52 protein-coding genes and 1 pseudogene (2 of these 53 only partly in view) are annotated in these 55,790 nt (G+C 70.1%); 29 read left to right on the top strand and 24 right to left on the bottom strand.

Annotated elements, in window-relative coordinates; translation table 11 throughout:
- Both ACFWY5_RS20515 and ACFWY5_RS20510 read left to right on the top strand, forming a co-directional pair.
- Positions 1-572, top strand: partial view of an SDR family NAD(P)-dependent oxidoreductase gene (locus ACFWY5_RS20515; RefSeq protein ID WP_379633596.1) — the 3' portion only. The gene continues 139 nt to the left of window position 1, outside the view; only the last 572 of its 711 coding nucleotides appear in the window; the start codon falls outside the window, past its left edge; the stop codon is at positions 570-572.
- Between the two features lie 28 nt (positions 573-600).
- Complete coding sequence (locus ACFWY5_RS20510) at positions 601-876, top strand: type B 50S ribosomal protein L31 (protein ID WP_379608993.1); 276 nt, start codon at positions 601-603, stop codon at positions 874-876.
- Between the two features lie 10 nt (positions 877-886).
- On the opposite strand, the gene ACFWY5_RS20505 is transcribed toward ACFWY5_RS20510, so the two are convergent.
- Entirely contained in the window at positions 887-1,798 is a 912-nt protein-coding gene (locus ACFWY5_RS20505) for a sugar kinase (protein WP_379633594.1), read from the bottom strand.
- A gap of 175 nt (positions 1,799-1,973) precedes the next feature.
- On the opposite strand from ACFWY5_RS20505, the gene ACFWY5_RS20500 reads away from it, so the two are divergent.
- The 9 genes from ACFWY5_RS20500 (at position 1,974) to ACFWY5_RS20460 (ending at position 10,057) form a co-directional block, all read left to right on the top strand.
- Entirely contained in the window at positions 1,974-2,699 is a 726-nt protein-coding gene (locus ACFWY5_RS20500) for a hypothetical protein (protein ID WP_379608995.1), read from the top strand.
- A gap of 86 nt (positions 2,700-2,785) precedes the next feature.
- Entirely contained in the window at positions 2,786-3,478 is a 693-nt protein-coding gene (locus ACFWY5_RS20495) for a maleylpyruvate isomerase family mycothiol-dependent enzyme (RefSeq protein ID WP_379608996.1), read from the top strand.
- Between the two features lie 13 nt (positions 3,479-3,491).
- The gene (locus ACFWY5_RS20490; protein WP_379608997.1) at positions 3,492-3,722 is read left to right on the top strand and encodes a DUF6343 family protein; all 231 of its coding nucleotides are present in this window, start codon (positions 3,492-3,494) and stop codon (positions 3,720-3,722) included.
- A gap of 67 nt (positions 3,723-3,789) precedes the next feature.
- On the top strand, positions 3,790-4,773 hold the full coding sequence (locus ACFWY5_RS20485) for a LacI family DNA-binding transcriptional regulator (RefSeq protein ID WP_379608998.1): 984 nt from the start codon (positions 3,790-3,792) through the stop codon (positions 4,771-4,773).
- Between the two features lie 99 nt (positions 4,774-4,872).
- Positions 4,873-6,219 (top strand): extracellular solute-binding protein, encoded by a 1,347-nt coding sequence (locus tag ACFWY5_RS20480; RefSeq protein ID WP_379608999.1) that lies wholly within the window; start codon positions 4,873-4,875, stop codon positions 6,217-6,219.
- Positions 6,219-7,148: a carbohydrate ABC transporter permease gene (locus ACFWY5_RS20475; RefSeq protein WP_379633592.1), complete on the top strand. Its 930-nt coding sequence runs from the start codon at positions 6,219-6,221 to the stop codon at positions 7,146-7,148. The genes ACFWY5_RS20480 and ACFWY5_RS20475 overlap by 1 nt, the downstream gene beginning before the upstream one ends.
- A complete protein-coding gene (locus ACFWY5_RS20470; RefSeq protein ID WP_379633590.1) occupies positions 7,145-8,002 on the top strand; it encodes a carbohydrate ABC transporter permease in 858 nt (285 codons plus the stop codon). The genes ACFWY5_RS20475 and ACFWY5_RS20470 overlap by 4 nt, the downstream gene beginning before the upstream one ends.
- Positions 8,003-8,006: 4 nt before the next feature.
- Complete coding sequence (locus tag ACFWY5_RS20465) at positions 8,007-9,512, top strand: glycoside hydrolase family 13 protein (protein ID WP_379633588.1); 1,506 nt, start codon at positions 8,007-8,009, stop codon at positions 9,510-9,512.
- Positions 9,513-9,523: 11 nt separating this feature from the next.
- The gene (locus tag ACFWY5_RS20460) at positions 9,524-10,057 is read left to right on the top strand and encodes a carboxymuconolactone decarboxylase family protein (protein ID WP_379633586.1); all 534 of its coding nucleotides are present in this window, start codon (positions 9,524-9,526) and stop codon (positions 10,055-10,057) included.
- Between the two features lie 3 nt (positions 10,058-10,060).
- Here the strand turns inward: ACFWY5_RS20460 and ACFWY5_RS20455 are convergent, their stop codons facing one another.
- The 8 genes from ACFWY5_RS20455 to ACFWY5_RS20420 all read right to left on the bottom strand — a co-directional run bounded on the left by ACFWY5_RS20455 (position 10,061) and on the right by ACFWY5_RS20420 (position 19,148).
- Complete coding sequence (locus tag ACFWY5_RS20455) at positions 10,061-11,056, bottom strand: LacI family DNA-binding transcriptional regulator (RefSeq protein WP_379633755.1); 996 nt, start codon at positions 11,054-11,056, stop codon at positions 10,061-10,063.
- 12 nt (positions 11,057-11,068) lie between these two features.
- A complete protein-coding gene (locus ACFWY5_RS20450; RefSeq protein WP_379633584.1) occupies positions 11,069-12,439 on the bottom strand; it encodes a GH1 family beta-glucosidase in 1,371 nt (456 codons plus the stop codon).
- Complete coding sequence (locus tag ACFWY5_RS20445; RefSeq protein WP_379609006.1) at positions 12,436-13,239, bottom strand: carbohydrate ABC transporter permease; 804 nt, start codon at positions 13,237-13,239, stop codon at positions 12,436-12,438. The genes ACFWY5_RS20450 and ACFWY5_RS20445 overlap by 4 nt, the downstream gene beginning before the upstream one ends.
- The gene (locus tag ACFWY5_RS20440; protein WP_379633582.1) at positions 13,239-14,168 is read right to left on the bottom strand and encodes a carbohydrate ABC transporter permease; all 930 of its coding nucleotides are present in this window, start codon (positions 14,166-14,168) and stop codon (positions 13,239-13,241) included. Before ACFWY5_RS20440 ends, ACFWY5_RS20445 begins: the two co-directional genes overlap by 1 nt.
- Positions 14,165-15,454 carry an extracellular solute-binding protein gene (locus ACFWY5_RS20435; protein WP_379609008.1) on the bottom strand — a complete coding sequence of 430 codons (1,290 nt, stop codon included), beginning with the start codon at positions 15,452-15,454 and terminating at the stop codon, positions 14,165-14,167. Before ACFWY5_RS20435 ends, ACFWY5_RS20440 begins: the two co-directional genes overlap by 4 nt.
- Positions 15,455-15,637: 183 nt before the next feature.
- Complete coding sequence (locus tag ACFWY5_RS20430) at positions 15,638-18,172, bottom strand: FtsX-like permease family protein (RefSeq protein ID WP_379633580.1); 2,535 nt, start codon at positions 18,170-18,172, stop codon at positions 15,638-15,640.
- Positions 18,169-18,918: an ABC transporter ATP-binding protein gene (locus ACFWY5_RS20425; protein WP_379609010.1), complete on the bottom strand. Its 750-nt coding sequence runs from the start codon at positions 18,916-18,918 to the stop codon at positions 18,169-18,171. The genes ACFWY5_RS20430 and ACFWY5_RS20425 overlap by 4 nt, the downstream gene beginning before the upstream one ends.
- Complete coding sequence (locus ACFWY5_RS20420) at positions 18,915-19,148, bottom strand: hypothetical protein (RefSeq protein ID WP_379609011.1); 234 nt, start codon at positions 19,146-19,148, stop codon at positions 18,915-18,917. The genes ACFWY5_RS20425 and ACFWY5_RS20420 overlap by 4 nt, the downstream gene beginning before the upstream one ends.
- A gap of 456 nt (positions 19,149-19,604) precedes the next feature.
- On the opposite strand from ACFWY5_RS20420, the gene ACFWY5_RS20415 reads away from it, so the two are divergent.
- On the top strand, positions 19,605-20,270 hold the full coding sequence (locus ACFWY5_RS20415; RefSeq protein ID WP_379609013.1) for a response regulator: 666 nt from the start codon (positions 19,605-19,607) through the stop codon (positions 20,268-20,270).
- A gap of 76 nt (positions 20,271-20,346) precedes the next feature.
- On the opposite strand, the gene ACFWY5_RS20410 is transcribed toward ACFWY5_RS20415, so the two are convergent.
- The 3 genes from ACFWY5_RS20410 to ACFWY5_RS20400 all read right to left on the bottom strand — a co-directional run bounded on the left by ACFWY5_RS20410 (position 20,347) and on the right by ACFWY5_RS20400 (position 24,733).
- Positions 20,347-21,675 (bottom strand): MFS transporter, encoded by a 1,329-nt coding sequence (locus tag ACFWY5_RS20410; protein ID WP_379633578.1) that lies wholly within the window; start codon positions 21,673-21,675, stop codon positions 20,347-20,349.
- A gap of 361 nt (positions 21,676-22,036) precedes the next feature.
- Positions 22,037-22,933, bottom strand: a complete 897-nt coding sequence (locus ACFWY5_RS20405; RefSeq protein ID WP_379609016.1) for a serine/threonine-protein kinase — start codon at positions 22,931-22,933, stop codon at positions 22,037-22,039.
- A 45-nt stretch (positions 22,934-22,978) separates the two neighbouring features.
- Positions 22,979-24,733, bottom strand: a complete 1,755-nt coding sequence (locus ACFWY5_RS20400) for a class I SAM-dependent DNA methyltransferase (protein ID WP_379609017.1) — start codon at positions 24,731-24,733, stop codon at positions 22,979-22,981.
- 76 nt (positions 24,734-24,809) lie between these two features.
- On the opposite strand from ACFWY5_RS20400, the gene ACFWY5_RS20395 reads away from it, so the two are divergent.
- The 5 genes from ACFWY5_RS20395 (at position 24,810) to tpx (ending at position 32,114) form a co-directional block, all read left to right on the top strand.
- Positions 24,810-25,580, top strand: coding sequence for a PP2C family protein-serine/threonine phosphatase (locus ACFWY5_RS20395; RefSeq protein ID WP_379609019.1), 771 nt, complete (start codon positions 24,810-24,812; stop codon positions 25,578-25,580).
- Between the two features lie 124 nt (positions 25,581-25,704).
- Positions 25,705-26,547: a CHAP domain-containing protein gene (locus ACFWY5_RS20390; protein ID WP_379633753.1), complete on the top strand. Its 843-nt coding sequence runs from the start codon at positions 25,705-25,707 to the stop codon at positions 26,545-26,547.
- An 86-nt stretch (positions 26,548-26,633) separates the two neighbouring features.
- Positions 26,634-29,813: a fused isobutyryl-CoA mutase/GTPase IcmF gene (icmF, locus tag ACFWY5_RS20385; protein WP_379633576.1), complete on the top strand. Its 3,180-nt coding sequence runs from the start codon at positions 26,634-26,636 to the stop codon at positions 29,811-29,813.
- Between the two features lie 30 nt (positions 29,814-29,843).
- Complete coding sequence (locus ACFWY5_RS20380; RefSeq protein WP_379609021.1) at positions 29,844-31,577, top strand: pyruvate dehydrogenase; 1,734 nt, start codon at positions 29,844-29,846, stop codon at positions 31,575-31,577.
- A 36-nt stretch (positions 31,578-31,613) separates the two neighbouring features.
- Positions 31,614-32,114, top strand: coding sequence for a thiol peroxidase (gene tpx / locus ACFWY5_RS20375; protein ID WP_379633574.1), 501 nt, complete (start codon positions 31,614-31,616; stop codon positions 32,112-32,114).
- A gap of 3 nt (positions 32,115-32,117) precedes the next feature.
- Here tpx and ACFWY5_RS20370 read toward each other — a convergent pair whose 3' ends face one another.
- A complete protein-coding gene (locus tag ACFWY5_RS20370) occupies positions 32,118-32,909 on the bottom strand; it encodes an SAM-dependent methyltransferase (RefSeq protein ID WP_379609023.1) in 792 nt (263 codons plus the stop codon).
- 140 nt (positions 32,910-33,049) lie between these two features.
- Here ACFWY5_RS20370 and ACFWY5_RS20365 point away from each other — a divergent pair, with 140 nt between their 5' ends.
- Positions 33,050-33,805, top strand: a complete 756-nt coding sequence (locus tag ACFWY5_RS20365) for a helical backbone metal receptor (protein WP_379633751.1) — start codon at positions 33,050-33,052, stop codon at positions 33,803-33,805.
- Here ACFWY5_RS20365 and ACFWY5_RS20360 read toward each other — a convergent pair.
- The 5 genes from ACFWY5_RS20360 to ACFWY5_RS20340 form a co-directional block, all read right to left on the bottom strand.
- Positions 33,802-34,962 carry an ROK family transcriptional regulator gene (locus tag ACFWY5_RS20360; RefSeq protein ID WP_379609024.1) on the bottom strand — a complete coding sequence of 387 codons (1,161 nt, stop codon included), beginning with the start codon at positions 34,960-34,962 and terminating at the stop codon, positions 33,802-33,804. The genes ACFWY5_RS20365 and ACFWY5_RS20360 overlap by 4 nt on opposite strands.
- A 3-nt stretch (positions 34,963-34,965) precedes the next feature.
- The gene (locus ACFWY5_RS20355) at positions 34,966-35,811 is read right to left on the bottom strand and encodes a carbohydrate ABC transporter permease (protein WP_379609026.1); all 846 of its coding nucleotides are present in this window, start codon (positions 35,809-35,811) and stop codon (positions 34,966-34,968) included.
- Entirely contained in the window at positions 35,798-36,706 is a 909-nt protein-coding gene (locus ACFWY5_RS20350; protein ID WP_379633572.1) for a carbohydrate ABC transporter permease, read from the bottom strand. The genes ACFWY5_RS20355 and ACFWY5_RS20350 overlap by 14 nt, the downstream gene beginning before the upstream one ends.
- Positions 36,703-38,076: an ABC transporter substrate-binding protein gene (locus ACFWY5_RS20345; protein ID WP_379633570.1), complete on the bottom strand. Its 1,374-nt coding sequence runs from the start codon at positions 38,074-38,076 to the stop codon at positions 36,703-36,705. The genes ACFWY5_RS20350 and ACFWY5_RS20345 overlap by 4 nt, the downstream gene beginning before the upstream one ends.
- Before the next feature lie 87 nt (positions 38,077-38,163).
- Positions 38,164-39,051 carry a sugar phosphate isomerase/epimerase family protein gene (locus ACFWY5_RS20340; protein WP_379609029.1) on the bottom strand — a complete coding sequence of 296 codons (888 nt, stop codon included), beginning with the start codon at positions 39,049-39,051 and terminating at the stop codon, positions 38,164-38,166.
- Between the two features lie 191 nt (positions 39,052-39,242).
- Between ACFWY5_RS20340 and ACFWY5_RS20335 the strand changes: the two genes are divergently transcribed.
- The 3 genes and pseudogenes from ACFWY5_RS20335 to ACFWY5_RS20325 all read left to right on the top strand — a co-directional run.
- Complete coding sequence (locus tag ACFWY5_RS20335) at positions 39,243-40,199, top strand: zinc-binding alcohol dehydrogenase (RefSeq protein ID WP_379609030.1); 957 nt, start codon at positions 39,243-39,245, stop codon at positions 40,197-40,199.
- Positions 40,196-40,981 carry a sugar phosphate isomerase/epimerase family protein gene (locus ACFWY5_RS20330; RefSeq protein WP_379609031.1) on the top strand — a complete coding sequence of 262 codons (786 nt, stop codon included), beginning with the start codon at positions 40,196-40,198 and terminating at the stop codon, positions 40,979-40,981. Before ACFWY5_RS20335 ends, ACFWY5_RS20330 begins: the two co-directional genes overlap by 4 nt.
- Positions 40,912-42,153 (top strand): annotated as a pseudogene (locus ACFWY5_RS20325) (hypothetical protein); the annotation flags it as partial. The gene ACFWY5_RS20330 and the pseudogene ACFWY5_RS20325, both read left to right, overlap by 70 nt.
- Before the next feature lie 9 nt (positions 42,154-42,162).
- On the opposite strand, the gene ACFWY5_RS20320 reads toward ACFWY5_RS20325, so the two are convergent.
- A complete protein-coding gene (locus ACFWY5_RS20320; protein WP_379609032.1) occupies positions 42,163-43,263 on the bottom strand; it encodes a zinc-binding dehydrogenase in 1,101 nt (366 codons plus the stop codon).
- On the bottom strand, positions 43,256-44,206 hold the full coding sequence (locus tag ACFWY5_RS20315) for a Gfo/Idh/MocA family protein (protein WP_379633567.1): 951 nt from the start codon (positions 44,204-44,206) through the stop codon (positions 43,256-43,258). Before ACFWY5_RS20315 ends, ACFWY5_RS20320 begins: the two co-directional genes overlap by 8 nt.
- A gap of 105 nt (positions 44,207-44,311) precedes the next feature.
- Between ACFWY5_RS20315 and ACFWY5_RS20310 the strand changes: the two genes are divergently transcribed.
- Positions 44,312-45,250 carry a glucosyl-3-phosphoglycerate synthase gene (locus ACFWY5_RS20310; protein WP_379609035.1) on the top strand — a complete coding sequence of 313 codons (939 nt, stop codon included), beginning with the start codon at positions 44,312-44,314 and terminating at the stop codon, positions 45,248-45,250.
- A complete protein-coding gene (locus tag ACFWY5_RS20305) occupies positions 45,247-46,356 on the top strand; it encodes a glycosyltransferase (RefSeq protein ID WP_379633565.1) in 1,110 nt (369 codons plus the stop codon). The genes ACFWY5_RS20310 and ACFWY5_RS20305 overlap by 4 nt, the downstream gene beginning before the upstream one ends.
- Here the strand turns inward: ACFWY5_RS20305 and ACFWY5_RS20300 are convergent.
- On the bottom strand, positions 46,349-47,143 hold the full coding sequence (locus tag ACFWY5_RS20300) for a universal stress protein (RefSeq protein ID WP_379609037.1): 795 nt from the start codon (positions 47,141-47,143) through the stop codon (positions 46,349-46,351). The genes ACFWY5_RS20305 and ACFWY5_RS20300 overlap by 8 nt on opposite strands.
- A 78-nt stretch (positions 47,144-47,221) precedes the next feature.
- Between ACFWY5_RS20300 and ACFWY5_RS20295 the strand changes: the two genes are divergently transcribed.
- Both ACFWY5_RS20295 and ACFWY5_RS20290 read left to right on the top strand, forming a co-directional pair.
- The gene (locus ACFWY5_RS20295; RefSeq protein WP_379633563.1) at positions 47,222-47,530 is read left to right on the top strand and encodes a hypothetical protein; all 309 of its coding nucleotides are present in this window, start codon (positions 47,222-47,224) and stop codon (positions 47,528-47,530) included.
- A 75-nt stretch (positions 47,531-47,605) separates the two neighbouring features.
- Complete coding sequence (locus ACFWY5_RS20290) at positions 47,606-48,187, top strand: phosphatase PAP2 family protein (protein WP_379633561.1); 582 nt, start codon at positions 47,606-47,608, stop codon at positions 48,185-48,187.
- Here the strand turns inward: ACFWY5_RS20290 and pip are convergent.
- Positions 48,184-49,140, bottom strand: a complete 957-nt coding sequence (gene pip / locus ACFWY5_RS20285; RefSeq protein WP_379633559.1) for a prolyl aminopeptidase — start codon at positions 49,138-49,140, stop codon at positions 48,184-48,186. The genes ACFWY5_RS20290 and pip overlap by 4 nt on opposite strands.
- A gap of 84 nt (positions 49,141-49,224) precedes the next feature.
- Between pip and ACFWY5_RS20280 the strand changes: the two genes are divergently transcribed.
- The gene (locus ACFWY5_RS20280; RefSeq protein WP_379633557.1) at positions 49,225-50,139 is read left to right on the top strand and encodes a threonine/serine dehydratase; all 915 of its coding nucleotides are present in this window, start codon (positions 49,225-49,227) and stop codon (positions 50,137-50,139) included.
- On the opposite strand, the gene ACFWY5_RS20275 is transcribed toward ACFWY5_RS20280, so the two are convergent.
- The gene (locus tag ACFWY5_RS20275; protein WP_379633555.1) at positions 50,136-50,732 is read right to left on the bottom strand and encodes a hypothetical protein; all 597 of its coding nucleotides are present in this window, start codon (positions 50,730-50,732) and stop codon (positions 50,136-50,138) included. The genes ACFWY5_RS20280 and ACFWY5_RS20275 overlap by 4 nt on opposite strands.
- An 84-nt stretch (positions 50,733-50,816) precedes the next feature.
- The gene (gene mscL / locus ACFWY5_RS20270) at positions 50,817-51,233 is read right to left on the bottom strand and encodes a large conductance mechanosensitive channel protein MscL (protein WP_379609044.1); all 417 of its coding nucleotides are present in this window, start codon (positions 51,231-51,233) and stop codon (positions 50,817-50,819) included.
- A gap of 144 nt (positions 51,234-51,377) precedes the next feature.
- Here mscL and glgX point away from each other — a divergent pair, with 144 nt between their 5' ends.
- From glgX to treZ, 3 genes are all read left to right on the top strand, one after another.
- A complete protein-coding gene (gene glgX / locus ACFWY5_RS20265) occupies positions 51,378-53,471 on the top strand; it encodes a glycogen debranching protein GlgX (protein ID WP_379633553.1) in 2,094 nt (697 codons plus the stop codon).
- Positions 53,464-55,587, top strand: a complete 2,124-nt coding sequence (gene treY / locus ACFWY5_RS20260; RefSeq protein ID WP_379633551.1) for a malto-oligosyltrehalose synthase — start codon at positions 53,464-53,466, stop codon at positions 55,585-55,587. Before glgX ends, treY begins: the two co-directional genes overlap by 8 nt.
- A gap of 90 nt (positions 55,588-55,677) precedes the next feature.
- On the top strand, positions 55,678-55,790 hold the 5' portion of the coding sequence (treZ, locus tag ACFWY5_RS20255; protein ID WP_379633549.1) for a malto-oligosyltrehalose trehalohydrolase. Its footprint extends 1,600 nt past the window's final position; 113 of the gene's 1,713 nt are visible here — the first part of the coding sequence; its start codon is at positions 55,678-55,680; the stop codon falls past the right edge of the window.

Genomic DNA, 55,790 nt, shown 5'->3' with positions numbered 1-55,790 from the left:
CCGACGAGCAGGTGGCGCGCGAGGCGGCCCGCCTGGCGGCCCCGCTGACCGGCTGGGTCAACAACGCGGCAGTCTTCGGCGACGCCTCCCTCCACGACGCCCCCGTCGAGCACGTGCGCCGCCTGATCGCCGCCAACCTCGACCTCGCCGTCGTCGGCTGCGCCGTCGCCGTCCAGACCTTCCTCCGATCCGGTACGGCGGGCGCCATCGTCAACCTCACCTCCCACCAGGCCACCAGGGCGGTGCCCGGCGCCCTCCCTTACGCCACGGCCAAAGCCGCCATCGAGGGCCTGACCAGATCCCTGGCCGTCGAGTACGGCAGGCACGGCATCCGGGTCAACGCCGTGGCCCCGGGCTCGGTGGCCACCGGCCGCTACGACCAGATGGCCACGCCGGAGATCGAGCGCGAGATGGCCCGCCTCCACCCGGTGGGCAGGGTGGCCAGGGCGGATGAGATCGCCGCCGTCGTGGCGTTCCTGCTGTCGAAGGAGTCGTCGTTCGTCAGCGGCGCGACGGTCCCGGTGGACGGCGGCAGGACCGTGCTCGGATTCGACCCCGAAGCCAGGGAATGAAAACCATTGCCACCTGGTTGAGGCGGCCATGAAGAAGAACCTGCACCCCGAGTACCGGCCGGTCGTCTTCCGCGACAAGAGCCTTCGCGACAAGAGCCTTCGCGACAAGAGTGCGGACTACGCCTTCCTCACCCGATCGACCAGGTCGAGCGCCCAGACGATCGAGTGGACGGACGGCCGCGTCTACCCGGTGGTGGACGTGGACGTCTCCTCCGCCAGCCACCCCTACTACACCGGCCGCGGCCGAGTCCTGGACACCGCGGGCAGGGTCGAGCGCTTCAGGCAGCGCTATGGCGGCAAGTAAGGGTGACCGTTCAGCCCGCGCCAGCCTGGGCCGTACCCGCGCCGAACCGCGGCAGGTCGGCGCGGGCCGGTAGCGTCTGCCACTCGCTGGCGCCGGTCGTGGCCGCCGCGCTGAGCATGCTGCCGCGCGCCAGGCGCTCGGGCGGGGTGAGCCCGTCCAGGGCGGCGGAGATGTAGCCGGCCGCGAACGCCTCCTCCGACCCGGCCACGTCCACGACCGGCACCTGCGTGCGCGGCACGTCGTAGCGCATCCGGTCGGCGCGCACGCTGAAGCCCTTCGTGCCCCGGCTGACCACCACCTCGCGCTCGGGCGTGAGCGCGGGCTTGACCAGGTCGAGTTCGTCCTGGTCGACGAAGAGCAGGTGGGACGCGCGGGCCAGCTCGCTCAGGACTTCCTCCGCCTCGCGTACCGACGGCCACAGCGAGGGCCGGTAGGTGACGGCGAAGGAGATCAGGGCGTCGGCGTTGCGCGCGGCGGTGACCGCGATGCGTACTGCCTCCAGGCAGTCGCGGCCGAGCGCCGCGGTGGTCCCGGTGATGTGGAGCAGCCGCGCGGCCCCGATCCTGTCGATCGGGACGTTGCCCGGCGACAGGCGGGTTCCGGCGGAACCGCCGTGGTAGTAGGAGGTCAGGCCGGGGTATCCGACCCGCGACTCCTTCAGCAGCAGCCCCGTTGTGGCGCTGTCGTCCACCCGGGTGTCGGCGATGTCCACGCTCTCTCCGCGCAGCACGGAAAGGGCTCGCGCGCCGAGCTCGTCGGCGCCCACCTTGCCGAGGAAGGCCACCCGGTGCCCGAGCCGCGACAGGCCTATGGCCAGGGAGAACTCCGGCCCGCACAGGTCGAGCCTGGCCTCGTTGTCGTGGCGGACCCGGCCGCTGGAGACGACACCCATGACGGCGCCCAGGGTGTAGACATCGGTCATGGAGCCTGACTGTAGCCGCACATAACGGATTTCTGCGCTTTACCCCTGGTCGGGACCGTGATCAAATATTTCTCGTAACTTTAGACAACCTTTTCCACTCCCGGTGCCTCAAAGTAGTAGAGGAGCTGGCTATCCCGAGCCGGCTCCAGAGAACGGGGAGAGGATTAGCACCCTCATGAAGAAGATCGCAGTAGGCGCCATCTCCGCCATGGTCGGCGGCGCGATGCTGCTGACCGGTGGCGCCGCTTCCGCTCAGCAGAAGACGTCATCCGTAGACATCCAGAGCATTTCGCCGAACCCGGTCGTCGTCCCCAAGGGCGGCGAGGAGGACGCGTTCATCAGGGTCAACGCTTCTTCGGACGTTGACAAGGTCGTCGTGAAGGTCCAGCCCGAGGGCGACAGCTTCCGCACTCTCAGCGAGAAGACCGTCACCCAGCACAGCTGGCGCTTCGCGGTGTCGTTCGACAGCAACGACCCTGAGGGCAAGTGGAGCGCCATCGCGGAGGCGTGGAAGAACGGCAAGAAGGTCGCCGAGGACAAGGCGTACTTCTCCGTCGACATCGAGGACGCGGGCAAGGCCGACACCCGGATCACCCGGTTCAACGCCGACCCGTACAAGGTCCGCAAGGGCAAGTACATCCACTACACCGGTCGCCTCCAGGTCAACGACGACGGCTGGGAGGGTGCTCGCGGCGAGAAGGTGAACATCTACTACCGCGCCAACGGCTACAGCACCTGGAAGTGGGTCGCCTCCGGCAAGACCGGGTGGGGCGGCAAGTTCTACGCCAAGTCGCGTGCCTGGAAGTCCGGCACGTTCAAGGCCGTCTTCAACGGCAGTGACGAGCTCAACGGCTCCGAGAGCCGTCGTGACTACGTGCGTGTCGTCCGCTGGCACCACTAAGCACTGAGCACCATCTGAGAGCCCGGTCCCGCGAGGGGCCGGGCTCTCGCATGTTCACGACGGCCTCAGCGAGGTAGCTAAAGGGTATGGAGCTGCTGAAAGACTTCGACCCGTTCGACATCTTCGACGCCGAGGCGGCGCGCCTGGACGCGTTCTTCTCCGGCCTCGACGCCGCCGGGTGGGACCGGCCCTCGCGCTGCGCCGGATGGTCGGTGCGCGACGTGCTCGGCCACCTCGCCGGGGAGGAGCTGTACAACCACGCCGCCCTCGACGGCACCGTGCAGCAGCTCATGACCCGCCTGGCGGGCGAGGGCGTCACCGGCTTCAACGACTTCAACGAGTGGTGTGTACGGCAGCGCCGCGCCGTACCCTTGACCGAGGTCCTGGCCGAATGGCGGGAGAAGAACGGCGAGACCCGCGCCCGCATGCGCGCCCTCGGCCGGGACGCGACGCTCGACACCCTCGCCGGCCCCTACCCCGTCGGCGACCAGACCTTCCACTACGACTCCGAGTACGCGACCCACGCCGACGACGTCGGCGCGCCCGTCACGGAGGCGGAGGTCGAGGGCAGGACGCTCTGGCGGGTCGCGGTGGGCCGCTTCGCCCTGGAGGAGCAGGACGCGAAGATCCAGGTCGAGCAGCCGGCCGACCACATCTGGGTGAACGCCGACGGCCACGAGGCCACCCTGTCCTATCCCGAGTTCGTCAACGCGACCGTGGGCCGTCCCGACGAGCGGACCGACCCGCGGATCGCCGGGGCACTGAGGTGCCTGGCCTGAGAGGAGGCCGATCATGTGGTTGCGCAACCGCGAGGGCACGGAGCCGCTGAGCGCGCGCAGCCCGGTGCGCGCCCGCCGGATCCTGTCGGTGGTCGCGCTGGTCGTGGGCGCTGCACTGGCGATCTTCTGCCTGCTGCGCGCGATGAGCACCGGCGAGGAGGTCTGGCTCTGGGAGGCGGCGATCGCCGGGTTCGTGGCCGTGGTGGCCGCGGCCGACCTCCTGGTGCTGCGCCACCGCCGCTAGGACGACATCTACGTAAGTGAGCGCAAGTCAGTGTAAATTCTTGCGTGAATAGTCGTATGATTTGCGCATGACGCGACGACTGGCAGAGGTGGCCAAGAAGGTCGGAGTGAGCGAGGCGACGGTCAGTCGCGTGCTCAACGGCAAGCCCGGGGTGTCGGATGCCACGCGGGAGGCGGTGCTGACCGCCCTCGACGTCCTCGGCTACGAGCGGCCGAGCCAGCTGCGCGGCGACCGGGCCAGGCTCGTCGGCCTGGTCCTGCCCGAGCTGCAGAACCCGATCTTCCCCGCCTTCGCCGAGGTCGTCGGCGGGGCGCTGGCGCAGCAGGGGTTCACGCCGGTGCTGTGCACCAGGACGGTCGGCGGGGTGACCGAGGCCGAGTACGTCGATCTGCTGCTGCAACAGCAGGTCAGCGGCGTGGTCTTCGCCGGCGGCCTGTACGCGCAGGCCGACGCCGCGCACGGGCACTACGAGCTGATCCTGGAGCGCAAGCTGCCCACCGTGCTGGTCAACGCCGCCGTCGAGCACCTGGGGTTCCCGCAGGTCTCCTGCGACGACACGGTGGCCGCCGAGATGTCGCTGGCCCACCTGCGCGCGCTGGGCCACGAGCGCATCGGCATGGTCCTCGGCCCCGCCGACCACATGCCCTCGCGGCGCAAGCTGGCCGTGTTCCTGTCGAGCGGCGGCGATCCCGAACTGGTCGAGCAGACGATGTTCTCGCTGGAGGGCGGGCACGCCGCCGCCGCCAGGCTGGTCAGGCGGGAGGTGACCGGCATCGTGTGCGCCAGCGACCTGCTGGCGCTTGGCGCGGTCCGCGCGGCCAGGCGGGCCGGGCTGTCGGTGCCCGAGCACGTCTCGGTCATCGGCTACGACGACTCCGCGCTCATGAACTGCACCGATCCGCCCCTCACCACGGTCCGCCAGCCGATCGACGCGATGGGCAGGGCGGCCGTCGACCTGCTGGTCGCGCAGATCGGCAAGGCCGCCGTGCCGGCCGACGAATTGCTGTTCGAGCCCGAGCTCGTGGTGAGGTCGTCGACCGCCCGCGCCTAATCGTTATCTTGCGTATATCTGTCGAGTTATTGCAGCCTTCTGTCCGCGAACCTATCGTGTGGGCCACACCACAGGGATCGCACCAGAAGGGTCAGATCCATGCAGAGCAATCGCAGAGCCCTGGCACTGCTCCTCATCGCGGGGCTTGCGGCACCAACGGCATGTGGCACGTCCACACCCGCCTCGAAGACCGAGGGCGGCAAGGTGACGATCAAGGTGGCGTGCCAGCCGGCCAAGAGCGACCCGCGCAACCGCAAGGTCTGGGACGACGACGTCGCCGCCTTCCAGAAAGCGCATCCGGACGTCACGGTCGTGAGCACGGACCAGCAGCCGTGCTTCGACCCCAAGACGTTCGGCCCCAAACTGGCCGGCGGCCAGGTGGAGACCGTCTTCCGGGTACCGGTGACCAACACCCAGGACGTGATCGCCAAGGGCCAGGCGCTCGACATCTCCGGCCTCACCGGTGAGGTGAAGAACTTCGCCGACTTCTCGCCCGCCACCATGACCCCCTACAGCGCGGGCGGGAAGGTCTACGGCATCCCGACCAGCACCTACAGCGTCGGCCTCGTCTACAACCGCAAGCTGTTCACCCAGGCGGGACTCGACCCGAACACCCCGCCCAAGACCTGGGCCGAGGTCCGCGAGGCGGCCAAGAAGATCGCCGGGATCGGCGCCGGTTACGTCGGCTACGGCGAGTACAGCGGCGGCAACACCGGCGGCTGGCACTTCAACCAGGCCATCTACGGCCGCGGCGGCGAAATGGTGACGCCCGACGGCAGGCAGGCGGCCTTCAACAGCCCCGAGGGCAAGGCCGTTCTGCAGTTCCTCAAGGACCTGCGCTGGAGCGACAACAGCATGGGCACCAAGCTGCTGGTCGGCTGGGAGTCGCTGATGCAGGCCATGGGCAGCGGCAAGACCGGCATGATGCTCGGCGCCCCCGACGTCGTGCCCGACCTGGTCAACAAGTTCGGCGGGCAGATCGCCGACTACGGCATCGCCCCGTTCCCCGAGGCCAAGGCCTCGCTGAGCGGCGGCGAAGGCTTCATGATCAACCCGAAGGCCACGCCGGAGGAGGCGAAGGCCGGACTGCAATGGATCGACTTCTACTGGACCACGCCGGGTCAGGGCGCCTTCAACTACGAGCGGGCGAAGACGATCGGCAACCCGGTCGGACTGCCCAACAACTCGCTGTTCGGCGACTCGCCGTCCGGCAAGAAGATCGCCGACCTGCAGAAGCAGCACGCCACGCTGCCGGTGGAGAACTTCTCGCCCTTCGTCGAGGGTTCTGCGGCGGTGCCGCCGAAGCTGGAGCCGCCGAAGGCGCAGGAGCTCTACGCCATCCTGGACGTGGCCATGTCCGCGGTGCTCAGCCGTAAGGACGCCGACGTGGACAAGCTGCTCACCGACGCGGAGAGCAAGGCCAACGCCGTCCTGGCCAAGAGCTGATGCTGATCGCGGATGCCGGGACGCGGCGGCGGGCACGCGTGCCGTCGCGGCTCGGCCGTTCCATCCGGCGCAACCTGACCGCCTACGGGTTCCTGTGCGCGGCGCTGGCGTGCTTCGCGGTGTTCGCGTGGTACCCGATGGTGCGCACGTTCATCCTGAGCTTCCAGCAGACCAACCTGATCGACGCGCCGACCTGGGTCGGGCTGGACAACTTCCGCACGGTGGCCGACGACCCGGCCTTCGGCGAGGCGTGGCTCAACACGCTGGAGTTCACCGTCCTGGCACTGCTGTGCGGGTACGTGGTGCCGTTCGCGATCGCGATCGTGCTCAACGAACTGCGGCACGCGCGGGCGTACCTGCGCTTCGTGGTCTACCTGCCGGTCATGCTGCCGCCGATCGTGTCGGTGCTGATGTTCCGGTGGTTCTTCGACCCGGGGCCCGGCCTGTTCAACCAGATCCTGGACGTGGCCGGCATCCCTCCGCTGGCCTGGCTCGACTCCACCAGCACCGCGCTGATCTCGCTGGTGATCGTCTCGACCTGGATGAACCTGGGCAGCGGCACGCTCATCTACCTGGCCGCGCTGCAGAACATCCCCGGCGAGCTGTACGAGGCGGCCGAGCTCGACGGCGCCGGGGTCTGGCGGCGTATCCGCCACGTCACGATCCCGCAGACGAAGCTGATCCTGCTGCTCATGCTGATGCTGCAGATCGTCGCCACGATGCAGGTGTTCATCGAGCCGTTCATGCTCACGCTCGGCGGACCGGAGAACGCCACGCTCACCGTCGCCTACCTCATGTACCAGTACGCCTTCGTCTACGGCGGCAACTACGGCGCGGGCGGCGCGCTGGGCCTCATGCTCATGCTCGTGCTCGTGCTGCTGGCCTTCGCCGCCGTGCAGTTGCGGCTGAACCGCCAGGACCGCCCATGACCCGGACGATCATCTCTCCGTTGCAGCTCGGCTCCCGCTGGGGCAGGCGCGTCTACTGGCTGGTGCTGGTGACCGTGCTGGTCACCTTCACCCTCGCCTTCGTCTTCCCGCTCTACTGGATGATCACCGGGGCGATGAAGACGGGCGAGGAGATCGCCCAGATGCCGCCCACGTTCTTCCCGGCCAACCCGAGCCTGGACGCCTTCCTGGAGGCGTGGGAGCTGTTCGACATCGGCACGCTCCTGCGCAACACCGGCGTCTACGCGCTCGGCGCCTGGGCCTTCACCATGGTCATCGACGTCACCGCCGCGTTCGCGCTGTCGAAGCTGCGGCCGATGTTCGGCGGCTTCATCCTCGGCGCGATGCTGGCCACGCTGATGATCCCGCCGATGGTGGTGCTCATCCCGCTGTACGTCACCGTCGTCGACCTGGGCCTGCTCAACACGCCCTGGGCCATCTGGTTCCCGGCGGCGGTCAACGGGTTCAACATCTTCCTGCTCAAACGGTTCTTCGACTCGATCCCGCGTGAACTGCTGGAGGCCGCCGAGATCGACGGGGCAGGCGCGGCGCGCGTGCTCTGGTCGGTGGTGCTGCCCGTCTCGCGGCCCATCCTCGGCGTCGTCTCCATCTTCACCGTGGTCAACGTCTTCAGGGACTTCGTCTACCCGTTCCTCGTCCTGTCCGACAGCGACAAGATGACGATCTCCGTCGGCCTGTCCCAGACGGCCGGCCAGGTGACCCAGAACGCGATCATGGGCGGCCTGGTGATCGCCAGCATCCCGACCGTCATCGTGTTCTTCCTTTTCCAGCGGCACATCATGGCGGGCCTCACCGCCGGAAGCATCAAGGGGTAACCACATGTCGCAAGCGTGGTGGCGGGGGGCCGCGATCTACCAGGTCTACCTGCGTAGTTTCGCCGACGGCAACGGGGACGGCGTGGGCGATCTCGCCGGGTTGCGGGGGCGGCTGCCGTACCTGAAGGACCTCGGTGTGGACGCGATCTGGCTCAACCCCTGGTACCCGTCGCCCATGGCCGACGGCGGCTACGACGTGGCCGACTACCGCGGGATCGAGCCGGTCTTCGGCACGCTGGAGGAGGCGGAGAGGTTCATCGCCGACGCCCACGAGCTGGGCATCAAGGTCATCATCGACGTGGTGCCCAACCACAGCTCCACCGAGAGCGCCTGGTTCAAGGAGGCGCTGACCGCGCCGGAGACGCGCGAGCGGTTCTGGTTCCGCGACGAGCCGAACGACTGGCAGTCGATCTTCGGCGGCCCGGCGTGGACGCAGGTGGCCGATGGGCAGTGGTACCTGCACCTGTTCGCCCCGGAACAGCCGGACTTCAACTGGGACTCGCCCGAGGTGCACGCCGACTTCGAGAACGTGCTGCGCTTCTGGTTCGAGCGCGGCGTGGACGGCTTCCGCGTCGACTCGGCCGCTCTGCTGTTCAAGGACGCCGAGCGCTGGGAGGACCTCGACCCCGTCCACGACGTCTACCGGCGCTGGCGGGAGATCGCCGACGAGTACGGCGACCGCATCCTCATCGGCGAGGTGTGGCTGCCCGACCAGGAGCGCTTCGCCCGCTACCTGCGTCCGGACGAGCTGCACACGGCCTTCAACTTCGACTTCCTGTCCTGCCCGTGGGAGCCGGCGGAGCTGCGCCGCGTCATCGAGCTGACCCTCGCCACGCACACCCCCATCGGCGCGCCGCCGACGTGGGTGCTGTCCAACCACGACGTCACCCGCCCCGTCACCAGGTACGGCAGAGCCGACACCACCTTCGCCCACGGCGGCGCCCTGCACGGCACCCCCTCGGACCCGGAACTGGGGACGCGCCGCGCACGGGCGGCGGCGCTGCTGGCCATGGCCCTGCCCGGCTGCGTCTACGTCTACCAGGGCGAGGAACTGGGCCTTCCGGAGGTCGAGGACCTGCCGGACGCCGCCCGCCAGGACCCCATGTACGCCCGCTCCGGCGGCGCCAACCGGGGCCGCGACGGCTGCCGCGTCCCGCTGCCGTGGTCGGGCGAGTCGGCCCCGTTCGGCTTCGGCGGCCACCCGACCTGGCTGCCCCAGCCGGCGGACTGGGCGCCCATGACCGCGAAGGCCCAGACCGGCGACCCGGGCTCGATGCTCTCCCTCTACCGGACGGCCCTGCGCCTGCGCCACGAACTGCTCGGCGACGGCACCCTGACCTGGCTGCCCATGGGCCCGCGCGTCCTGGCGTTCACCCGCGACTCCGGCCTGACCTGCGTGACCAACCTCGGCCCCGACCCCGTACCCCTCCCACCCGGCGAGATCCTGCTGGCCAGCGGCCCGTTGACCGGCGACCGCATCCTCCAGGACACCACCGCCTGGCTGATCTAGCATCGGGACGCGTGACCAGACTCACCCCTTCGCGCCCCGACCGGCTGGACCCGGACGCCCGCGCGGTCTACGACAAGATCACCTCTGGACCGCGCGGAGCCTCCGTGACCGACGCGAACGGCGCCCTCATCGGCCCGTTCAACGCCATGCTGCTCAGCCCGCCGGTCGGCGACGCGCTGCAGGAGCTCGGCGCCGCCATCCGCTACGGCTCCCGCCTCACCGGCCGCTGCCGCGAGCTGGCCACGCTGGTCGTCGCCAACCACTGCGACAGCGCCTTCGAACGCCAGGCGCACGAAAGACTGGCCCGCGACCTCGGCTTCACCGAAGGGCAACTGGCGGCGCTGCGCGCCGGTGAGGAGCCGTCACTCGACGACGAGGAGGAACTGGCCGTCCACCGGATCGCCCGCGCCCTGGTCACCCGGGGCGACCTGGACGAGGAGGAGTACACGCTGCTGGCCGCGCCGGTGGTGTTCGAGCTGACCACGCTGGTCGGCTACTACCGCACGCTCGCCCTGCAGATGCGCGTCTTCCGCGTCCAGCCCTAGGTTCTAGGCCGACTCGCGGATGATCAGCTCGGTCGGCAGGACGACCGGATCGGCCGGGCCGTTCTCGAACAGCGCCAGCAGCAGCCGGACCATCGCCGCAGCCTGGTCGAAGACCGGATGCTTCACCGTGGTCAGCGGCGGCTCGGTGTACTTGGCCGCCTCGATGTCGTCGAACCCCACCACCGCCACGTCATCGGGCACCCGCCGGCCCGCCTGCCGCAGCGACTGCAGCGCGCCGACCGCCATCAGGTCGTTGGCCACGAACACCGCGTCCAGCGCCGGATCGTCGTGCAGGAGTTGCCGCATCGCCGTCGCGCCCGACTCGCGGGTGAAGTCGCCCACCGCCACGATCGAGCGGCGGTCGGAGTCGCGCAGCACGTTGCGGTAGCCGGTCAGGCGGTCCTGACCGGCGATCATGTCGAGGGGGCCGGCGATGGTCGCGATGCGCCGCCTGCCCGTCTCCAGCAGGTAGCGCACCGCCGACTCCGCGCCGCCCACGTTGTCGTTGTCGACGAACGGGATGTCCACCGGTACGGCCGGCCTGCCGTACGAGACGACCGGCACGCGCAGTCGCGAGACGGCGGCGGGCAGGGGGTCGGCGCCGTGCATGGAGATGAGCATGACCCCGTCGACGTGCCCGCCCGCGATGTAGCGCTCCACGCGCGCGTGGCTCTTGGCCGAGGAGGCAAGCATCAGCACGACCTGCTTGTCGGCCGACTCCAGCTCGACGCTGGCCGTCCTGATCACCGTCGAGAACAGCGGATCCTCGGAGAAGACCCGCGTCGGCGGCTCCGAGACGACCAGCGCGATCGAGTCGGTACGCTGGGTGACGAGGCTGCGGGCCGCGCTGTTGGGCACGTATCCGAGCTCGTCGATCGCTCGCAGCACGGCATCGCGGATTCCCGGCGCCACGGTCGTCTGGCCGTTGACGACCCGCGAGGCGGTCGCGCGCGAAACCCCGGCCCGCGCCGCGACCGCCTCCAACGTCGGACGTTTCATCACGCTAGGAATCTACAGTCCGTTCCTGGCTATGACGTCGCGGTACCACAGGGCGCTGTCCTTGGGGGTACGCGCCTGGGTGTCGTAGTCGACGTGGACGATGCCGAAGCGGCGGCGGTAGCCCTCGGCCCACTCGAAGTTGTCCAGCAGCGACCACACCAGGTATCCGCGCAGGTCGGCGCCCTGCTGCACGGCTTCGTGGGCGGCTCGGAGGTGGCTGTCGAGGTAGGCGAGGCGGTCGGCGTCGTGGACCCGGCCCGATTCCACGACGTCCTCGTAGGCGGCGCCGTTCTCCGTGACCATGAGGCCGGCCTGGGGGTAGTCGCGCGACAGCCGTACCAGAAGCCTGGACAGGCCGGACGGGACGACGGGCCAGCCCATCGCGGTCCTGGGGGCGTCCACGGAGGTGAAGGCCACGTCGTCCGAGCCGGGCCAGGCCGGGTCGGCGGGGGTGCCGGGGGCGGAGGCCACGAGGCAGGGGTTGTAGTAGTTGACGCCGATGAGGTCCACCGGGGCGTTGATGAGGTTCAGGTCGCCGTCGAGGATGTGCGCGGTGCCGCCGTTGCGCTCGGCGGCGGCGAGCACCTCCGCGGGGTAGGCGCCGCGCAGCGCGGGGTCGAGGAACTGGCGGTTGAGCAGCGCGTCGATCCTGCGTACTGCCGCCGCGTCCGCCTCGGACGGCTCCGCCTGCGGATCGTTCACCTGGGCCGTGGTCAGGACGGGGGCGGCGTTGACCACCAGCATGAGACTGCGGGCCCCGGCGGCGCGCAGTTGCCTGGCTGCCAGGCCGTGGCCGAGCAGCAGGTGGTGGGCGGCGCGCATGGCGGCGGCGGGGTCGGTGCGGCCGGGGGCGTGCACGCCGTTGCCGTAGCCGAGGAACGCCGAGACCCAGGGCTCGTTGAGCGTGGCCCAGTGCTCGACACGATCACCCAGCCTCGCGTGTACGGCTGCCGCGTATTCGGCGAAGCGGTAGGCGGTGTCCCGGGTGGCCCAGCCGCCCTGGTCTTCGAGTGGTTGGGGGAGATCCCAGTGATAAAGCGTCACGTAAGGCGAAATTTCGGCCTTAAGTAGCTCATCCAGGAGTCTGTCGTAAAAGTCGAGGCCTGCCGGGTTGATCGCGCCCGAGCCGGTCGGCTGGACGCGGGGCCAGGCGATGGAGAAGCGGTAGGCGGCCAGGTTGAGCTCGCGCATCAGCTTCACGTCGTCGGCGTAGCGATGGTAGTGGTCGCACGCGACGTCGCCGGTGTCGCCGCCGACGACCTTGCCGGCCGTTCTCGAGAAGGTGTCCCAGATCGACTGGCCGCGCCCGTCCTCCTTGGCCGCCCCCTCGATCTGGTACGAGGCCGTGGCGGCACCCCAGACGAAGTTTTCCGGGAAAATCATCCCTTAACAGCTCCTTGCATGATTCCACCGATGATCTGCTTGCCGAACACGGCGAAGACCAGGACGAGCGGCAGTGTGCCGATCGCCGTCCCCGCCAGGCCGAGCACGTAGTCGTTGACGTAGCCGCTGGCCAGCGTCGAGAGCGCGACCTGAACCGTGGGGTTGTCGGGGGTCAGCACGACCAGCGGCCAGAAGTAGTCGTTCCAGGCCGACATGAACGTCAGCATCCCGAGCACCGCCATCGCGGGCCTGGCCACGGGCAGCACCACGTGCCAGAACAGCCCCCACGTGGTGGCGCCGTCGACCCGCCCCGCCTCCAGCAGCTCGTTGGGCAGCGCGCGCTCCAGGAACTGCGTCATGAAGAACACCCCGAAGGCGTTGACCAGGGCGGGCACGATCAGCGCGTACATCGTGCCGGTCCACTCGACCTTCACCATGAGCATGTAGAGCGGGATGATCCCGAGCTGGGCCGGGACCATCATGGTGCCGACCGTGATCAGCAACATCGCGTTCCTGCCGCGGAAGCGCAGCTTGGCGAAGGCGAACCCGGCCAGCGTCGACAGGAACATCACCGCCACCGAGATCGCCCCCGCCACCAGCACCGAGTTGGCCAGCGCCAGCGCGAACGGCACGGTGTCGAAGACGCGCGAGACGTTGGCGAAGAAGTTGCCGCCGGGCAGCAGCGGTGGCGGCACCTCGGCCAGCGCCGAGTTGTGCCGCGAGGCCACGACGACGCTGTAGTAGAGCGGGAAGGCGGAGAAGAAGGCGACGGCGATCAGCGTCAGGTACCGGAGCCGCATCACAGACCGCCCTTCATCCGGCGCGTGAGCAGGTAGTTGATCCCGGCCGCCAGGACCACGAAGAGGAACATGATCCAGGAGGCCGCCGAGGCGTACCCGAAGTCGAATTTCGTGAAGCCGTGCTCGTACACGAACAGCGAGAGCGTCTGGAACTGCCGGTCGGGACCGCCCGTCACGCTGGAGCCCCCGAACAGCAGCGGCTCGGCCAGGATCTGCATCGCGCCGATGGTCGAGACGATGACCACGAAGACGATCGTGGGCCGGATCATCGGCACCGTGATCCTGCGCAGCTGCGTGAGGTTCGACGCGCCGTCGATGGTGGCCGCCTCGTACAGCTCCCTGGGTACGGCCTGCATCGCCGCGAGGAAGATCAGCGCGTTGTACCCGGTCCACCGCCACATGATCATGACGGAGATGGCGACGTGCGACGTGGCGGTGCCCGCGGCCCAGTCGATGGTGCCCACCCCGAACCAGCCGAGCACCCAGTTGATCAGCCCGAAGTCCCGTCCGAACAGCTGGCTGAAGATCACCACGACCGCGACCACGCTGGTCACGTTCGGCAGGAGCAGGCTGATGCGGAAGAACGTCTGCATCCGCAGCGGCCGGTTGAGCAGGTGCGCCAGCCAGATGGCCAGCAGCAGCTGCGGCACCGTCGAGATGACCCCGATGGACAGCGTGTTGAACGTGGCGTTCCAGAAGTAGGCGTCACCGAGCAGCGTGCCGAAGTTCCCGAGCCCGACGAACGTGTGCACGTCGGACAGCAGCGTCCACTCGTGCAGCGACACCCATGCGGTGTAGAGGAGCGGGAACAGCCCGAAGGCGCAGAACAGCAGGAAGAAGGGGGCGACGTACGCATACGGCGACACCTTCATGTCAACGACGTGCCGTCTGCGCCTCCTGGAGAGCGCCCTCAGCGAGATGACGCTCATTTGATCTTCGCGACGTCCTGGAGGACCTGCGCCCACGCCTCGTCGGGCGACTGCTTGCCCTGCTCGACCCGGCCGAGGCCGTTGCCGATCGCGGTGCGTACGTCGGCCTCCTTCGGGCCGAGGTGCTGGGGCTTGAGCGCCTTGGCGGCGTCGGAGTAGATCTTGCCGATCGGGGCGTCGCCGAAGAACGGCTTGGTGAACGTCTGGATCGACGGGTCGTCGTAGAGCGCCGGGATCGAGGGGAAGGTGCCCTCCTCCTTGAAGACCCGCGCCTGGTTCTCCTTGGAGGTGAGGAAGTCGATCAGCTCGGCCGCCTCCTTGGCGTGCTTGCCCTGCTTGGGCAGCATCAGGTGGGAGCCGCCGCTGTTGCCGGAGCCGCCGGGCACGGCCGCGATGTCCCACTTGCCGGAGGCGTTCTTGGCCTGCTCCTGGATGTAGCCGGTCATCCAGGCCGGGCAGATGATCGTGGCGAACGAGCCCTTGGCGAAGCCGGTGTTCCACGGCGGGGAGAAGGCGGCCAGCTTGGCCGACAGGTTGTTCTGGGAGATCTGGTTGGACAGGTCCCAGGCCTTCTTCACGTCGGGGTTGGAGTCCACGATGATCTTGTCAGAGGTGTCGTACAGCCCGACGGGCGCCTGGTTGACCATCGCGCGGAAGATCTCGCCGGGCGAGTCCACGAACTTGGCCCCGGCCACGTTCGCGGCCGCGAACTTCTTGCCGGTCTCGATGTAGGACTCCCAGGTGGGCCAGAGCCCCGCGACCTCGGCGCGGTCGGTGGCCAGCCCCGCCTTCTTGAACAGGTCCTTGCGGTAGCACATGGCCAGCCCGCCGACGTCGGTGCCGAGGCCCAGCACCTGCTGCCCGTCCTTGCTGATGCCCTGCTGCCACTTCCAGTCGAGGTAGTCGGCCTGCCGCTTGTCCAGCCCGAACTGCTTGAGGTCGTGGAACTTGCCGGTCAGCGCGGTGAACGTGCTGATGTAGCCCACCTCGACCGCCTCGATGTCGGCCGCCCCCGCGTTGGTCGCCAGCCGCTTGACCAGGTTGTTGTGGTGGTCGTTGAACTGCGTGACCTGTTCGACGATCTCGACGTTCGGGTGCGTCTTCTTGTACTCCTCATAGAGCGGCTTGAAGCCGAAGTCGCCGAAGAGGCCGACGGTGAGTTTGACCTTCTCGGCGGGCTTCGCGGAGGAGGCCGTGCCGGCGGTCTCGCCGCCGCCGCCTCCGCAGGCGGTGACGGCGAGTGCGAGCATCAGAGGTACGGCGAGCAGTCGCAGACGAGGGGTCATGGAAACCCTCCAAGGCTTTCCTGGGAACGATGAGAGAGCGCTCTCTCAGAGTTATCCCGCCCTTCACCGCAGCTCGTCAACGGAGGTTAGATAACGATCCGAGCGACATAAGAGAACGCTCTCTCAGTGCTCCCGGACTGTTTGCCCAGGTCGCGCCGGTCGTTTTACGCGTTGGGAGCGCTTTCACGCCACCCGCTCGCTCCGTCGTACCAGCCGGCGGGCGGGCAGGTCGTACGCCAGACCGACCACCGCGCACACCACCGCCACCGCCGCGGGCGCCAGCCAGAGCGGGCCGGCCGGCCAAGGGCGGCCGAGGAAGCCGATGCTCAGGAACATCAGCGGCACCGCGCTCATCAGCAGGCCGGCCGCCGACGCCGTGAGCGCGATCAGCAGCGCCTCCCAGCGGATCATCGAGCGGATCTGGCCGGGCGTCGCGCCGAGCCGCCTGATCGCGGTCAGCTCCGTACCCCGGGCCGCGGTGGTGGCGACCAGCCGGTTGGCGACCGAGACCAGCACGTACCCGAGCAGAACGGCCAGCACCGCGATGTTGATCCACAACTGCGCGGAGGTCTCGCCCGCCTGCGGCGAGGTGGCGGCGGAGGCGACGCTGAGCGCGGGCCAGCGCTCGTTCAGCTTGTTCAGCGCCGATGGGTCGGCCGTGCGCACGAAGACGGTCGAGTCGAGATCCGTGGTGGTGTGCCCGGCGACCAGGTCGCGCCCGAGCACGATCGGGCCGAGGCCGAGAGCCCGGCTGTAGGTGGCCACGACGCGGGCCCTGACCTTGGCGCCGTCGCCCAGCACGAGGTCGCGATGCTCGCCCACCGCGCCGGAACGCTCGTCGATCGCGATCGACGCACCCTTGAGATCGGCCAGGCTGCCCTTCGTGACGCCCAGGTCGACCAGGCCGCGCGCCTCCGGGCCGAGGACCATCGCGGAACGCGCCGTCGCCGACTCGGCGCCGTCGCCCAGGGCGAGGCCGCGTCCGATGACGGTCGTGGTCGAGGCGGTGACGGCCGAGGTCACGCCGGGCACGGCCCGTACCTCGCCGAGCAGGTCGCGCGGGATGCCGCCATAGGCGGGCGCGGTGATGACGGCGTCGGCCCTGAGCGTACGGGCGGTCTCGTCGGCCGTCGCCCGCATGACGGTGGTGTGGGTCAGCGCGTTGCTGGTGCCCAGCGTGATGACCATGCCGAGCGCGGCGACCGCGCCGGCCGTCCTGAGTGCGTAGCCGTGGGTGTTGGACACCGCGAGCCAGAGCGGCGGGGACACACGGGCGGGCAGCACCCGGACCAGCAGGCCGGTGGCCTTCTGCACCAGCTTCGGACCCGCCAGCGCCAGGCCGATCACCGACAGCAGGCCGCCCAGGCTCGGGCCGAGGATCGCGACCTCACCGCGCAGGAACAACGGCATCGTCGACAGGCCCATGGCGGCCAGGATGATCAGCAGGCCGCTGTTGAAGCGTACGGCGCTTGGCCGGCGTGGCTCGCTCTGCGCATCGCGGACCGCTGCCACAGCGGGCATCTTGGATGCCGAGATCGATGCCGCCCAGGCTGACACCCGTACCACGCCGAGCAGGACCAGCGCTGCGGCGGCGGCCGGGATCGGGCTGTAGGTCAGCGGGAGCTCTCGGGGCAGCAGGCCCAGGTGGATCAGCAGGTCGCCGAAGTGGGCGGCCAGGTAGTAGCCGGCGGCGGCGCCGGGCAGCAGGGCCGCCACGGCCGCGGTCATGCCCTGGACGGCGACCAGCTTGCGCACCTGGCGCGGGGTCGCGCCGGCCGCGCGCAGCAGGGCCAGGTCGCGGCGCTGGCGGGTGATCGACAACGAGATGCCGCCGCCCACGACGAAGCCGACGATGAGCAGGCTGATGCCGCTGATCGAGCTGGGCAGGGCTATGAGCATGCCGCGGGCGGCGGCCGTACCGGGGGACTCGGCGTCGCCCTTGCCCGGTCCTGTGCGGACCTCGTAGCGTTCACCCACCTTGCGTTGTACGGCCTCGGCCAGGGTCGCTGGGTCGGTGCCCGGTGCGGCGCGCAGCGCGACCAGGTCGACGGTGCCCGCGCGGGGTCCGCTCGTCCGCCCGGCCAGCTCGGCGGCGGTACGGTCGGCGAAATACAGACCGGGCCCGTCGACCACACCGGTGACCCGGTACGCGCCCCGCCTGCCGCCTGCCACGACCTCGATGCTCGCGCCCTGCCGTACGGCCAGCGTCTTGGGCACCACGACCTCGTTATTGATCCGCGGCGCCCGGCCACTGACCAGCTTCCCCCCGGCCAGAGCCGCAGAAGCCCACCCATGCCCAGTGCCCGCCACGGCATGGCCCGCCGATGCGGCGCCACCCTCCACCTCGCTTTTGGCGTCGCCCTTCCCGTAGCCCGGAGACGGCGCGTAGCGCTTGAGGTCGCCCAGGGCTGTGGCGGGGAAGCTCACGTCGCCCGTGGCCGAGGCGACGCCGTCGAGGTGGGCCAGTTCACCGGCCAGCTCGGACGGCACCACGGCACGCTCGGGCAGCGCGACGGACAGATCGCCCTCCTGCGCGAGGCTCTGCGGGGCCGAGACCAGCACGTCGGCGTGGACAAGGCGCTGACCGGAGATGTTCGAACGCAGCCCAGACTCGATGATCACGCCGGTCCCGGTGATCAGCGCCATGCCGCCGAACACCGCGAAAAAGGCCACGACCAGCCCGCCGAGCCCCGACATCGCGAGCGCGGTCCTGATCACAGCGCACCCCCCACAGCGTGTACGGCGAGCCCGCCCCGGGCAAGCTGGGTGAGCCGCGCGGCCAGGTCCTCCGCCGACGGCTCGGCCAGGACGTCGACCACCTTCCCGTCCGCCATCACGAGCGCGTCGTGCGCGCGAGCGGCGGCGGCCGGATCGTGGGTGACCATGACGACGGTCTGCCCGAGGTCGTCCACCAGACCGCGCAACAGGTCCAGCACCTGGGCGGCGCTGCGCAGGTCGAGCGCGCCCGTGGGCTCGTCGGCGAAGACCACGTCCGGCCGCCCGGCCAGCGCCCGAACGATCGCCGCCCGCTGCTGCTGCCCGCCGGACAGCTCCGCCGGCCGGTGACGCAACCGATCCTGCAGCCCCACCCGCTCCACCAACTCGCCGATCCAGGCACGATCGGGCCGCTTGCCCGCCAGCCGCAGCGACAACGTCAGGTTCTCCTCGACGGTGATCGCGGGCAGCAGGTTGTAGGATTGGAAGACGAAGCCGATGTGCTCGCGGCGCAGGATGGTGCGCTTGGTCTCGTTCAATGAGCCGACGTCGACGCCACCGATCGTGACCGAGCCCGAGGTGGGCTGGTCGAGGGCGGCGGCGCACTGGATCAGCGTGCTCTTGCCCGAGCCCGACGGGCCCATCACGGCCACGAACCGGCCCTGCGGAAAGCCGAGCGAAACGTTGTCGAGTGCCACGAGCTCGCCGTACTTCTTCGTGACCGAGGTGAGGGTGACGACGTGGCTCATGCCTTCCGCCCCGAGACGTGGCTGACGATGAGCCCGGCGATGCACGCGACGGCGACGAGCCCGGCGACGATGCCGATCGCCGCGGTTCCATTGAGGATGTTGTTGGCGATCACGTTCACCACCGCGCTCACCGTCAGGACGAGCCAGAGGACGGCACGGGTGGCGGTTCTGCCCACGGGGCTCCGCTTGCCGGGAGCGCTCTTCGGGCTGATGCGGTAGGGATCGTTCATGAGAAGAAACCCTAGAAAGCACCCTGAGCTGCGGGAATCCCGCGAGCTACCCACGTCGCGGTAGTGCAGGCGGTAAGAAGCTTCGTCCGATCCCCGACCAGCCCGACCGCAGGCTACACAGAACGCCCAGCCGACGCCGACCAACCCCGATCACGACCCAGAGAACCCGGCCACGACCCGCCCGCCCGGTCCCAACCCGGCGGGCCCGGTCACGACCCGGCCGCACGCGGACCGCGGCCGGATGTGCCGCTGCCGGTTGGCCGTCGGCGAACTCGGGGCCCGAGCGCGTGCGGGACCCCACGCTGCGCATACTGGTACACGACGCTGGAAAGGCGGCGCCCGTGACGAGGCCGGAAGCGGTCTGGCCGGGATCCGCCGCTGAGTTGAGGCGCACGACGGAACGATGACCCTGACCAGCCCCGACGGAGGGCCGACCATGATCGAGGTGGAACTGCCGTGCGAGTCGTGATCGCCGAGGACGACGCCCTGCTGCGTGAGGGCTTGGTCCTGCTGCTGACCGGCGAAGGCATCGAGGTGGCGGCCGCCGCGGGGGAGCCGGAGGGCTTCCTGGCCGCCGTCGAGGAACACCGCCCGGACGTGGCCGTCGTGGACGTCCGCATGCCGCCCACCCACACCGACGAGGGCATCAAGGCGGCAGTGGAGGCCAAGCGCCTGCATCCGGAACTGGGTGTTCTGGTGCTGTCCGCGTATGTGGAGCAGGCGTTCGCCACCGACCTGCTGTCCGTCGGCACCCGCGGCATCGGGTACCTGCTCAAGGAGCGGGTCGGCAAGGTCGAGGAGTTCCTGGACGCGCTGACCAGGGTCGGCGACGGCGGCACCGCGATCGACCCCGACGTGGTCGCCCAGCTCTTCGCCCGCCGCCGCGACCCCCTCGACCAGCTCACCACCCGCGAACGCGAAGTCCTCTCCCACATGGCCCAAGGCCTGGGCAACATGGCCATCGCCGAGAAGCTGGTGATCTCGGAAGGCGCGGTACACAAGCACATCCGCAACATCTTCGCCAAACTCGACCTGGCCCAGACCGACCGCGTGGACCGGCGGGTGGCAGCAGTACTCGCCTACCTGGACAACACACCCCCCGACCCAAACCCAACCAGATAACAACCCCACCCCTTTCCGTACAAGCCCCGAGCGCCGAAGACGGGCCTTGGGCAGGGCTGGGGGATCGGTGGGTGGGTTATGGGTTGGTGGGTTGGGGGTTGGGTTCTGGGGTTGGTTCGTGGTCCAGGGGGTGGGCTAGTTCGTCGGCGGGCATGCGGGCCAGCAGGATGGCGATGATGGCGATCGGGAGCGGCAGGATGCCGGCGATGATGAACGTCGGGGTCAGGCCGATGGCCACGCTTACCGGGCCGGCCATGGCCATGGAGACGGGCATGAAGACCAGGGAGACGAAGAAGTCGAGGCTGGAGACACGGCCCAGGAGTTCCGGGGGTACGCGGCGCTGCAGCAACGTACCCCAGATGACCATCGGCGCGCTGAACAGGGCGCCCAGGATGAACGCGGCCAGGACGATCAGCCAGATGTTGGAGGCCACGCCGATAAGGATGAAGGGGAGGCAGGCCAGGCCCCACATGAGGTTCATGGCGGTCAGGTAGCGCTTGGGGAGTTTGCGGCTGGCCATCACCAAGGAGGCCAGGGCGCCGCTGATGCCGAAGGCGGCCATGACGATGGCGTGTTCCTTCGGGCCGCCGCCCGCGCCGTCCTTCACCGCGAACGGGATGAGCACCTCCATCGGGCCCATCGTCACCAGGATCATCAGCGAGGCGAAGAGCAGGGTGGCCAGGAGCCACGGGGTCTTCAGCATGTAGACGAAGCCGTCGCGCAGGTCTTTGGCCATGGATCTGATGGGGTGGCTGGTGTCTCCCTCGCTCTGGTCTCTGCGCAGCGGGACCGGGCGCATGAAGACCAGGAAGATCGTGGCCACGACCTGCGTACCGGCGCCTACCGCCAGGGCGGTGGCCGGGGACTGGGCGGCCACCAGGAAGCTCGCGATCGCCGGGCCGGCCGCCTGCATGACGACCGGGCGCAGGACGCCCTCGACGCCGTTGGCGGCCAGCAGGTGGTCGGCGGGGACGATGGAGGGGAGCATCGCGGAGTAGGCCGGGTAGTAGAAGCCGCTGCCTATGCCGCGTACGAAGGCGACCACGGCCAGGTGCCAGATCTCGATCATGCCGGTCAGGGCCAGGGCGGCGATCGCCGTGGCGGAGGCGGCGAGGACGAGCTCGGTGGTCAGGAGTACGCGGCGCTGCGGGACCCGGTCGGCGATCACACCGCCGAGCAGCACCGTGGCCACCATGCCGACCGCGGCGCCGGTGGAGACGATGGAGAGCTCGCCCGCCTTGCCGTCGAGGGCGATCACCTGCCAGACCATGGCCATCAGCCACAGGCCCTCGCCCAGCATGGACGCGGTGAGAGAGCCTGTCAGCAGTCGGTACTGGCCGTGCTGGAACGGGCGGAGCGGTCCGCGCAGCCAGGGCGCACCCTGTCCGGCTACGGGCTCGGTCATGGTGAGAGTCTCCTCGGGGAATGTGATGGGCACCACTATTGACCTCGGGACTGACAAAAACTCATCGGCCACCTGCGCTCCCCACCGCCCAGAGCCCATGGAGACCTAGCACCACAGGGATACCGGGAACCAGGGGAGGAGACGGCCGGGGCCGGAGGGGAGAGCGGCCGAGAGGGGGAGCGCACCACCAAGCAGCAAAGGGTTGAGGGAGGAGAGGTCGCCAGGGGTTTGCCGCGAGCAGGGGAGCGGGAGGGGTGCCAGGGCTGAGGGTCGGCGTGGGCGAGAGGGCCAGGGGAGCAGTCGGTAGCGGGCGGGCCACGAGGGCGGGCGCCGGGGACCGCGAGAGGGAGGGCGGGGTGGTTTAGGGGGTTAGGGCTCGGCCTACGATTCGGGCGTACATGCGGCCAGGACTGGGGTCGGGGGCGAGGAAGCCGGGGAGCATCGGCAGGCCCTGGGCCAGGGGGTCGAGGCGGCGGTACAGGGTGGCGGCGTCGGCGGGGCGGGATTCGGGCTTCTTCTCCAGCAGGGCGGCCAGGATCGCGGCCAGTTCGGGAGGCAGGCCGGGGATGTCCGGCGGCGACTCTTTCACCTGCTGTTCGAAGACCACGTAGTCGGTGGGGCCGGTGAACAGCTGGCTGCCGGTCAGCATCTCGTGCAGGACGCAGCCCAAGGAGTACAGGTCGCTGCGCGGGTCGGCGAGGCCGCGCTGGATCTGCTCGGGCGCCATGTACGCGGGTGTGCCGAGGATCTGGCCGATGCGGGTGAACTGGCCGAGGTCGGTTTCGCGGAGCATGGCGAGCCCGAAGTCGAGGACTTTGACGCTCCCGTCCGGGCAGAGCATGAGGTTGGTGGGTTTGAGGTCGCGGTGGCAGATCGTCAGCGCGTGCGCGGCGGACAGGACGGCGGCGGCCTGGGCGGCGATGGCGCAGGCCCATGGCACCGGCAACGGCCCGTGCTCGCTGACGACGTCGGCCACGGTGACGCCCTCGATGAACTGCATGACCTGGAACAGTCGTTGTTCGTGCGTGCCGAAGTCGTACAGGACGGGGGCTCCGGGGTGTTCCAGGCGGGCGAGGATGCGGGCCTCGCGGATGAAGCGCCGCTCCAGTTCCTCGTCGTCGGCGCTGAATCCGCGCATGTGCAGGAGCTTCACGGCGACCCTGCGGTCGAGGTGGCGATCGTGCCCGGAGTAGACCGCGCCCATGCCGCCCTGCCCGAGCGGGAGGTCGTCGAGCTCATAGCGGTCGCCGATGACCATTCGCCCCTCCCCGCAGCCTTTCGGGAAAAAACTACACCGTCAGGACTACGGGTGCAGATGCCCGTCGATCAAGCCGTCGAGGCCGAGACGGATCAAGGACTGGCCCAGCGCGCTGGCCTCGCGCAGCGCGTCTTCGAGATCGGCCAGTTGGCGGAAGGCGGCGCCGTACTCGCGCTGCTCCTCCATGGACACCCGGGGCAGGCGCGTGCGGCGGGCGTCGAAGCGGCTGGAACCGGTCGTGGCGCGGCCGCCCGCGCCGCGCAGGAAACCGGCGAGGAAGTCGGCGTCGAGGCGGCGCGGGTCGACGCGGTAGAGGGTGAGGTGCGGGCCGAGCACGCCGTCGGGCTCGCCGATGACGCGGACGCTGGAGTAGGAGGCCACGACGTCGCCGGGCAGTACCGGGACCAGACCGGTGGACGGCGTGGTGCGGCCGGACGGCGGCGAGCCCTGCGCCACGTCGTCGGCGGTCAGCACGGGCAGCTCGCCGCCGTCGGCGGCCATGCGCGGCGGTGCCTGCAGCACCGCGACCAGCCCTTCCTTGATGAGGTCGCCGACCGTGGTGACGGGCCGCTCCAGCGGCTGGTCGAGAACCTTCAGATCCGGCGGTACGGCGGAGGCCGCCAGGAACCTGTCCCGGGCCTCGGTGAACGCCCTGCCCAGATCCTCCAGGCGGCGATGCCGGGCCGGGGTCATGTCGACCTCGTCGGCGAGCAGGTCGATGATGCGTACCGTCTGCTCGGAACGGTCCTCCAGGTGCGCGCGCCAGGCGGGCTCGACGGCGGACAGGTCGTCGGTGGCGTCCACGATCAGCACGTCGGACGGCGGGCGCTCGCCCTGCGTGGGACGGCGCAGCAGCCACAGGTCGGAGCCCGGCAGCGCGATCACCGCGCGCAGGGCGCCGGCGCGCAGGAGGTTGGCCCGGATGCGGCGGCCGGGCTTGCGGCTGGCGGCGGCGGGCGGCATGAGGATCGCGACCGTGCCCCCGGGCCGGACGTGGGTGAGGCAGTGTTGTACCCATGCCAGTTCTGACTCGCCGCGCGGCGGCAGGCCGTGCTCCCAGCGGGGGTCGCCGGTGAGCTCCTCGTAGCCCCAGGCGCGCTCGTTGAAGGGCGGGTCGCAGACGACGGCGTCGACCTTGGCGCCGGCGAAGCCGTCGCGGCGCATGGAGTCGCCGGCGACGATCTCGGCCTCGTGGCCGCCGAGCCGCAGCCGGGCGGCGGCGATGCGGGCGGAGGAGGCGCTGAGGTCCTGGCCGAGGTAGCGCGGCCCGGGGACGGCGCCGGCGGCGGCCAGGAGGAGGGTGCCGACGCCGCAGGCCGGGTCGAGAACGGTCCCGCCCTCCGGTACGGCCAGCCGTACCATCAGCGCGGCCACTTCCTCGCGGGTGACGGACAACTGGCGGGAGTGGGCTTCCAGGTAGCGCTCGCAGAGGAAGTCGTAGGCCGCCGCGGCGCCCTCCTCGCCGGCCAGCTCGGTGATCATCGCGGCCAGTTCCGGGTCCGGCACGCTCTCGCCGCCGGTCAGCAGCGCGCCGGCCTCGGCGACGAGCTCGCCGAGCCGCAAATCTCCGGCGGCTTTCAGGCGTTGCCACACCCGGTCGGCCAGTGATACCTGGTAGGACTTCCCATAGCGCAGCAGCCAGGCCTCGACCTGGCGCAGCAGGAACAACGGCTGGTTGGCGGTTCCGCCGACCGGCTGGGGGAAGTCGTCGTGGCGGCGGCGCCAGTTGCTGACCGCGGCACGCCCGACACCGGCGAGCCGGGCGATGTCCCCGGCGTTGACGGTGGGGTCGTGGCTCATGACGCCCACAGTAGTTCACAAGAGTCTTCAGCGCATCTGCTTGTGAAGTCTTTCAACCAATGATTTACTGCAGGGTATGAAGCACAACATCCGCTATGCCGCGGGATCAGACGTGGGCCGCCGCAGAGAGCAGAACGAGGACGCGGGCTTCGCGAGCGCCCGCCTGCTCGTCGTGGCGGACGGCATGGGCGGGCACGCGGCGGGAGAGCTGGCGAGCTCGGCCGCGATCGCCGTCATGCGCGAGCTGGATGCGTCGCTTCCCGAGGCGGGCGCCGACTTGGAGGCCGCGCTGGAAGGCGCCGTGCACGAGGCGGCGCGCCGGCTGGTCGAGCTGGCCGACATCGACCCCGCGCGCCGGGGGATGGGCACCACGGTCACCGCCACGTTGTGGGACGGCTACCGCTTCGCGCTGGCTCATCTGGGTGACTCCCGTGGGTACCTGCTTCGCGACGGTGCTCTCTACCAGATCACCAAGGATCACACACTTGTGCAGTCCATGGTGGACGAAGGGCGGATTACCGAGGACCAGGCGGCGGTGCATCCGCGCCGGTCGATGGTGCTGCGCGTGCTGGGCAGCGAGGGCAGGGCGGAGCCGGACATGTCGCTGCGCGAGGCCGATCCTGGAGATCGTTACCTCCTCTGCTCCGACGGGCTGACCGGGGTCCTGGGGCCCGAGATCCTGCACGAGATTCTGACCACTGTGGCCGACCCGGCCGTCGCCGTCCAGAGGTTGATCGATCTTGCCAACCAGGGCGGCTCGCCGGACAACGTCACCGTCATCGTGGCGGACGTCGTGTCGCCGGGTGAGGGCGACGCGAAGGTCTTCCGCGTCGGGGCTGGTTCCTAAGCCGCGTAGTAGCTAGTCACCCGCGTCACAAAAGCCACATTTTGCCACCCCAGTGACTATCTTCCGGATGTACGGCACGCGATCACGAAGGCGCTACTACAGTCCATCGTGATCTGCCGGTTATCTGGGAGGAGTCGTCCTGGACCCGATCGCTGAAGATCTTCTGGAAAAGGTCCGCCCGGAGCTCGGATACCGGGAAAAGGGCGGGCAGCACACCAAGTTCGGCGAGTGGTACGCGGATCGCCTCCAGGATCCCCAGTACAAGAACGCGCCGTGGTGCGACATGTTCATCGCGTGGGCCGCGGAGAAGGCGGGCGTCGGCGAGTACGTCGGCCAGTTCGCCTGGACGCCCTCGCACGCCGCCTGGTTCATCAAGCAGGGCGCCTGGTCGCGTACGCCCGAGCCCGGCGCCCTGGTCTTCTACGACTGGAGCGGCGGCAAGAGCTACAAGGGCGTCGACCACGTGGGCATCGTGGAGAAGGTCGACGGCACCAAGATCCGCACCATCGAGGCGAATGTCGACAAAGTCTGGTTAAAGCGGAAATTTCGTGACCAGGAGAAAGTCGTCGGCTACGGCCTGCCCCGCGTGGTCAAGGAGAAGATGCTGGCCGGCACGCTCAAGCCCACCGAGCAGCCCACCGCCTACGCCCCCGAGCTCAAGACCTACACCGAGACCCAGACGAACGATTCCCCGCTGGACCTCCTCGGCACCCCGCAGGCCCTGCTCGCCTTCATCGTGCTGACCACCGTCGTGGTCAGCTTCCGCCTGGCCGGCCGTAGCCGTGGCACGCACCGCAGGGTCCTTCGCGATCTCGTCCCATGGAACGCGCCAACCCCGGAGCCCCCACCGGAACCAGTGGAACCTCCGGTGCGCGAACGCGCGCCCAACCGCTTCCACGAAGGGCCGCCGCCGATCCATCGCACCCATGTCAGAACGCGGGGCCGCAGGCCGTACGAACGCCTCTGAGAGGGGCGGTCACCTGCGACGCTGGGCATTTAGTAGGACGTCCTAGTAGTTTGTAGGTGAGGCCCCTCACGAAGGAGTGATCTGGCGTGCACGTTCCGGCCCACCCTGTCCGATTCGTGACCGCGGCGGCGTTGTTCGACGGCCACGACGCCGCGATCAACATCATGCGCCGCATCCTGCAGACCCAGGGCGCGGAAGTGATCCACCTCGGCCACAACCGCTCGGTGGACGAGGTCGTCACCGCCGCCATCCAGGAGGACGTCCAGGGCGTCGCCATCAGCTCCTACCAGGGCGGCCACGTCGAGTACTTCTCCTATCTCGTCGAGCTGCTGCGCGAGCGCGGCGCCGGACACGTCAAGGTGTACGGCGGAGGCGGCGGCGTCATCGTCCAGGACGAGATCGACCTGCTCCACTCCCGCGGCGTCACCCGCATCTTCTCGCCCGAGGACGGCCAGCGGCTCGGCCTGCCCGGCATGATCAACAAGCTGATCGAGGAGTGCGACGTCGAGCTCGGCGGCGCCCCCTCGGCCGAGGCCGTGCTCTCCGGCGACCAGGCCGCCCTCGCCAGGGCGATCACGCTGATCGAGTCGGGCCGCGCCGCGGAGGAACTCCTCGCCGGCATCCGCGGCGCCCAGCGGCACGCCCCGGTGCTCGGCATCACCGGCACCGGCGGCTCCGGCAAGTCCTCGCTGACCGACGAGCTGGTCCGCCGCCTGCGCGTGGACAACGACGACAAGCTGCGCATCGCCGTCATCGCGATCGACCCGACCCGCAGGCGCGGCGGCGGCGCCCTGCTCGGCGACCGCATCAGGATGAACAGCCTGGGCGCCCAGACCTTCTTCCGCTCCCTGGCCACCCGCGGCGCGGTCGCCGAGGTCCCCGAGCACCTGGACGACGTGGTCGCCGCCTGCCGGGCGGCCGGCTACGACCTGGTGATCGTGGAGACGCCGGGCATCGGCCAGGGCGACGCCGGCATCGTCCCCCACGTCGACGTGCCCATCTACGTGATGACGCCCGAGTTCGGCGCGGCCTCCCAGCTGGAGAAGATCGACATGCTCGACTTCGCCGAGGCCGTGGCCATCAACAAGTACGAGCGGCGCGGTGCCGAGGACGCACTGCGCGACGTACGCCGCCAGATCGTGCGCAACCGTGAGGCCTTCGGCGCCAAGCCGGAGGACATGCCCGTCTTCGGCACCATCGCCGCCCGCTACAACGACGCCGGCGTCACCGCCCTCTACCAGCACGTCAAGGAGCTGCTGGCGGAGAAGGGGCTGCAGGCCGGACCGGGGCTGCTGGCCAGGGTCCAGGGCCGCACCTCGCAGGTGTCGGCGGCGATCGTCCCGCCCGCGCGGGTGCGCTACCTGGCCGAGATCGCCGAGGGCGTGCGCGCCTACCACGCCGAGACCCTGGCCCAGATGGACGTGGCCCGCCGCCGCCAGCAGCTCGCCGCCGTCCGCGACATGCTGGGAGAGGACGCCTCACGCCTGGACGAGCTGCTCGGCCGGGCCGAGTCCGACCTGTCGGCCGAGTCCCGCGCCCTGCTCGACGACTGGCCCGCCACCAAGGAGGCGTACCAGGCCGACGAGCTCGTGGTGAAGGTCCGCGACAAGGAACTGCACACGCCGCTCTGGCGCGAGACCCTGTCGGGCAACCGGATCCCCCGCGTGGCCCTGCCGCGCTTCGAGGACCACGCCGAGCTGCTGCGCTTCCTCAGGAGCGAGAACCTGCCCGGCCGCTTCCCGTTCACCGCGGGCGTCTTCCCGTTCAAGCGCGACGACGAGGACCCGACCCGGATGTTCGCCGGAGAGGGCGACCCGTTCCGCACCAACCGGCGCTTCAAGCTGCTGTCGGAGGGCCAGCCGGCCACCCGCCTGTCCACGGCGTTCGACTCGGTGACCCTGTACGGCCACGACCCCGACCTGCGCCCGGACATCTACGGCAAGGTCGGCACCAGCGGCGTGTCCATCGCGACCCTGGACGACATGAAGGTGCTCTACGACGGCTTCGACCTGGCCGCCCCGAACACCTCCGTCTCCATGACCATCAACGGCCCCGCCCCGACCATCCTGGCCTTCTTCCTCAACGCCGCCATGGACCGGGCCCTGGAGCGCGATCCCGACGCGGACCCGGACGCGGTCAGAGCCGCGACCCTGGCCAAGGTGCGGGGGACCGTACAGGCGGACATCCTCAAGGAGGACCAGGGCCAGAACACCTGCATCTTCTCCACGGAGTTCTCGCTGCGGATGATGGCCGACATCCAGGAGTGGTTCATCCAGAACCGGGTGCGGAACTTCTACTCCGTCTCCATCTCCGGCTACCACATCGCCGAGGCCGGGGCGAACCCGATCAGCCAGCTCGCCTTCACCCTGGCCAACGGGTTCACCTACGTCGAGGCGTACCTGGCGCGCGGGATGAACGTGGACGACTTCGCGCCGAACCTGTCGTTCTTCTTCTCCAACGGGATGGACCCCGAGTACTCGGTGCTCGGGCGCGTGGCCCGCCGCATCTGGGCGGTGGCGATGAGGGAGAGGTACGGCGCGGGCGAGCGCTCCCAGAAGCTCAAGTACCACGTCCAGACCTCGGGCCGGTCCCTGCACGCCCAGGAGATGAACTTCAACGACATCCGCACCACGCTGCAGGCCCTGATCGCCATCTACGACAACTGCAACAGCCTGCACACCAACGCCTACGACGAGGCGGTCACCACGCCGTCGGCCGAGTCGGTGCGCCGCGCGATGGCCATCCAGCTGATCATCAACCGCGAGTGGGGCCTGGCCCGCAACGAGAACCCGGTGCAGGGCGCGTTCATCATCGACGAGCTCACCGACCTGGTCGAGGAGGCGGTGCTGCGGGAGTTCGAGCGGCTGTCCGACCGCGGCGGCGTGCTGGGCGCGATGGAGACCGGCTACCAGCGCGGCAAGATCCAGGACGAGTCGATGCTCTACGAGACCCGCAAGCACGACGGCTCGCTGCCGATCATCGGCGTCAACACCTTCCGCAACGGCGACGACGGCGGGGAGCCGCACAAGAAGCTGGAGCTCGCCCGCGGCACCGAGGAGGAGAAGCGCTCGCAGCTCGACCGGCTGCACGCCTTTCACGAGCGCAACCGCGCCGAGGCCCCGGCGGCCCTGGCGAGGTTGCGTGAGGCGGCGATGTCGGACGGCAACGCCTTCGCGGCGCTGATGGAGGCGGCCCGGGTGTGCTCGCTGGGCCAGATCACCGACGCGCTGTTCGAGGCGGGCGGGCAGTACAGGCGCAACGTTTAGGTCGTCCCCAACTCGGTCATGGTTCGGGGCATGACGACCCTTGCTGAGCAGTTTGTACAGGTCTTGATTCAGGCCGGCGTGGAACGGGTCTACGGGGTCGTGGGCGACAGCCTCAACCCCATCGTGGACGCGATCAGGCGCTCCGGCTCCATCGAGTGGGCACACGTGCGCAACGAGGAGGCCGGGGCGTTCGCCGCCGCCGCCGAGGCCCAGGTGACCGGGCGGCTGGCGGTGTGCGCCGGCAGCTGCGGTCCCGGCAACACCCACCTGATCCAGGGCCTGTACGACGCCCAGCGCAGCGGCGCGCCCGTGCTCGCGCTGGCCTCGCACATCCCGAGCACGCACATCGGCACCGGCTACTTCCAGGAGACCCACCCGGAGCGGCTGTTCACCGAGTGCAGCGTCTACTGCGAGGCGATCAACTGGCCGGCCCAGATGCCGAAGGTGCTGCGCAGCGCGATCCAGCACGCGATCGGGCTCGGCGGCGTCGGCGTCGTCGTCCTGCCCGGCGACGTGGCCCACCAGAAGGCGGCGGCCCCGGTCGGGCGGCACGACATGCTGGTGCGGCGCGGCGTCGTGCACCCGCCGGCCGACCAGGTCGCCCAGCTGGCCGGCGCGCTCAACGCGGCCGGGAAGGTCACGCTGTTCTGCGGCGCGGGCGTGCGCGGCGCCCACGACGAGGTCATGTCGCTGGCCGCGCGCCTGAACGCGCCCGTCGGCCACGCCCTGCGCGGCAAGGAGTGGATCCAGTACGACAACCCGTTCGACGTCGGCATGAGCGGCCTGCTCGGATACGGCGCCTGCTACGAGGCGATGAGCGAGGCCGACCTGGTGGTGCTCGTCGGCACCGACTTCCCCTACACCGACTTCCTGCCGGGCACGAAGACCGTGCAGATCGACGCCGACCCGGCGGTGTTCGGCCGGCGGACGCCGCTGGACCTGGCCGTGCACGGCGACGTGGCCACGACGCTGCGGGCCGTACTGCCGAAAGTGGAGCAGAAGAGCGACCGGCGCTTCCTCGGCAAGATGCTGCGCGAGCACTGCAAGAAGCTGGAGCACGTGGTCGAGGCCTATACCCGCGACATCAAGGACAGGGCGCCCATCCACCCCGAGTACGCGGCGAGCATCCTGGACGAGGTGGCCGCAGACGACGCGGTCTTCACCGTGGACACCGGCATGTGCAACGTCTGGGCGGCCCGCTACCTCACCCCGAACGGCCGGCGGCGGGTGATCGGCTCCTTCAAGCACGGCTCGATGGCCAACGCGCTGCCGCACGCCATCGGCGCCGCGTTCGCCGACCGCGGCCGCCAGGTCGTCTCCATGTCCGGCGACGGCGGGCTGGCCATGCTGCTCGGCGAGCTGATCACGGTCAAGCTGCACAACCTGCCGGTGAAAACGGTGGTGTTCAACAACTCCTCGCTCGGCATGGTGAAGCTGGAGATGCTCGTGGACGGCCTGCCCGACTTCGGCACCGACCACGAGCAGGTGTCCTACGCGGCGGTGGCGGCGGCCGTCGGCATCCCGTCGGTCACCGTGACCAGGCCGGGGGAGATCCGCGAGGCGCTGACGAAGGCGTTCGACGCCGACGGCCCCTACCTCGTGGACCTGATCACCGACCCGGACGCGCTGTCGATCCCGCCGAAGGTCTCGGCCGAGCAGATGAAGGGGTTCGCGCTGGCCGCCGGGAAGATCGTCCTGTCCGGCGGGGTCGGCAAGATGGTGGACATGGCCAGGTCGAACCTCCGGAATGTGAAGGGCATATGATCGCCTGCTGGGGAGCACAGCTAACTGGAGGTTTTCATGTCCGAGATCACGTTCAAGGGCAACCCGGTCACGGTCGGCGGCACGTTCCCGCGGCCCGGTGACAGCGCGCCCGGCTTCACGCTGGTGGCCAAGGACCTGTCCGACGTCTCGCTGGCCGACTACGGCGACAAGTACAAGGTCCTCAACATCTTCCCGAGCATCGACACCGGGGTCTGCGCGGCGTCGGTGCGGCGCTTCAACGAGGTGGCCGGCGACCACCCCGGCGCCGTCGTCCTGTGCGTCTCGGCCGACCTGCCGTTCGCGCAGGGCCGCTTCTGCGGCGCCGAGGGGCTGGACAAGGTGGTGACGCTCTCGCTGATGCGCGGCAGGAAGTTCCTGTCCGACTACGGCGTGGCGCAGGAGAGCGGCCCGCTGGCCGGTCTCGCGGCCCGCGCGGTCGTCGTGCTCGACGGCGAGAACAAGGTCGTCTACTCCGAGCTGGTCCCGGAGATCGTGCAGGAGCCCGACTACGAGGGCGCGCTCAAGGCACTCAAGTAAGGGTCAGGTCTTCCGGCCGATTCCGCAGAGGATGAGCGACTTCTCCGGTTGGCCGGGGAAGTCGATCATGTCGGTGTCGTCGGGACGCCATTCCGGCAGCCAGACGACACCCGGCTCCTCCATCGCGAAGCCGTCGAACAACGCCGCGATCTCGTCCCTGCTGCGCAGCGTCAGCGGGCTGGCGGAGTTCTGGTAGACCTCGGTGCCCTTGGTCACCGCCGCCGCGCGGGCGTCGCTGGTGCCGTGGGACAGGACGAGGTAGCTGCCGGGCGCCATCGCGTCCCTGAGCGTCGCGATGATCCGGCCCGGGTCCTCCGAACGGGCGACGAAGTGCAGCACCGCCACGAGCAGGATGCCGACCGGGCGGTCGAAGTCGATGCCGAGCTCGCCGTCCTTGAGGATCTCCTCGGGATGGCGCAGGTCGCCGTGGACCACGGAGGTGTCGCTGTCGAGGGCCAGCAGCGCCCTGGCGTGAACGAGCACGACCGGGTCGTTGTCCACGTACGCCACCCGTGCGCCGGGCGGCGCGACCTCGTGCACGTTGCCCTGCGTGGGCAGGCCGGTGCCGATGTCCAGGAACTGCGTGATCCCCTGCCCCGACAGGTGTCTCACCGCACGTCCCAGGAAGGCGCGGTTGGCGCGGGCGGCGGCCCTCAGCTCGGGCGCCACCCGTAAGATCTTCTCCGCCGCCGCCCGATCGGCCGGGAAGTTGTCCTTGCCGCCCAGGTAATAGTCGTACAGCCGGGCGGCGTTGGGCTTGTTCGGATCGAAGCCCCTCGAACTCCTCTGGTCCAACCGGTGATCCCCCGATCACGAATAGTCGGCCTTTGCTGCGATCCTACGTATTCAACCCGTGACGTGGCGCGAGATCGGCCATAACGTCCGGGAGGGGATCACCGTGCTATAGGACGCGGTGCGCGATACTGGGCCGTGTGCTGAGCGACGACACCGGCGCCCCTTCGGCGGTGCCGGACCAGGTGAAGCGGATCGTCTCGCTGGTCCCCTCGCTGACCGAGTCGGTCGCCGCCACCGTGCCCGAGTCGCTGGTCGGCGCGACCGACTGGTGCTCGCACCCCGCGGACCTGGACGTGACCCGCGTGCGCGGCACCAAGAACCCCGACCTCGACGCCATCATGCGGTTGCGGCCCGACGTGGTCCTCGCCAACTTCGAGGAGAACCGCGAGCCGGACATCCTGGCGCTGCGGGAGGCCGGAATCCCGGTCTGGGTGACGGTGATCAGGACGGTGGAGGAGGCGTTCACCTCGCTGGCCAGGATGTTCGAGCTGGCCTGCCGTACCACGGCGCCGCCCTGGCTGGCCGCGGCGCGGGCGGCCTGGGACCAGCCGGAGCCCGCCGTACGCGCGAGCGCCGTCGTACCGATCTGGCGGCGGCCGTGGATGGTCGTGGGCAGCGGCACCTTCACCGGTGACGTGCTGCGGCGGCTCGGCGTCGACAACCTCTACGAGGGGCACGCCGAGCGCTATCCCAAGATCCCGCTGCCCGACCTGGTCGCCGCCGCCCCCGACCTGGTCGTGCTGCCCGACGAGCCCTACGCCTTCTCCGCCGGCGACGGCCCCGAGGCCTTTCCCGGGCTGCCGTGCGCGCTGGTGAGCGGGCGCCTGCTCACGTGGTACGGGCCGTCGCTGGCCGTCGCCCCCGCCCTGCTGGGCCAGGCGCTGGGCCGTACCTAGGCGCGATCGGCCAGCGGGGGCCCCTCCAGCGCGGCGTCCACGGCGTCGGGGGACAGGACGTGCTCCGTCACGATGACCGCCGTGCCCACGATGCCGGCGCGCCCGCCGAGTGCGCTGGTCACGATGTCGAGATTGCGGGTCGTGTACGGCAGGCTCCGCCGGTAGACGCTCTCCCTGATACCCGTCAGGTAGTGCTCCCGGGTCTCGGCCATGTCACCGGCCAGCACCAGGACTCCCGGGTTGAGCAGGCTCACCGCGGTGGCCAGCACGATCCCCAGCGTACGGCCGGCCTCCTGGGCCCGCGCGATGGCCGTGGGGTCACCGGCCTGCACCAGCCGGACGACGTCGCGGCTGGAGGCCTGCCCGAGGTCGACGGCGAGCGCGTGGCCGCTGGCCAGCGAGGCGACGCAGCCGCGTGAGCCGCAGGTGCAGACCCGGTCGTCGCTGTCGCGCAGCCGTACGTGGCCGAGGTTGCCCGCGGCCGCCTCCACGCCCCGGTAGATCTGGCCGTCGATGACGATGCCCGCCCCGATCCCGGTGGAGACCTTGATGAGCAGGAGGGAGGGCGTCTCGCGCCAGTGGGTCCACCACTCGCCGAGCGCCATCGCCTTGGCGTCGTTCTCCACCAGGATCGGCACGTCGAAGCCGGCGCCGATGGCCTGGGCGATCGGGTACTCGTCCCAGCCGGGCATCAGGAACGACCTGACGGCCCGGCCCGAGGCGTGGTCGACGGAGCCGGGCAGGTCGACGCCGATGCCGCAGACCCGGTCGCGGGAGTGCCCGGTCCGGTCGAGCAGGCGCTGGAAGGCCTGGCGCACCCAGGTCAGGACGGGTTCGGGGCCGAGCTCGATGCGGATCTCGGTGTGTTCCTCGGCCAGTGGGCGGGCGGCGAGGTCGGTCAGCGCCACGCGGGCGTGGCCGGCGCCGAGGTCGGCGACGAGCGCGAACCGGTTGGTGGAGTCGATGTCGAGCACCGACGGCGGGCGCCCGCCGCCGGAGATGGCGACGCCGGACTCGTGGATGTATCCGGCCTCGATGAGCCGGTCGACCCGGTCGGTGATCGTCGAGCGGGACAGGCCGGTGAACTCGATGAGTTCCTTGCGCGTGCGGCAGGAGCCGTTCCTGATGAGCTGGAGCACCTGCCCTGCCGTGAGCATGGCCTATCCCTTCTCCGCCCCGGCGGTGAGCCCTTCGGTCAGCAGCCGCTCGCTGGCGAAGAAGACGATCACGATGGGCAGCGTCAGAACCACCGATCCTGCCATGAGAACCGTGGTCGGGATCTCGATACTGCCCGCGAGCTGGGAGAGCCCGAGGGAGACCGTCCATCTTTCCCGCCGCTCGACCAGGAAGAGCAGGGCGAACAAGAACTCGTTCCAGGCGATCATGAAGGCGTACAGTCCCGTCGCCATGAGCGCCGGCTTGGACAGCGGCAGCACCACCCGCCAGATGGTCTCCACCCGGGAGCAGCCGTCGATGGCCGCCGCCTCCTCGACGCTCTGCGGGACGGTCTCGAAGTAGTTGCGCAGCATGTACACGGTGACCGGGACGGTCTGGGCGATGTACACGAGGATCAGACCGGCCAGGGAGCCGCGCAGGCCCATCATCGTGAACAGCACGAACAGCGGGATGGCCAGCACGATGGCGGGGAAGAGGTAGACGGCCAGGAACAGGAAGTGCACCTGCCGGCGGCCGAAGAAGCGCAGCCTGGCGACGGCGTACGCGCCCGGGATGGAGATCAGCAGCGTGACCGCCACCGAGGAGACGGCGATGATCGCGCTGTTGCCCATGAAGGTCAGGAAGCCCTGCCGGGTCAGGACGTCGGCGTAGGTGCTCAGGGTGAAGGCGTTCGGCCAGAGCGATCCGGGTTCGAGTATCAGTTCCTGGATGTCGCGTACCGACAGCATCACCATGTAGAAGAACGGGAACGCGGTGATCACGAACAGGAAGGCGATCACCAGCGGCCTCAGCGCGCGAAGCAGCGCGCGCTCGAACCTATCCCTGCTCACGCGCACCTCCCGAGAAGAAGCGCAGGTAGATCACCAGGAAGACGACGAGCACCACGGCCAGCACGATGGCCTGCGCGGCCGAGGCGCCGATGTCGTCGCGGGCGGTCAGGAAGTTGTAGACGCGCACCGAGACCACCTCGGTGCCGGCGCCGCCGCCGGTCAGCAGGTAGACGTCGTCGAACTTGGTGAAGGTGAAGACGAAGCGCAGCACCGACAGCAGGGCGATGATCCGCCAGAGCTGCGGCATGATCACGTAGCGGAAGCGCTGCGTGGGCGTGGCCCCGTCGACCACGGCCGCCTCGTCGAGTTCCTTGGGCAGGGCCTGCAGCCGGGCCAGGATGAACAGGAAGGCGAACGGGAAGTACCGCCAGGCCTCGAAGGCGATCACCGTCAGCAGCGCCACCGGGACCTCGATGCCCAGGAAGGTGCCGCGGGCCTGCGACAGGAAGGCGATCGGCTCGCTCAGCCAGGTGTTGACGATGCCGTACTGCGGGTTCAGCATCACCTCCCACAGGAACGCCACGGCCACCACGGGCGCCACGTACGGCACCAGGATCGACGCCCTGACCAGCGTCCGACCGGGGAACCTGTCCCGGAGCGCGAGCGCGGCCACCAGCCCGGCGGCGATCGACAGCGCGGTGCCGGCGACCGTGTAGACGAGCGTGTTGACCAGCGCCGACCAGAAACCCGGCTCGGAGATCACGTAGGTGAAGTTCTCCAGCGTGTAGTGGCCGAAGATCCCGACCCGCCTGATGTTGATCAGCCGGACGTCCTGGAAGGCCAGCATGACCGCCCACAACAGCGGCACCACGACCACGACCAGCGTGACCACCAGCGTGGGCGAGATCAGCGCGAGCCCGGCCCTGCCCTCCTGCTGCCGGAGCGTCCCCCTCACTGGCGGATCCCGCGTTTGATGCTCTCCACGTCCGCCTTGGCCTGCGCCGCGGCGGCCTCGGGCGTCAGCGAGCCCTCGACGATCCCGCTCAGCGCCTTGGGCACCGGCAGCTCGCCCATCGTGACGCCGACCAGCTTGCCCTGCCCCTGCGGGATGCCCCAGCGGCCGAAGGTGTCGGGGCTCTTGCGCAGCGCCTCCAGCGTCGCGGCAGGGTACAGCTCGGCCAGCGGCTTCTTGGTGTCCACCCCGGCGGGCAGCTTGGCCCACACGCCGGCGAACTCCGGCCGGGTGGGGAACTTGCCCTCGGGCGCCATGCCCATCCAGCGCTCGTAGCCCTCGTTCATCATGTACGCGACGAACGTGGCCGCCGAGTCCTTGGCGGCGTCGCGGGTGACGGCCCAGGAGACGATCTCGCCGTACTGCGCGGGCGCGGCGCCGTCCGGGCCCTTCAGCGCGGTCACCACGCCGGTGTTCGCGGCCAGCCACTCCTTGTCGGTACGGCACGCCGCGCAGGAAGGCAGAGCGTCGTTCCGCAGCCCGGCCATCTCGTCGAGGATGAACGACGACCAGATCATCATGGCCGCCTTGCCGGAGAAGTACGTGGCCCGGGTCGAGTCGACGTCCTGCTTGCCCTTGACCGAGTACTGCTTGGCCAGCGTGGAGTAGAACGTGAAGGCCCGTACGCAGTTGGGCGAGGCCAGGGCGACGTTGCCCGAGCCGTCCACCAGCTCGCAGCCGTTGGCCAGTGCCACGTGCTCGAAGCTCTGGGCGGTGAAGGAGTCCTTGGGCGCGACCGCCAGCGTGATGCCGGCGACGTCGGGGCCGTGCAGCTCGGCGGCGGCGGCCTGCAGCCGCTCGTAGGTGTCCGGCGGCTCCAGCCCGGCCTTCTCGAACAGGTCCTTGCGGTAGAGGATCAGCTGGGCCCAGCCGTCGCTGGGTACGGCCAGCAGTTTGCCGTCGGCGGTGTTGAGGTCGAGCGCCCGCTTGGAGAAGGTGGCGCGGCCGAGCCGGTCGGCGACCTTGCCCGGCGTCTCGGTGTCGAGCAGGTCGTTGGCCTCCATCTCGCGTACCGCCGCCAGGGGGAGCGCCCCGATCACGTCGGGCAGGTCGCCGGCGGCGGCGGCCGCGGTCAGCGTCTGGCTGAACTGGTCCTCGGCCACCGGCACCAGCTTGACCTTGATCTTGGTCTTCTGCGTGAACTCGTTGACGATCTTGTTCTGGACGTCCATCCGGTCCGGGAGGTTCTCCTCGGTCCAGACGGTGATCTCGGTGGCGGCGGCGGGCCGGCTGCCCCCGCCGCCGTCCCCGCAGGCGGTCATGGCCGCGACCAGCGCGGCGGCGCTGAGAACGGCGGTTGCCTTTCCTGGCATGGCACGCTCCTCGGTCTGCACCCGGCGCTCCGAGCAGCCCGACGCCAGGTCTCCGGCAAGGCCCCCGCGAAAGGGGTTGGGCCGCCTTTACCCCGCGATGAGCGGCCGCAACGTGTGATAGGCGATCCCGAGACCGGTCCGGACCCTCGCCGGGTCGCCACTCCACACCGGATCCTCGTGCTCTACCGACACCACCCCGTCGTACCCGCCTTCCTGAAGTGCGTCAATGACCCGGGTCCAGTCGACCTGCCCGCGGCCGGGAACCCGGAAGCGGTACCAGCCCTTCTCGCCGCCGATCGGGCCGTGGAACCCGGTGTGGTCGATCAGGCCGCCGAGTATCTCGGTGTCCTTGGCCTGGACGTGCGCGATCTCCGACACGTACGGCCGCGCCGCCGCCACCGGATCGATGCCCAGCGCCACCAGGTGCGAGGGGTCGTAGTTGAGCTTGAGCCCGAGCCCGAACATCCATTCCCACAGCTCGGGCGAGTAGGCCAGGTTGCCCGGGTACCCGTCGGGGTGCCAGCTCTTCATGACGCAGTTCTCGATGACGAGATCGACCCCGTGCCCCTTGGCGTGCTCGACCAGCGGGCCGAAAACGTCCTCGGCCTTCTTGAGGTTGTCGTGCACCGTCATCGCGGCGTCGCGGCCGACGAAGGTGCCCACGGTCGGGCAGCCGAGCGCGGCGGCCGCCTCGACGCAGTGCCGCACGTGCGCGTTCACCTGCGGCCCTTCGGTTGGGTGCAGGTTGTTCTCGTAGTAGGCGATCGAGGAAAGGGTGAGTCCGGTGTCCGCGAAGATTCGCCTGACCCGCTCGTATTCGATCTCATCGAAACGCTCTACTCTGATGTGATTTCGGTCATCCGTTGCCGGCCATCCGGCTACTTCCAGGGCTTCGAATCCCTGGTCGACGGCCCAGCGTGCGATGTCGGAAAGGTTGCTTTCCGGAAGACACGCTGTTAGGAACCCCAATTTCATCGGCTACCTCCAACAAAAGTCGTAGACTTGCGAGTGCTGATTACACAACTATCGCGTGCAAACAAGCACTAAATCCGTGACTTTTGTTTGATAAAAAAGCGTAAGTGTGGGGAATGCACGTCATCACCATTCAAGGGCCAGGTGCTGTCCGCGTCAGTCTGGAGCCAACCGGTGAGCTGGAGCCGGGCTGCGTGCGGGTCCGCACGATCTACTCAGGTGTCTCGGCGGGGACGGAACTCACCGCCTATCGCGGCACCAACCCGTATCTCACGAAAAAGTGGGATACCGAACAGCGGTTGTTCGTCGAGGGCCGGACACACGCCTACCCGCTGACCGGCTGGGGCTACCAGGAGGTCGGCGAGGTCGTCGAGGCCGCTCCCGACGTACGCGAGCCGGTGGTGGGCAACGTCGTCTGGGGCATCTGGGGTCACCGCGAGGAGGCCGTCGTGCCCGCCGAGCGGCTCGCCGGGCACCTCATGCCGCCCGGCGCGGACCCGCTGACCGGCGTCTTCGCCCGCGTCGGCGCCATCGCGCTCAACGCCGTCCACGCGGCGGACCTGCACCTGGGCGACCAGGTCGCGATCTTCGGCCAGGGCGTCATCGGCCTGCTCGCCACCCGCCTCGCCGTGCTCAGCGGCGCCCGCGTGGTCGCCGCCGACGCCATCCCCGAGCGGCTCGAACTCGCCCGGCGCTTCGGCGCCGCCGAGACCTACGACGTGCGCGAGGGCTCGGTGGCCGAGTTCATCCGCAAGCGCGTCGTGGGCGCCGACGTCGCCATCGAGCTCAGCGGCAGCCATACCGGCCTGCACGAGGCCATCAGGACCGTCCGCAGGGGCGGCCGGGTCGTCGCGGCCGGCTTCTACCAGGGCGACGGGCTCGGGCTGCGGCTCGGCGAGGAGTTCCACCACAACCAGGTGCAGCTCATCGCCTCGCAGATCGGCGGCGTGGCCGCGTGGCTGGCGCACCGATGGGACGTGGAACGGCTCCAGCGCACGTTCATGGAGCTCGTCCACCGCGCCGAGGTTCGCGCGGAAGACCTGGTCAGCCATGTCATGGACGCCGCCCAGGCGGCCGAGGCCTTCGAGCTGATCGACCGCCGCCCGTCGGAGGTGCTCCAACTCGTCTTCAAGTTCAAGGAGCCAGCGTGAAGCTTGCCGTACAGGAGCAGCTGCTGCCGGGGCGCACCCTGCAGGAGAAGTTCGCCTTCGCGGTCGATGCCGGATTCGACGCGATCGAGCTGCGTGGGAAGGGCGACTTCCACTTCGCCGGGCGGCTGACCGAGCTGAAGCGGGCGCTCGCCGACGGCGTGGTCATGCCGACCGTCTGCGTGGACATGCCGCACTTCATCGGCGACTTCGACGCCGCCAAGCGCACCGACGCCATCCAGCAGGTGCGCTCCCAGCTCACGGTCATCGCCGAGCTGGGCGGGATCGGGGTCATGACGCCCGCCTCGTGGGGGCAGTTCTCGCGGCGGCTGCCGCCGTTCGAGCCGCCGCGCAGCCCGGGGGAGGACCGCGAGGTGCTGGCCGAGGCGCTCGGGGTGCTCGGCGAGCACGCGCAGCGCAACGGCGTGCTGATCATGCTGGAGCCGCTCAACCGCTACGAGAACCACATGGTCAACACCCTGGCCGAGGCGGTGTCCTACTGCTCCATGGACGCGATCAAGGTCGTCGGCGACACGTACCACATGAACATCGAGGAGGACGATCCCTGCCGATCGCTGGTGGAGGCCGCGCCGTACCTCGCGCACATGCAGATCAGCGAGTCCAACAGGAACCAGCCCGGCACCGGGCACCTCGACTGGGGTTCCCAGCTGGCCGCGCTGGACGCCACCGGGTACGAGGGCTATCTGGCGCTGGAGTGCCGGCTTCGCGGCGAGCCGGAGATCGTGCTGCCGCAGACGGCGGCGTTCGTCAGGAAGTTCCTGTGATCCGCGAGGCGGTGCGCGTCCTGGTCGCCAACTGGGACGGCAGCTACACCGTGCCCTCGCGGCGGCTCTACCCCCACCAGTGGAGCTGGGACTCGGCCTTCGTCGCGATCGGCAACGCCCGCTGGTCGCCGCGGCGGGCCAGGTCCGAGCTGCTGTCGTTGTTCGGCGCGCAGTGGCGTGACGGGCGGGTGCCGCACATCGTCTTCAACCCGGAGGTGCCCGACGGCGCCTACTTCCCCGGCCCCGACGTCTGGGAGGTCCGCGCGCCCTCCGGCTCGGCCACCTCGGGCATCGTGCAGCCGCCGGTGCACGCGCTGGCCGCCTGGCGGGTCCACCTGGCCGACCCCGATCCCGCCTTCCTGCGCCGCATCTACCCGCGGCTCGTGGCCCAGCAGCGGTTCCTGCGTACCGCGCGCCGCTCGGCGGACGGCCTGATCTCGATCGTGCACCCGTGGGAGTCCGGCATGGACAACAGCCCCGCCTGGGACGAGCCGCTGGCCGCCGTCCAGGCCGGGCCCATGGGCGCGCGGCGCAGGGACCTCGCCCACGTCAGCGCCGACGAGCGGCCCACCGACCGCGACTACGAGCGCTACACCGCGCTGGCCCGCGCCTACCGCGACACCGGCTACCGCAGGGCGGGTGCGTTCGCGGTCGAGGATCCGCTGTTCAACGCCGCGTACGGCGTCGCCGAGACGTCACTGGCCCGCATCGCCAAGGCGATCGGCCTCGACCCCGACCCGCACCACCGGGAGGCCGCCGAGATCACCGCGGCCATGGTCGCCCACCTCTACGACGACGGCCTGTTCCACGCCCGCGACGCGAGCACCGGCTGCCCGATCCGCTCCCAGAGCGCCGCCGGGCTCGTCCCGCTCATGCTGCCCGACCTGCCGCGCGAGATCGCCCACGCGCTCATCGGCACCGCACTCGACCGCTTCGAGATCAAGAACGGGCTGCTGCCCAGCTACGCCCCCGGCACCCCCGAGTTCGACCCGGCCCGCTACTGGCGCGGGCCGAGCTGGCTCAACCTGACCTGGCTGGTCTGGCAGGGGCTGCGGCACCGCCGGCCCGACCTGGCCGAGGCGCTGGCCGACGGCATGGTCGGCGCGGTGGCCCGGTCGGGCTTTCGCGAGTACTTCGACCCGTTCACCCGCGCCGGGCACGGCTGCCGGGACTTCAGCTGGTCAGCCGCGCTCATCCTGGACGTCGCGGCAGAGCACGGCCTGGAGGGCCTCCCTGCGGCGGGCGGCGAGGTCGCGAAGGAGCTCGGGCGCCTTGCCGAAGCGGACGACGTCGGTGATCACGTGCTCACGTAGCCACGGGCCGATGCGGTGCAGGAGCTCGACGGTCTCGCGCGAGAGGCGGTCGCGGTCCCAGGCGTGGGCCATGCCGCGCGGCACCCGGCCGATCTGCGCGCAGCGCAGGCTCAGGCCGTTGTGGTGGAACTCCTCGCCGAGCCGTACCAGGCCGGCGCCGCCGGTGTAGAAGGCCAGGTCGATCGCGCTGCCCTGGGGGCGCAGCAGCTTGAGCGCCAGGGCCAGCGCCCGTTCCTGGCCGCGGCACTGGAAGACCACGTCGGCGCCGTGGTCGTTCGGGCCGTGCCGCCAGCGGCGCTTCAGCTGGAACGCGTCCTCGGCCAGCAGCGTCTCCACGCCGAGCGCGGCGGCCACGCACAGCCGCGCGGGGGTCTCGTCGACCACCACGACCTCGGTCCCGGCTCCCGCGCCCGCCGCGAACGCCGCCACCAGCAGCCCGACCACGCCCGCCCCGACGACCGCCACCCGCCGCCCGCGCACCCCGTCGAGCAGGTCGCGCGCGCCGGGCCCGAGCAGGTCGTGCGCCGCGTGCAGCAGGCCGTTGGCGCAGATCGGCCCCATGTGCGCGGCGTAGATCCCGAGCAGCGGGTCGAGGTCGGCCGGCAGTTCGACGAAGCGGTCGCGCAGCGGGTCGGCGGCGTAGGCGGTGCGGTGCCCGTAGGCCATCGCGACGATCCGCCCCACGGCGACCGCGTCGGTGCGGCTGTCCACCACCATCCCCACCTGCATGTAGCCGATGCCGCGCACCGGGTAGGCCATCACCGGCCCGCCGGTGCCGAACAACCCGAGCGCCGGGTCCCACGAGGTGTTCAGGTAGGGGTTGGTGCCCTTGACGTAGGTCAGCTCGGTCCCGGCGGAGACGCCGCTGTAGACGGTCTCCACCAGGAAGCCGCCCGGCGCCGCCATGGGCATCGGCTCCGAGATCAGGCTGACGCGCTCAGGCCCGTCGATGCTGAGCACCTCAGCCATTCAGCACCACCGGCTCCCGCGTGGCCGCCGACCGCGCGACCGCCTGCGCCAGACGATGCGTCTTCAGCGCCTCGTGGTACGGCACGCGTACGTCGGCCGGTTTCCCCCGCACCGCGTTGACGAACTCCCTGTCCACGTGGATCTTGGCGGCCCCGCCGTCCTCGATCACCGTGCGCCCGTCGACGACCAGGCGTTCCTCGCCCAGGTCGAGCGTGACGCCCTCGGCGTGCACCTCCAGCCCGGCGCGCTGCTTGCCCGCGCACAGGCTGGTGGCGGCCAGCGTGCCCGCCGCGCCGCCCGCGAAGCGCAGCACCGCCGCCGTGGCCCGGTCGATCTCGCCGTCCGCGGCCCCCTCCGACGGTACGGCGTGCACCATCGCGACCTCGCCCACCAGCACCCTGGCCAGGTCCAGCACATGGACGGCCTGCTCGACGATCTGGCCGCCGGAGGTCTCGGTACGCAGCCACCAGTCCACGGGCGGCACCTTGTCGAGCCAGTGGCCGAGGGCCAGCCGTACGGGGCGGCCGGCGAGCAGTTCGCGGGCTTTCCCCAGGATGTCGAGGTAACGCCAGTGGTGACCGACGGCGGAGGGAAGGTCGCGGCGGGTTATCTCGGCGGCGATCTTTTCCGCGGTTTCTAGATCAGTTGCTAACGGCTTTTCTACAAAAAGCGGGAGATTGCACGACAAAGCATCTGTCTCCGGGTTACCGTGCGCGAAAGGCGGCACGCACACGTAGACGGCATCCAGTCCGCCGGCGTCCAGCAGGTCGGTGTGACTCCCGTAGGCCAGGGAGCCATGCCGAGAGGCCAGTGCTTCGGCCTTGTGGGGAACCGCGTCGGCGATTCCGGCAATCGTCACGTCGGGGAATGACGAGAGCACGTCTGCGTGACGGGCGGCGACATTTCCAGCACCTATGATGCCGATTCGAGTTATTGGCGACACAGGATGGCATATCCCACATCCGCTGATGAACAAACGAAAATGTTCGAACTCCTATCGGCAGGGCATGTGTCGCCATCCGTGACCTGAGACGATCGGGGTGAGCGCATGGAGACGGATCCGCGGGTCCGGGACTGGTACCGGCGGCGCACCAGCAGAGCCGCCGACTGGTCGCCGGACACACTGGTGGCCGCCAAGGGGGCGACCACGGTGAGCGTGGTTCTCCCGGCCCGCGACGAAGAACGCACGGTCGGGCCGATCGTCTCGGTGATCCGCCGCGACCTCGCCGACCTGGTGGACGAGATCGTCGTCGTGGACTCCCGCTCCACCGACGCCACCGCCGCCGTGGCCGCCGCCGCCGGCGCCACGGTCGTGCGCCAGGACGACGTGCTGGCCCACCTGCCGCCGCTGTCGGGCAAGGGCGAGGCCCTGTGGAAGGGGCTGGCCGCCAGTTCCGGCGACCTCGTCGTCTTCGTCGACGCCGACTTACGCGACTTCCCCTCCTCCTTCGTCACCGGCCTGCTCGGGCCGCTGCTGCTGGACACGGGGGTGCACTTCGTCAAGGGCGCCTACGAACGGCCGCTGAACGGCCGGCGCGGCGAGGGCGGCCGGGTCACCGAACTCGTCGCCCGGCCCCTGCTCAACCTGTGGTGGCCGGAGCTGTCCGGGTTCGTCCAGCCGCTCGGCGGCGAGTACGCGGGCCGGCGGACGGCCCTGGAACGCGTGCCGTTCGCGACCGAGTACGGGGTGGAGCTCGGCCTGCTGGTGGACCTGCTCGAACTCGTCGGCCTGGACGCCATGGCCCAGGTGGACCTGGGCTGCCGCACCCACGCGCACCAGTCCACGGCGGCGCTCGGCCGCATGGCCGCCCAGATCATGCTCACCGCGTGGACCAGGCTCGAACGCCAGGGCCGGGTGGTGTCGGCGGCGGCGCCCGCGCACAGCCTGCTCCAGTTCGACCCCGAACGGCGGGCCGCCCGCGCCGACGTGTCCGTGGCCGAGCGCCCGCCGCTGGCCTCGCTGGCGATCGAGGAGGACGTCGCGTGAACATCCTGATGAACGCCGGCCCGTGGCTGGAGGTGCCGCCGCCCGGCTACGGCGGGATCGAGAACGTGGTGGCCACGCTGGTGCCCGCGCTGCGCGAGCGGGGCGTACGCGTGGTGCTGGCTTCGGTGGGGTCCAGCACCGTCGAGGCCGACGAACTGGTCGCCGCCTTCCCCGAGGGGCAGTTCGCCCACCTGCAGAAGCCGTACAACCAGGTGATGGGGCTTGCCCACGCCCACCAGGCGCGGGTGGCGCGGGAGTTACGCGGCCGCGACGACATCGACCTCGTCCACGATCATCTGGAGGTCGTCGGCCCCGCGGTGCTGTCGGCGCTCGGCGGGCCGCCGGTGCTCCACACCCTCCACTGGGACCTGCGCAAGCACCCCGGCTTCTACGGCGCCTGGCCACGGGAGATCGCCGTCAACGGCGTCTCCCACGACCAGCTCACCCGCGCTCCCGCGGCCCTGCGCGCCGCCGCCGTGGGCGCCGTCCACCTGGCCACCCCGCTGGCCGAGCGCGACCTGCGTTTCCCGCGCGGCGCGCACCTCGCGGTCATGGGCCGGATCTGCCCGCTCAAGGGCCAGCACGTCGCCGTCCGCGTGTGCCAGAAGCTCGGCCTGCCGCTGGTGCTGGCCGGCCCGGTCAGCGGACTCGGCGGCCCCGCCGAGCTGGAACGTGTCCTGGAAGACCCGGAACATCCGCTCCACGGACACCCCGACGTCCGCTACCACCGCGACCACATCGCCCCCCACCTGGACGGCGAGCTGATCCGCTGGGCCGGCGGCGTCGCCGGGGACCGGCGCGACGAGCTCTACGGCAGCGCCAGAGCCGCCCTCTTCCCCCTGCAGTGGGACGAGCCGGGCGGCACCGCCGTGGTCGAGGCCCTGGCCCTGGGCGTCCCGGTGGTCGGCCTGCGCCGCGGCTGCCTGCCCGAACTGGTCGAGCACGGCCGTACGGGCTTCCTGGCGGACAGCGAGGAGGAACTCGCCGAATGGCTGGGGCGCGTCGGCGACCTCGACCCGGAGGAGTGCCGCCGCGAGGCCCGCGCCCGGTTCACCCCGTCCGTGATGGCCGAGCGCTACCTGGAGCTCTACGCCCGGCTCAGTTGAAGCCCCGCGGCAGCACCGCCACCGGGCAGACCGAGGCGCGCAGCACCTTCATCGCCAGCTCGCCCAGGAAGACCCGGTGCGCCTGAGCGTCCTCGCTGCTCGCGCAGACCAGCAGGTCGCCGGGCGGCCACTCGACCGCGCCGATCGCGGCCGCCACGTCGTAGCCTTCGGCGATCTCCGCCTCGGCCTCGATGCCGGTGCCCTCCCACGCCAGCCGTACGGCGAGGGCGAGGTCGTCGCGCAGCCGGCCGGCGTCGTCGGTGCGCAGGTCCAGCGTGATCAGCCGCAGCGGCACCCCGAGCAGCAGCGCCGCCTGGGCCACCCGCTCCACGGCCTCGTCGCACTGCGGCCGGTGCACGTACGCCAGCGTCAGCCGGGTCGGCGCCGCCGGCGGGCGGTAGCCGGCCGGGGCCAGCATCACCGCCTCGCTCGACAGGTGCAGCAGGTGGTCGGAGGTGCTGCCGATCGCGATGCGGCCGTGCTGCCCGCCGTCCGCGGAGCCGACCACGATCAGGTCCGCCTTGATCCGGCTGGCCAGCACCGCCAGGCCGCGGCCGGCGCCGCGGCTCTCGAACGCCATGTACTCCGCGGGCCGTTCGCCGAGCTCGCCCGCGGCGTGGGCCAGGTTCGCCTGCGCCTCGACCGCCTGGCCGGGGCTGCCCGGCGGGTAGATGGTCGCCACCGTGAGCTCACCGCCGGTGACCTGCGTGATCGCGGTCCCCAGCGCGAGCGCGTCCCGTCCTCCAGCGTCGCCGGTGTACCCGACGATCACGTGCGCACCGATCACGCATCCCTCTCTACCCGCTCTGAGCAGGGAATACGCGGGTTCCGTCAGACGTTGTGAACTCTTGGAGGCGCACGCGAAGTGAAGATCACACCAGACACGGAATTCAACGGCTCCGGCGGTCAGGTCACCCTCAGGGAAGCCGTGAAGCAGCTCAAGGCGCACGAACTGGACTGCACCATCTCCCGTGAAACCCTCGAAGGCAAGGTCAACGTCTTCGCCGAGTGCGTACAGCGCGGTTTCACCCCGCTGCGCAGCGAGATCATGGCCGCCTACTACGTCGCCGAGCACGCGGCGGCCGAGGACGCCTTCGAGACCGGGCTGATCACGGAGGGCGAGCTCAGACAGCGACAGCTCGATCTCGCCCGCATCCTCACCGGCACCGCCTGACCCCGCTATCGGCCGAATGGCCGATGACGCCTGGCCGAACTGCCGACGAAACCACTCGGTAAGATCATTAAGGTCATGTCCATCGTTTCTTCATCGATTGGACATGTGTTGTACCGCGACATCGTCGACTTCGCCCTCGGCACGCCCGGCTGGGTGCACACCTTCGCGGAGGTGGGCACCGACGCCGGGCTTTTCGTGTTCGCCGCCCTGTTCGTCCTGTGCTGGTGGCGCGCCCGCCGCGCACCCGCCCGCGAACTGGCCATCGCCCTCGTCGGACCCGCGGCGGTGATCGTCGCCTATGTCGTGAGCGAGATCGTGAAGCTGATCGTGCGCGAGGAACGGCCGTGCCGCGGCATCACCACGGTGGCCGCCTGCCCGCCGGCCGGGGACTGGTCGTTCCCGAGCAACCACTCCGTGATCGCCGCCGGCGCGGCGGGCGCGCTTATCGTGGCGTGGCGGGCCCTCGCCTGGGTCGTGCTCCCGCTGGCGGCGATCATGGCGTTCTCCCGCGTGTTCGTCGGCGCGCACTACCCGCACGACGTGGCCGCCGGGTTCGCGCTCGGGCTCGTGATCGCGCCGCTGGTCGCGCTGCTGTGCGTCGGCGCGGTCACACCCCTCGTCCGCCTGGTACGCGACCGGCTGGCCCTGGCCGCCTAACGGGCGAACCGGTCGGTGGCCTCCACCAGGCGGTCCACGATGCCGGGCTCGGTCGAGGCGTGCCCGGCGTCGTTCACCACGTGGAAGTCCGCCTCCGGCCACGCCTTGTGCAGGTCCCAGGCGGTCGCCATGGGCGTACAGGCGTCGTAGCGGCCCTGCACGATCACGGTGGGAATGTGCCGGATCTTCCCGACGTCCCGGATGAGCTGCTCCGGCGTGAACCACCCGTCGTGCGTGAAGTAGTGGTTCTCGATGCGCGCGAACGCCAGCGCCATCCGCTCCTCGCCGAACTCCGCCACCAGTTCCGGATCGGGCAGCAACGTCACCGTCGAGCCCTCCCACTGCGCCCACGCCTTGGCGGCCGGCACCCGCACCGCCGGATCGGAGCTCTCCAGCCTCGCGCGGTAGGCGGCCAGCAGGTCGCCGCGCTCCCCGGGCGGGATCGGCGCCACGAACCCCTCCCACAGGTCGGGGAACAGGTGGGAGGCGCCCTCCTGGTAGAACCAGCGCAGCTCCTGGGGACGCAGCGTGAAGATGCCGCGCAGTACCAGCTCCGTCGTGCGCTCGGGGTGCTTCTGCGCGTAGGCCAGCGCCAGCGCGCTGCCCCACGACCCGCCGAACACCTGCCAGCGCTCGATGCCGAGGTGCTCGCGCAGCCTCTCCATGTCCGCCACCAGATTCCAGGTGGTGTTGTGCTCCAGCGAGACCGCCGTGTCACTCGCGTGGGGCGTGCTGCGCCCGCAGTTGCGCTGGTCGAACAGGACGATGCGGTACAGCTCCGGGTTCCACTGGCGGCGGTGCTTGCCGGTGCACCCGCCGCCCGGCCCGCCGTGGAGCATGACCGCGGGCTTGCCGTCCGGGTTGCCGCACACCTCCCAGTAGATCTGGTCGCCGTCTCCGACGTCGAGAAGGCCGGAATCGTAGGGCTCGATGGCCGGGTAGAGCTGTCTCATGGTTCGGCATGATTCCATGCGTGGCCTCTGGACAAGGCACGTGCTCAACGGGGATTTTCTGGGAGATGAAGCATGATGGGCGACATGAAGCTGGTTGGGCTGGATGACATCAGGGCCGCTGCCGAGCGGATCGCCGCCGTGGTGGTGAGGACTCCGCTGGTGGCCATGGGTGAGGCGTGGATCAAGCCGGAGAGCCTGCAGCGGGTCGGCTCCTTCAAGATCCGGGGCGCCTACAACGCGGCCGTCTCCCTGGCGGGGGCTCAGGGGGTGGTGGCCCACTCTTCGGGGAACCACGGGCAGGCGCTGGCGTACGCGGCGAAGCTGCTGGGTGTGCCGTGTGTCGTGGTGGTGCCGGAGGGGACGCCTCGGGTCAAGGCGGAGGCGATCGTCGGGCACGGGGCCGAGCTGGTAGTGGTGCCGCCGGAGCAGCGGGTGTCGGCGGCGGAGAAGGTGGCGGCCGAGCGGGGGATGACGATGGTGCCGCCGTACGACCATCCGGCGGTCATCGCGGGGCAGGGGACGATCGGGCTGGAGATCGTGGCTGATCTGCCGGATGTCGAGGTGGTGTTGGTTCCGGTGAGCGGGGGTGGGCTGGCTTCCGGGATCGCTTCGGCGGTCAGGGCGCTCAGGCCGGAGGCCAAGGTCGTCGGGGTGGAGCCGGAGCTGGCGGCCGACGCGCGGGAGAGCCTGCGCGCGGGGCGGGTGGTGTCGTGGGAGCCGGCCAGGACGTTCAGGACGATCGCCGACGGGCTGCGGGCGGACCTGTCCGAGCTGACCTTCGCGCATCTGCGGGAACGGCTGGACGACATCGTGACCGTCTCCGAGGACGAGATCCGTGCCGCCATGGGCCATCTGGCCAGGACGGCCCGGCTGGTGGCCGAGCCCAGCGGGGCGACCGCGACCGCTGCCTGTCTGGCGGGGCGGGCGCCGGCCGGGCGGACGGTGATCGTGTTGTCGGGGGGCAACGTGGATCCCGAGCTCTTCCGCTCGGTGATCTAGGACGACCAGGCGAGCCGGGTCAGGAATCCGCGCTCGTCGCGGGCGTACTCGCCGAAGGCCCGCTGGATCTCCGCGAGGTCGGGCACGAGCGTGCGGTGGAGGGTGCCGCCCTCCTTGTACTCCAGCTCGTAACCCCCCGGCTCGGGGGAGACCTGCATGAAGTGGCGGCCGAAGTTGACGAGGGCGACGAAGGGGTTCTGGGCGGAGAGCGTGGCCAGGGCGTCGTGGACGAGGCCCAGGTCCGGGTCGGTGACGATCATGCCGTCGCCGGTGTGGAGCTGCATGCCCGCGTAGGCGCCGCGTGGCCCGGCGTTGTGGACGAGGTCGCGCTGGGGGTCGTAGCAGACCAGGCCGTGCGCGCCGGCGACGGCGAAGACCCGGCCGGACATCTCGTCCATGGACTCCAGGTCCATGGTCACCAGCACGTGCCCGCCGGTGTAGGCCGTGAGCTTCCCGGGCAGCTCGCCGGCGTACGGCGGCAGCGTGCCGCCCGGAGCGTCCTTCTTGGCCGCCAAGTACCCCTTACGGGCGAGATCTCGGGTGATCGGCTCTGGTTCCCGCCAGAGCATCAGCTCAACACTCACTCGCCCCATCTAACCGGACGATCGCCTCAGTCTGGGCATTCGCCAGCATAGGGCGCAAGATCCGCTTGCTGGCCGTGGCTTCTCCGCGTGGCGTCACGGCTGCTCGGACTGGGGGACCAGCTCGACCGTGCAGTACGCGCACCGCCGGGCCTCGGCCGGGACCTCGCTCAGGCAGTCGGGACACTGCTTGGTCGTCGCCGCCTGGTCCCGCTCGAAGAGGCTGACCAGCCGGGACATCGGCATGACGACCAGCCAGTACACGATGGCCGCGATGATCAGAAAGGCGAGGAGGTGGTTGAGGAAGTCGCCGTACTTGAACACGCTGCCGTTGACGGTGAAGGAGTAACTGGCGAAGTCCGGCTCACGGCCGCCGGTCATCGCCCCGATCAACGGTGTGATCAGGTCGGCGACCAAGGCCTGCACGAGCCCGCTGAAGGTGGCGCCCACGATGACCGCGACCGCCAGCTCGACGATGTTGCCGCGCAGCAGGAATTTCTTGAATCCGCCCATGGGAGCGGCACATTGCCGACAGAACGCCCCCGAAACCTGGAGCCGGGGGCGTGGTGGTGGAGGTTTGCGGGTAGGTCGGTGCTCCCGCCCTTGTCGCCGGCGGCAGGGGAACGGAACATGGGATGGATCGCGAGGGAGCCGTCGATGATCGAGCGTTGGCCGGGAGACCCTTACCCGCTGGGTGCGACCTACGACGGGGCGGGCACCAACTTCGCGCTCTTCAGCGAGGTGGCCGAGCGGGTCGAGCTGTGCCTGTTCGACGAGGACGGCAAGGAGAGCGCGGTACGGCTGAGCGAGTGCGACGGGTTCGTCTGGCACGGGTACCTGCCCGGCATCGGCCCCGGCCACCGGTACGGCTACCGCGTCCACGGCCCCCACGACCCGGCCAGGGGCCTGCGCTGCAACCCCGCCAAGCTCCTCCTGGACCCGTACGCCAAGGCGATCGAGGGCGAGGTGACCTGGGACGAGGCGGTCTACGGCTACATGTTCGGCCGCCCGGAGACGATGAACGAGGCGGACTCCGCTCCGTTCGTGCCCAGGTCGGTGGTGGTCAACCCGTTCTTCGGCTGGGGTCACGACCGGCCGCCGGCGACGCCGTACCATGACACGGTCATCTACGAGGCGCACGTCCGGGGACTGACGATCACCAACCCGAAGATCCCCGAGCGGATCCGCGGGACCTACGCCGCCCTGGGCCACCCGGAGACCCTCGACCACCTGACGAAGCTCGGGGTGACCGCCCTGGAGCTGATGCCGGTGCACCAGTTCGTCACCGACGACTTCCTGAGCCAGCGCGGCCTGAGCAACTACTGGGGCTACAACTCGATCGGGTTCTTCGCGCCGCACAACCGCTACTCCAGCCAGGGCCAGCGCGGCGGGCAGGTGCTGGAGTTCAAGGCGATGGTCAGGGCGCTGCACGAGGCGGACATCGAGGTCATCCTCGACGTGGTCTACAACCACACGGCCGAGGGCAACCACCTGGGCCCCACGCTGAGCTTCAAGGGCATCGACAACACCCACTACTACCGGCTGGCCGACGGCGACCCGCGCCACTACCTCGACACGACCGGCACGGGCAACAGCCTGTTCATGCGCAGCCCGCACGTCCTGCAGATGATCATGGACTCGCTGCGCTACTGGGTGATCGAGATGCACGTGGACGGCTTCCGCTTCGACCTGGCCTCGACGCTGGCCAGGGAACTGCACGAGGTGGACCGGCTGAGCGCCTTCTTCGACCTGGTGCAGCAGGACCCGGTGTTGTCGCAGGTCAAGCTGATCGCCGAGCCCTGGGACCTCGGGCCGGGAGGGTACCAGGTGGGCAACTTCCCCTCCCGCTGGACCGAGTGGAACGGCCGCTACCGCGACACCATCCGCGACCTGTGGCGCGGGCAGCCGGCGACGCTGCCCGAGTTCGGCTCGCGCTTCACCGGCTCCAGCGACCTCTACCAGGACGACAGCCGCCGCCCCGCCGCCTCGATCAACTTCGTCACCTGCCATGACGGGTTCACGTTGCAGGACCTGGTCTCGTACAACGACAAGCACAACGAGGCCAACCAGGAGGGCAATCGCGACGGCACCGACGACAACCGCTCCTGGAACTGCGGCGCGGAGGGCCAGGCGGGGCCCCAGATCGAGGCGCTGCGCGAGCAGCAGAAGCGCAACTTCCTGACCACGCTCTTCCTGTCGCAGGGCGTGCCGATGATCTCCCACGGCGACGAACTGGGCCGCACGCAGCAGGGCAACAACAACGGCTACTGCCAGGACAACGAGCTGACCTGGGTCGACTGGTCGGACGTGCGGGAGAACTGGCTGCTGCTGGAGTTCACCCAGCGGCTGGCCGCGCTGCGCAGACGGCACCCGGTCTTCCGCCGCCGGCGCTTCTTCTACGGCCGGCCCGTGCGCGGCCTGGCCGACATCGCCTGGCTGACCCCGGCGGGCGAGGAGATGACCAACGGCGACTGGGAGGCCGGCTTCGCCAAGTCACTGGCGGTCTTCCTGAACGGCGAGGCCATCACCGAGCCCGATCGCCGCGGCCGCACGATCAGGGACGACTCGTTCCTGCTGCTGTTCAACGCGCACCACGACACCATCCGATTCACCGTCCCCAAGGATTACGGCGACATGTGGCAGACCGAGATCGATACCGCGATGCCGATCAGCGTGGGCGTGGCGACGTGCCGCGCCGGGGAGGGCGTGGCCGTGACCGGCCGCAGCGTGCGGGTGCTGCGCCGTGTCTAAGCCGACCTCGACCTACCGCGTCCAGCTCACGCCGGACTTCGGCTTCGCGCAGGTGGCCGAGATCGCCCCCTACCTGCGGGAGCTGGGCGTCAGCCACGTGTACCTGTCGCCGATCCTCCAGGCGACGCCGGGCTCGCTGCACGGCTACGACGTCATCGACCACTCCAGCATCCGGGCGGAGTTCGGCGGCGCGGCGGGCCTGCGCGAGCTGGCCGAGCAACTGGCCGCGCACGATCTGGCCATCGTCATGGACATCGTGCCCAACCACATGAACACCGAGAACGCGCAGTTCCGGTCGGTCCTGAAGGACGGTCCGGCCTCGCCGTACGCGAACTGGTTCGACATCGAGTGGACCGGCGGGAAGGTCGCGCTGCCGGTGCTGGGCGACGGCGCCGAGCCCAAGGTCGACGGCGAGGTGCTGCGCTACTACGAGCATGAATATCCCTATCCGGGGCACTACCGGCTGGTTCCCTACACCGAGGGGCCCGGCTACCGGCGCTTCTTCGACGTGTCGTCGCTGATCGGGCTGCGGGTGGAGGACCCCGCGGTGCTGTTCGCCACCCACGAGGTGATCTTCTGGCTGCTCGACGAGGGGCTGGTCGAAGGGCTGCGGGTGGACCATCCGGACGGCCTGGCCGACCCGCGCGGCTACCTGGAGTCGCTGCGCCGGCGTTCCGGCGGCGTGTGGACGGTCGTGGAGAAGATCCTCATCGGCGAGGAGCGGCTGCCGGACGACTGGGCCTGCGACGGCACGACCGGATACGAGGTCCTGAACCGGATCACCCGCCTGTTCGTCGACCCAGCCGGGGCGGATCCGCTCATCAGCCAGTTCGTCCGGCGCACCGGGCAGAGCGCCGACTACCGGGCGGTGGTCGCGCGCTCCAAGCGCGAGGTCATCGAGTTGTTCTTCACCGCCGAGGTCGAGCGGCTGGCGCGGGCGGCCGGCGCCGATCCGGCCGAGGTCGCGGAACTGCTGGCCGCCATGCCGGTCTACCGCGCCTACGTGACGCCCGGCGAGCCGCCGCCACCCGCGTCGGTCGAGCTCATCGAGGAGATCGCCACGCCGAAGACGCGGGAACTCGCCCAGAAGATCCTGTACGGCCCCGCCGAGGCGGTCACCAGGTTCCAGCAGAGCACCGGCCCGGTCATGGCCAAGGGCGTGGAGGACACGGCGCTGTACCGGTGGTACCCGCTGGCCGCGCTCAACGAGGTGGGCGGGGAGCCGGACGTCTTCGGGATCGAGGTCAAGGAGTTCCACGAGTTCTGCGCCGGGATGCGGCCGCACACGATGACGACGCTGTCGACGCACGACACCAAGCGCTCGGAGGACGTGCGGGCCCGGCTGTCGGTGCTGTCGGAGATGCCCGAGGAGTGGGCGCGGGCGGTGTCGGACTGGTCGTCGGCCCTGAGCTTCGACCCGCACCTCGACTACCTGGCCTGGCAGAACCTGCTCGGCGCCTGGCCGATCACGCCGGAGCGCTTCGCCGGCTATCTGCTGAAGGCCGCCCGGGAGGCCAAGACCCGGACGTCCTGGGTCAAGCCGGACGCGGCGTATGAGAAGGGGCTGCGCGAGTTCGCCGTCCAGGCGACGCAGCTGCCGGTGGGGGAGTTCGCGGCGCGGATCGAGCCGTACGCGATGGCGAACTCGCTCGGGGCCAAGCTGGTGCAGCTGATGATGCCCGGCGTCCCCGACGTCTACCAGGGCAATGAGATGACCGACTTCTCCCTCGTCGACCCGGACAACCGGCGGCCCGTCGACTTCGGCCGCCGCCCGGCCAACGCGTGGGACGCCACGAAGCTGCTGCTCACCAGCCAGGCGTTGCGCCTGCGCCGCCGATTGCCGCCCGCCGCGCCGTACCTGCCGCTGTTCGCGACGGGCGAGGCGGAGGAGCACGCGATCGCCTTCGCGCGCGGCTGCGGCGCGGTCGCGGTCGCGGTCGCGGTCGCCACCCGCCTTCCGGTACGGCTGGCGCGCCGCGGCGGCTGGGCCGCCACCACGCTCATGCTGCCGCCGGGATCCTGGCACGACCTGCTGACCGGCAGCCGCTACACCGGCCGCATCCCCCTGGCCCACCTTTTGTGCCGCAACCCCGTCGCCTTGCTGGAGCGAACCTGACGCAGTGAGTGGAGTGGAGGCCCGACGGAGGAGGGACTCCGCGGAGCGAATGAGGAAGGTGAGCGATGATGAGCAGGGAGAAGACCTGAGATGCGATTTGACGTGTGGGCGCCTCGTGCCACGACCGTCGAGATCGAGCTGCCGGAGGGGCGGCGGCCGTTGCGGGCGGGCAAGGGCGGCTGGTGGGGCGCCGAGGTGGCGGA

This window comes from Nonomuraea sp. NPDC059007 (assembly GCF_042740555.1).
Classification (GTDB): Bacteria; Actinomycetota; Actinomycetes; order Streptosporangiales; family Streptosporangiaceae; genus Nonomuraea.
The sequence above is the reverse complement of the archived record's forward strand: the minus strand, read 5'-3'. Positions and strand labels throughout refer to the sequence as shown.

What these genes read in the sequence shown, in the direction of transcription:
- ACFWY5_RS20510 (WP_379608993.1), top strand. Translation starts at nt 601, where the DNA reads ATGAAGAAGAACCTGCACCCCGAGTACCGGCCGGTCGTCTTCCGCGAC.
- ACFWY5_RS20505 (WP_379633594.1), bottom strand. Translation starts at nt 1,798, where the DNA reads ATGACCGATGTCTACACCCTGGGCGCCGTCATGGGTGTCGTCTCCAGC.
- ACFWY5_RS20500 (WP_379608995.1), top strand. Translation starts at nt 1,974, where the DNA reads ATGAAGAAGATCGCAGTAGGCGCCATCTCCGCCATGGTCGGCGGCGCG.
- ACFWY5_RS20495 (WP_379608996.1), top strand. Translation starts at nt 2,786, where the DNA reads ATGGAGCTGCTGAAAGACTTCGACCCGTTCGACATCTTCGACGCCGAG.
- ACFWY5_RS20490 (WP_379608997.1), top strand. Translation starts at nt 3,492, where the DNA reads ATGTGGTTGCGCAACCGCGAGGGCACGGAGCCGCTGAGCGCGCGCAGC.
- ACFWY5_RS20485 (WP_379608998.1), top strand. Translation starts at nt 3,790, where the DNA reads ATGACGCGACGACTGGCAGAGGTGGCCAAGAAGGTCGGAGTGAGCGAG.
- ACFWY5_RS20480 (WP_379608999.1), top strand. Translation starts at nt 4,873, where the DNA reads ATGCAGAGCAATCGCAGAGCCCTGGCACTGCTCCTCATCGCGGGGCTT.
- ACFWY5_RS20475 (WP_379633592.1), top strand. Translation starts at nt 6,219, where the DNA reads ATGCTGATCGCGGATGCCGGGACGCGGCGGCGGGCACGCGTGCCGTCG.
- ACFWY5_RS20470 (WP_379633590.1), top strand. Translation starts at nt 7,145, where the DNA reads ATGACCCGGACGATCATCTCTCCGTTGCAGCTCGGCTCCCGCTGGGGC.
- ACFWY5_RS20465 (WP_379633588.1), top strand. Translation starts at nt 8,007, where the DNA reads ATGTCGCAAGCGTGGTGGCGGGGGGCCGCGATCTACCAGGTCTACCTG.
- ACFWY5_RS20455 (WP_379633755.1), bottom strand. Translation starts at nt 11,056, where the DNA reads ATGAAACGTCCGACGTTGGAGGCGGTCGCGGCGCGGGCCGGGGTTTCG.
- ACFWY5_RS20450 (WP_379633584.1), bottom strand. Translation starts at nt 12,439, where the DNA reads ATGATTTTCCCGGAAAACTTCGTCTGGGGTGCCGCCACGGCCTCGTAC.
- ACFWY5_RS20445 (WP_379609006.1), bottom strand. Translation starts at nt 13,239, where the DNA reads ATGCGGCTCCGGTACCTGACGCTGATCGCCGTCGCCTTCTTCTCCGCC.
- ACFWY5_RS20440 (WP_379633582.1), bottom strand. Translation starts at nt 14,168, where the DNA reads ATGAGCGTCATCTCGCTGAGGGCGCTCTCCAGGAGGCGCAGACGGCAC.
- ACFWY5_RS20435 (WP_379609008.1), bottom strand. Translation starts at nt 15,454, where the DNA reads ATGACCCCTCGTCTGCGACTGCTCGCCGTACCTCTGATGCTCGCACTC.
- ACFWY5_RS20425 (WP_379609010.1), bottom strand. Translation starts at nt 18,918, where the DNA reads ATGAGCCACGTCGTCACCCTCACCTCGGTCACGAAGAAGTACGGCGAG.
- ACFWY5_RS20420 (WP_379609011.1), bottom strand. Translation starts at nt 19,148, where the DNA reads ATGAACGATCCCTACCGCATCAGCCCGAAGAGCGCTCCCGGCAAGCGG.
- ACFWY5_RS20410 (WP_379633578.1), bottom strand. Translation starts at nt 21,675, where the DNA reads ATGACCGAGCCCGTAGCCGGACAGGGTGCGCCCTGGCTGCGCGGACCG.
- ACFWY5_RS20405 (WP_379609016.1), bottom strand. Translation starts at nt 22,933, where the DNA reads ATGGTCATCGGCGACCGCTATGAGCTCGACGACCTCCCGCTCGGGCAG.
- ACFWY5_RS20400 (WP_379609017.1), bottom strand. Translation starts at nt 24,733, where the DNA reads ATGAGCCACGACCCCACCGTCAACGCCGGGGACATCGCCCGGCTCGCC.
- ACFWY5_RS20395 (WP_379609019.1), top strand. Translation starts at nt 24,810, where the DNA reads ATGAAGCACAACATCCGCTATGCCGCGGGATCAGACGTGGGCCGCCGC.
- ACFWY5_RS20380 (WP_379609021.1), top strand. Translation starts at nt 29,844, where the DNA reads ATGACGACCCTTGCTGAGCAGTTTGTACAGGTCTTGATTCAGGCCGGC.
- tpx (WP_379633574.1), top strand. Translation starts at nt 31,614, where the DNA reads ATGTCCGAGATCACGTTCAAGGGCAACCCGGTCACGGTCGGCGGCACG.
- ACFWY5_RS20360 (WP_379609024.1), bottom strand. Translation starts at nt 34,962, where the DNA reads ATGCTCACGGCAGGGCAGGTGCTCCAGCTCATCAGGAACGGCTCCTGC.
- ACFWY5_RS20345 (WP_379633570.1), bottom strand. Translation starts at nt 38,076, where the DNA reads ATGCCAGGAAAGGCAACCGCCGTTCTCAGCGCCGCCGCGCTGGTCGCG.
- ACFWY5_RS20340 (WP_379609029.1), bottom strand. Translation starts at nt 39,051, where the DNA reads ATGAAATTGGGGTTCCTAACAGCGTGTCTTCCGGAAAGCAACCTTTCC.
- ACFWY5_RS20320 (WP_379609032.1), bottom strand. Translation starts at nt 43,263, where the DNA reads ATGGCTGAGGTGCTCAGCATCGACGGGCCTGAGCGCGTCAGCCTGATC.
- ACFWY5_RS20310 (WP_379609035.1), top strand. Translation starts at nt 44,312, where the DNA reads ATGGAGACGGATCCGCGGGTCCGGGACTGGTACCGGCGGCGCACCAGC.
- ACFWY5_RS20290 (WP_379633561.1), top strand. Translation starts at nt 47,606, where the DNA reads ATGTCCATCGTTTCTTCATCGATTGGACATGTGTTGTACCGCGACATC.
- pip (WP_379633559.1), bottom strand. Translation starts at nt 49,140, where the DNA reads ATGAGACAGCTCTACCCGGCCATCGAGCCCTACGATTCCGGCCTTCTC.
- ACFWY5_RS20280 (WP_379633557.1), top strand. Translation starts at nt 49,225, where the DNA reads ATGAAGCTGGTTGGGCTGGATGACATCAGGGCCGCTGCCGAGCGGATC.
- ACFWY5_RS20275 (WP_379633555.1), bottom strand. Translation starts at nt 50,732, where the DNA reads ATGGGGCGAGTGAGTGTTGAGCTGATGCTCTGGCGGGAACCAGAGCCG.
- mscL (WP_379609044.1), bottom strand. Translation starts at nt 51,233, where the DNA reads ATGGGCGGATTCAAGAAATTCCTGCTGCGCGGCAACATCGTCGAGCTG.
- glgX (WP_379633553.1), top strand. Translation starts at nt 51,378, where the DNA reads ATGATCGAGCGTTGGCCGGGAGACCCTTACCCGCTGGGTGCGACCTAC.